General features: G+C 72.9%; 53 protein-coding genes (2 of these 53 only partly in view). 35 read left to right on the top strand and 18 right to left on the bottom strand.

All coding sequences use genetic code 11. The features are described 5' to 3' along the window. Positions 1-1537, top strand: partial view of an endonuclease/exonuclease/phosphatase family protein gene (locus AC3EN4_RS03435; protein ID WP_435204471.1) — the 3' portion only. It extends 380 nt beyond the left edge of the window; 1537 of the gene's 1917 nt are visible here — the last part of the coding sequence; the start codon falls outside the window, past its left edge; its stop codon occupies positions 1535-1537. A gap of 25 nt (positions 1538-1562) precedes the next feature. Here AC3EN4_RS03435 and AC3EN4_RS03430 read toward each other — a convergent pair whose 3' ends face one another. The 5 genes from AC3EN4_RS03430 to cofC are packed head-to-tail and all read right to left on the bottom strand — an operon-like array spanning position 1563 to position 7254. Next, positions 1563-2441: an NUDIX hydrolase gene (locus AC3EN4_RS03430; RefSeq protein WP_435204470.1), complete on the bottom strand. Its 879-nt coding sequence runs from the start codon at positions 2439-2441 to the stop codon at positions 1563-1565. Beyond that, entirely contained in the window at positions 2429-3946 is a 1518-nt protein-coding gene (locus AC3EN4_RS03425; RefSeq protein ID WP_435204469.1) for a CYTH and CHAD domain-containing protein, read from the bottom strand. The genes AC3EN4_RS03430 and AC3EN4_RS03425 overlap by 13 nt, the downstream gene beginning before the upstream one ends. Before the next feature lie 24 nt (positions 3947-3970). Continuing rightward, positions 3971-6310: an RNA degradosome polyphosphate kinase gene (locus tag AC3EN4_RS03420; RefSeq protein ID WP_435204468.1), complete on the bottom strand. Its 2340-nt coding sequence runs from the start codon at positions 6308-6310 to the stop codon at positions 3971-3973. 54 nt (positions 6311-6364) lie between these two features. Next, entirely contained in the window at positions 6365-6562 is a 198-nt protein-coding gene (locus AC3EN4_RS03415; RefSeq protein ID WP_007456426.1) for a cold-shock protein, read from the bottom strand. 44 nt (positions 6563-6606) lie between these two features. Next, positions 6607-7254, bottom strand: a complete 648-nt coding sequence (cofC, locus tag AC3EN4_RS03410) for a 2-phospho-L-lactate guanylyltransferase (RefSeq protein WP_435204467.1) — start codon at positions 7252-7254, stop codon at positions 6607-6609. A 128-nt stretch (positions 7255-7382) separates the two neighbouring features. On the opposite strand from cofC, the gene AC3EN4_RS03405 reads away from it, so the two are divergent. The 5 genes from AC3EN4_RS03405 (at position 7383) to AC3EN4_RS03385 (ending at position 12270) form a co-directional block, all read left to right on the top strand. Next, a complete protein-coding gene (locus AC3EN4_RS03405; protein WP_435204466.1) occupies positions 7383-8117 on the top strand; it encodes a lysophospholipid acyltransferase family protein in 735 nt (244 codons plus the stop codon). After that, positions 8114-9121 (top strand): NAD(P)H-dependent glycerol-3-phosphate dehydrogenase, encoded by a 1008-nt coding sequence (locus AC3EN4_RS03400; protein ID WP_435204464.1) that lies wholly within the window; start codon positions 8114-8116, stop codon positions 9119-9121. The genes AC3EN4_RS03405 and AC3EN4_RS03400 overlap by 4 nt, the downstream gene beginning before the upstream one ends. Positions 9122-9128: 7 nt before the next feature. Continuing rightward, the gene (locus AC3EN4_RS03395) at positions 9129-10247 is read left to right on the top strand and encodes a cystathionine gamma-lyase (protein WP_435204463.1); all 1119 of its coding nucleotides are present in this window, start codon (positions 9129-9131) and stop codon (positions 10245-10247) included. Beyond that, complete coding sequence (locus AC3EN4_RS03390; RefSeq protein WP_435204462.1) at positions 10248-11033, top strand: putative protein N(5)-glutamine methyltransferase; 786 nt, start codon at positions 10248-10250, stop codon at positions 11031-11033. It abuts the gene before it with no gap. Between the two features lie 187 nt (positions 11034-11220). Then, on the top strand, positions 11221-12270 hold the full coding sequence (locus tag AC3EN4_RS03385; RefSeq protein ID WP_435204461.1) for an ROK family protein: 1050 nt from the start codon (positions 11221-11223) through the stop codon (positions 12268-12270). Positions 12271-12349: 79 nt separating this feature from the next. On the opposite strand, the gene AC3EN4_RS03380 is transcribed toward AC3EN4_RS03385, so the two are convergent. Together AC3EN4_RS03380 and AC3EN4_RS03375 are read right to left on the bottom strand one after the other, a co-directional pair. Then, complete coding sequence (locus AC3EN4_RS03380) at positions 12350-12550, bottom strand: DUF397 domain-containing protein (RefSeq protein WP_422738737.1); 201 nt, start codon at positions 12548-12550, stop codon at positions 12350-12352. A gap of 7 nt (positions 12551-12557) precedes the next feature. Next, positions 12558-13403: a helix-turn-helix domain-containing protein gene (locus AC3EN4_RS03375; RefSeq protein ID WP_435204460.1), complete on the bottom strand. Its 846-nt coding sequence runs from the start codon at positions 13401-13403 to the stop codon at positions 12558-12560. Between the two features lie 274 nt (positions 13404-13677). Between AC3EN4_RS03375 and AC3EN4_RS03370 the strand changes: the two genes are divergently transcribed. Together AC3EN4_RS03370 and AC3EN4_RS03365 are read left to right on the top strand one after the other, a co-directional pair. Next, complete coding sequence (locus AC3EN4_RS03370) at positions 13678-13896, top strand: hypothetical protein (protein ID WP_422738739.1); 219 nt, start codon at positions 13678-13680, stop codon at positions 13894-13896. 172 nt (positions 13897-14068) lie between these two features. After that, positions 14069-15169 (top strand): D-alanine--D-alanine ligase family protein, encoded by a 1101-nt coding sequence (locus AC3EN4_RS03365; protein WP_422738740.1) that lies wholly within the window; start codon positions 14069-14071, stop codon positions 15167-15169. A gap of 46 nt (positions 15170-15215) precedes the next feature. Here the strand turns inward: AC3EN4_RS03365 and AC3EN4_RS03360 are convergent, their stop codons facing one another. After that, entirely contained in the window at positions 15216-15899 is a 684-nt protein-coding gene (locus AC3EN4_RS03360; RefSeq protein ID WP_435204459.1) for a DUF3515 family protein, read from the bottom strand. A 9-nt stretch (positions 15900-15908) separates the two neighbouring features. Next, a complete protein-coding gene (locus AC3EN4_RS03355) occupies positions 15909-16142 on the bottom strand; it encodes an Lrp/AsnC ligand binding domain-containing protein (protein WP_007456453.1) in 234 nt (77 codons plus the stop codon). 153 nt (positions 16143-16295) lie between these two features. Here AC3EN4_RS03355 and AC3EN4_RS03350 point away from each other — a divergent pair, with 153 nt between their 5' ends. Beyond that, positions 16296-17228 (top strand): thiamine-phosphate kinase, encoded by a 933-nt coding sequence (locus tag AC3EN4_RS03350; RefSeq protein WP_422740602.1) that lies wholly within the window; start codon positions 16296-16298, stop codon positions 17226-17228. 30 nt (positions 17229-17258) lie between these two features. Next, positions 17259-17720: a GNAT family N-acetyltransferase gene (locus AC3EN4_RS03345; protein WP_435204458.1), complete on the top strand. Its 462-nt coding sequence runs from the start codon at positions 17259-17261 to the stop codon at positions 17718-17720. 93 nt (positions 17721-17813) lie between these two features. Here the strand turns inward: AC3EN4_RS03345 and rpmB are convergent, their stop codons facing one another. After that, complete coding sequence (gene rpmB, locus AC3EN4_RS03340) at positions 17814-18005, bottom strand: 50S ribosomal protein L28 (protein WP_091671657.1); 192 nt, start codon at positions 18003-18005, stop codon at positions 17814-17816. 247 nt (positions 18006-18252) lie between these two features. Here rpmB and AC3EN4_RS03335 point away from each other — a divergent pair, with 247 nt between their 5' ends. The 4 genes from AC3EN4_RS03335 (at position 18253) to AC3EN4_RS03320 (ending at position 23097) form a co-directional block, all read left to right on the top strand. Next, positions 18253-19866: a DAK2 domain-containing protein gene (locus tag AC3EN4_RS03335; protein ID WP_435204456.1), complete on the top strand. Its 1614-nt coding sequence runs from the start codon at positions 18253-18255 to the stop codon at positions 19864-19866. Continuing rightward, a complete protein-coding gene (gene recG / locus AC3EN4_RS03330; RefSeq protein ID WP_435204455.1) occupies positions 19863-22061 on the top strand; it encodes an ATP-dependent DNA helicase RecG in 2199 nt (732 codons plus the stop codon). The genes AC3EN4_RS03335 and recG overlap by 4 nt, the downstream gene beginning before the upstream one ends. Before the next feature lie 62 nt (positions 22062-22123). Continuing rightward, positions 22124-22363, top strand: a complete 240-nt coding sequence (locus AC3EN4_RS03325; RefSeq protein ID WP_435204454.1) for a hypothetical protein — start codon at positions 22124-22126, stop codon at positions 22361-22363. Between the two features lie 35 nt (positions 22364-22398). Then, positions 22399-23097 (top strand): hypothetical protein, encoded by a 699-nt coding sequence (locus tag AC3EN4_RS03320; protein WP_435204453.1) that lies wholly within the window; start codon positions 22399-22401, stop codon positions 23095-23097. A 107-nt stretch (positions 23098-23204) separates the two neighbouring features. Here the strand turns inward: AC3EN4_RS03320 and AC3EN4_RS03315 are convergent, their stop codons facing one another. After that, complete coding sequence (locus AC3EN4_RS03315; protein ID WP_435204452.1) at positions 23205-24716, bottom strand: cell wall anchor protein; 1512 nt, start codon at positions 24714-24716, stop codon at positions 23205-23207. A gap of 305 nt (positions 24717-25021) precedes the next feature. On the opposite strand from AC3EN4_RS03315, the gene rsmD reads away from it, so the two are divergent. From rsmD to AC3EN4_RS03265, 10 genes are all read left to right on the top strand, one after another. Then, complete coding sequence (gene rsmD / locus AC3EN4_RS03310) at positions 25022-25585, top strand: 16S rRNA (guanine(966)-N(2))-methyltransferase RsmD (RefSeq protein WP_435204451.1); 564 nt, start codon at positions 25022-25024, stop codon at positions 25583-25585. Further along, positions 25582-26064, top strand: a complete 483-nt coding sequence (gene coaD, locus AC3EN4_RS03305; protein ID WP_422738748.1) for a pantetheine-phosphate adenylyltransferase — start codon at positions 25582-25584, stop codon at positions 26062-26064. Before rsmD ends, coaD begins: the two co-directional genes overlap by 4 nt. A 295-nt stretch (positions 26065-26359) precedes the next feature. After that, positions 26360-26857: an SPFH domain-containing protein gene (locus AC3EN4_RS03300; protein WP_234590503.1), complete on the top strand. Its 498-nt coding sequence runs from the start codon at positions 26360-26362 to the stop codon at positions 26855-26857. A gap of 111 nt (positions 26858-26968) precedes the next feature. Then, on the top strand, positions 26969-27532 hold the full coding sequence (locus tag AC3EN4_RS03295; RefSeq protein WP_435204450.1) for a YceD family protein: 564 nt from the start codon (positions 26969-26971) through the stop codon (positions 27530-27532). 5 nt (positions 27533-27537) lie between these two features. Then, positions 27538-27711 carry a 50S ribosomal protein L32 gene (gene rpmF / locus AC3EN4_RS03290; RefSeq protein ID WP_030335284.1) on the top strand — a complete coding sequence of 58 codons (174 nt, stop codon included), beginning with the start codon at positions 27538-27540 and terminating at the stop codon, positions 27709-27711. 114 nt (positions 27712-27825) lie between these two features. After that, positions 27826-28812 carry a phosphate acyltransferase PlsX gene (locus AC3EN4_RS03285; RefSeq protein WP_422738750.1) on the top strand — a complete coding sequence of 329 codons (987 nt, stop codon included), beginning with the start codon at positions 27826-27828 and terminating at the stop codon, positions 28810-28812. Then, positions 28809-29690 carry a ribonuclease III gene (rnc, locus tag AC3EN4_RS03280; protein WP_435204449.1) on the top strand — a complete coding sequence of 294 codons (882 nt, stop codon included), beginning with the start codon at positions 28809-28811 and terminating at the stop codon, positions 29688-29690. The genes AC3EN4_RS03285 and rnc overlap by 4 nt, the downstream gene beginning before the upstream one ends. Next, positions 29683-30540: a bifunctional DNA-formamidopyrimidine glycosylase/DNA-(apurinic or apyrimidinic site) lyase gene (gene mutM, locus AC3EN4_RS03275; protein ID WP_435204448.1), complete on the top strand. Its 858-nt coding sequence runs from the start codon at positions 29683-29685 to the stop codon at positions 30538-30540. Before rnc ends, mutM begins: the two co-directional genes overlap by 8 nt. Positions 30541-30762: 222 nt before the next feature. After that, complete coding sequence (locus AC3EN4_RS03270; RefSeq protein ID WP_435204447.1) at positions 30763-32982, top strand: MMPL family transporter; 2220 nt, start codon at positions 30763-30765, stop codon at positions 32980-32982. 187 nt (positions 32983-33169) lie between these two features. Further along, positions 33170-34663 (top strand): MFS transporter, encoded by a 1494-nt coding sequence (locus AC3EN4_RS03265; RefSeq protein ID WP_435204446.1) that lies wholly within the window; start codon positions 33170-33172, stop codon positions 34661-34663. A gap of 53 nt (positions 34664-34716) precedes the next feature. Here AC3EN4_RS03265 and AC3EN4_RS03260 read toward each other — a convergent pair whose 3' ends face one another. Together AC3EN4_RS03260 and AC3EN4_RS03255 are read right to left on the bottom strand one after the other, a co-directional pair. Continuing rightward, positions 34717-35559 (bottom strand): endo alpha-1,4 polygalactosaminidase, encoded by an 843-nt coding sequence (locus tag AC3EN4_RS03260; protein ID WP_435204445.1) that lies wholly within the window; start codon positions 35557-35559, stop codon positions 34717-34719. Positions 35560-35669: 110 nt separating this feature from the next. Beyond that, entirely contained in the window at positions 35670-36761 is a 1092-nt protein-coding gene (locus AC3EN4_RS03255) for a CAP domain-containing protein (RefSeq protein ID WP_435204444.1), read from the bottom strand. 373 nt (positions 36762-37134) lie between these two features. Here AC3EN4_RS03255 and AC3EN4_RS03250 point away from each other — a divergent pair, with 373 nt between their 5' ends. The 3 genes from AC3EN4_RS03250 to AC3EN4_RS03240 all read left to right on the top strand — a co-directional run bounded on the left by AC3EN4_RS03250 (position 37135) and on the right by AC3EN4_RS03240 (position 41935). Then, positions 37135-37329 carry a hypothetical protein gene (locus AC3EN4_RS03250; protein WP_007456482.1) on the top strand — a complete coding sequence of 65 codons (195 nt, stop codon included), beginning with the start codon at positions 37135-37137 and terminating at the stop codon, positions 37327-37329. A 371-nt stretch (positions 37330-37700) separates the two neighbouring features. Beyond that, positions 37701-41315 (top strand): chromosome segregation protein SMC, encoded by a 3615-nt coding sequence (gene smc, locus AC3EN4_RS03245; RefSeq protein ID WP_435204443.1) that lies wholly within the window; start codon positions 37701-37703, stop codon positions 41313-41315. Beyond that, the gene (locus AC3EN4_RS03240) at positions 41315-41935 is read left to right on the top strand and encodes an HAD family hydrolase (protein WP_435204442.1); all 621 of its coding nucleotides are present in this window, start codon (positions 41315-41317) and stop codon (positions 41933-41935) included. Before smc ends, AC3EN4_RS03240 begins: the two co-directional genes overlap by 1 nt. 7 nt (positions 41936-41942) lie before the next feature. On the opposite strand, the gene AC3EN4_RS03235 is transcribed toward AC3EN4_RS03240, so the two are convergent. From AC3EN4_RS03235 to AC3EN4_RS03215, 5 genes are all read right to left on the bottom strand, one after another. After that, positions 41943-42473: a DinB family protein gene (locus AC3EN4_RS03235; protein WP_435204441.1), complete on the bottom strand. Its 531-nt coding sequence runs from the start codon at positions 42471-42473 to the stop codon at positions 41943-41945. Positions 42474-42515: 42 nt separating this feature from the next. Then, positions 42516-43010 (bottom strand): universal stress protein, encoded by a 495-nt coding sequence (locus AC3EN4_RS03230; protein WP_422738759.1) that lies wholly within the window; start codon positions 43008-43010, stop codon positions 42516-42518. A 9-nt stretch (positions 43011-43019) separates the two neighbouring features. Beyond that, the gene (locus AC3EN4_RS03225) at positions 43020-44630 is read right to left on the bottom strand and encodes an MDR family MFS transporter (RefSeq protein ID WP_435204440.1); all 1611 of its coding nucleotides are present in this window, start codon (positions 44628-44630) and stop codon (positions 43020-43022) included. 83 nt (positions 44631-44713) lie between these two features. Continuing rightward, on the bottom strand, positions 44714-45154 hold the full coding sequence (locus AC3EN4_RS03220) for a MarR family winged helix-turn-helix transcriptional regulator (RefSeq protein ID WP_435204439.1): 441 nt from the start codon (positions 45152-45154) through the stop codon (positions 44714-44716). Positions 45155-45180: 26 nt separating this feature from the next. Beyond that, positions 45181-46893: an alkaline phosphatase D family protein gene (locus tag AC3EN4_RS03215; RefSeq protein ID WP_422738762.1), complete on the bottom strand. Its 1713-nt coding sequence runs from the start codon at positions 46891-46893 to the stop codon at positions 45181-45183. Between the two features lie 82 nt (positions 46894-46975). Between AC3EN4_RS03215 and ftsY the strand changes: the two genes are divergently transcribed. From ftsY to ffh, 8 genes are all read left to right on the top strand, one after another. Then, positions 46976-48157: a signal recognition particle-docking protein FtsY gene (gene ftsY, locus AC3EN4_RS03210; RefSeq protein ID WP_422738763.1), complete on the top strand. Its 1182-nt coding sequence runs from the start codon at positions 46976-46978 to the stop codon at positions 48155-48157. A gap of 6 nt (positions 48158-48163) precedes the next feature. Then, positions 48164-49027, top strand: a complete 864-nt coding sequence (locus AC3EN4_RS03205) for a phosphotransferase (RefSeq protein WP_355051563.1) — start codon at positions 48164-48166, stop codon at positions 49025-49027. A 275-nt stretch (positions 49028-49302) separates the two neighbouring features. Further along, positions 49303-50712, top strand: coding sequence for an ammonium transporter (locus AC3EN4_RS03200; protein ID WP_435204438.1), 1410 nt, complete (start codon positions 49303-49305; stop codon positions 50710-50712). Positions 50713-50737: 25 nt separating this feature from the next. Continuing rightward, a complete protein-coding gene (locus tag AC3EN4_RS03195; RefSeq protein ID WP_007456507.1) occupies positions 50738-51076 on the top strand; it encodes a P-II family nitrogen regulator in 339 nt (112 codons plus the stop codon). A 17-nt stretch (positions 51077-51093) separates the two neighbouring features. Then, complete coding sequence (locus AC3EN4_RS03190) at positions 51094-53424, top strand: [protein-PII] uridylyltransferase (protein WP_435204437.1); 2331 nt, start codon at positions 51094-51096, stop codon at positions 53422-53424. Positions 53425-54009: 585 nt separating this feature from the next. After that, positions 54010-55206, top strand: coding sequence for a sensor histidine kinase (locus AC3EN4_RS03185; protein WP_435204436.1), 1197 nt, complete (start codon positions 54010-54012; stop codon positions 55204-55206). After that, on the top strand, positions 55203-55859 hold the full coding sequence (locus AC3EN4_RS03180) for a response regulator transcription factor (RefSeq protein ID WP_396801733.1): 657 nt from the start codon (positions 55203-55205) through the stop codon (positions 55857-55859). The genes AC3EN4_RS03185 and AC3EN4_RS03180 overlap by 4 nt, the downstream gene beginning before the upstream one ends. A 109-nt stretch (positions 55860-55968) precedes the next feature. Next, positions 55969-56566, top strand: the start of a protein-coding gene (gene ffh, locus AC3EN4_RS03175; RefSeq protein WP_422738768.1) for a signal recognition particle protein. Its footprint extends 956 nt past the window's final position; the window shows 598 of its 1554 coding nt (coding positions 1-598); its start codon is at positions 55969-55971; its stop codon lies off the right edge, out of view.

Here is a 56566-nt window from a genome sequence, read left to right as displayed (position 1 = left end):
CGCGGTCAACGCCGTCGGTCACGCGCTGCTGGACACCTACGACCTCGTCTGGCGCGGCGGCTGGGCCGCTTGGCTGATCAGCGTCGTCGCGGTGGCGCTGTTCCTGCTCGACGCGGCCCTGCCGGCGGCGCCGCCCGGCCCCGCCGGTGCCCGCTCGTGGCTGCTGTTCGGGCCGACGCTGCTGCTGTCCGGCATGGTGGCTCTCGCGCCGGCCCTGGCGCAGGCCGGGATGTCGTACCTGGAAGCGGGTGGGTCGGTCGCCCGTTCACCGTTGTTCGGCCTGGCGCCGGTGCCGGTGGCGGTCGCCGGCTTTCTGCTGGCCGCCCTGGTGGGCCCGGCCCGGCGGTGGACCCGACCGCTCGGGCCGGTGGCCCTGCTGGCGGGCGCGCTGCTCTTCGCCCTCGACCGTGGCGACCTACTGGTCGCGGCCATGCTGCTCAGCGCCGTCGGCCTCGGTGCCTGCCTGGCTCTGACCGATGGCGTCGGCCGGACCGACGACGTCGGACCCGAACGGGTCGGGGCGGACGAGGTGGGCGACGGGCGGCGGGCGGCGGCCCGCCGGGGGTACGCGGTGGCCGCCGGCATGCTCGTCTTCGTGGTCGGCTCGATCGGTTACTACTCGGCCTACGACCTCGGCTACCCCAACGCCGCCGTGCCGGTGGTGGTGGCCGGGGTGGTCGCCGTGGTGGCCCTGACGGCCCGTCCCACCGGCCTGCGGCTTCTCGGACCGTTGGCGCCCCTGCCGACCACGGCAGTGGTGACCGCGCTGGCCCTGCTGGCGCCGATCCTCGCCGAGGAACTTCCGGCGGCCAGCAACCGGGACGGCCCACCGGAGCGGCTGCGGGTGGTGGCGTACAACATCCGGATGGGCTTCGGGCTGGACGGCCGGTTCGACCTGGCCGGGTTGACCGCCGCCATCGACCGGCAGCGGCCCGACGTGGTGCTGCTCAGCGAGGTGGACCGGGGTTGGCTGCTCAATGGCGGCCACGACACGCTGGACCTGCTGTCCGACCGGCTGGGCATGCCGTACGTCTTCGGGCCGGCCGCCGACCCGGTGTGGGGAGACGCGGTGCTGAGCCGCTGGCCGGTGACCGCGCCGCGGTCCCTGCCGTTGCCGGCCGTCGGTGCGCCGACCGGCGCACAGGCCCTCGCGGTGACCCTCGACCTCAGTCACGGCGTGCGTACCGCCGTGGTGAGCACCCACCTGCAGCCGCCGCCCGACCGGGGACCGGTGGTCCAGGCCCGGACGGTCGCCGACTTCGCCGTCCGTTACGCGGCGGGCAACCCGCTCGTGGTGGCCGGCGACCTGAACACCGAGCCGGGGGACGAGGCGTTCGGGCAGTTCACCGCAGCGGGTCTCAAGGACGCGTTGGCGGCTGCCCGACCGTTGGCGACCAGCCCCGCCGACGATCCCCGTACGCAGATCGACCACGTCTTCGTCTCACCCGGTCTGACGGCGGCCGACCCGGTCGCGCCGCGCGGCGAGGCCAGCGACCACCTGCCGGTGGCGGTGACCCTCACACTGCCGCCCGGTTAGCGGCGTTGTCCGGCGGATCGGGGCGTCACAGGCGGTCGGTGCCGAGCAGTCGTTCGCCGGCGAAGGCGAGCAGCCAGCCGCCGCCCTTGGCGGTGGTGAAGTCCTCGTCGGCGCGGCCGGTCAACCGTTCCAGCGCGCCGGGCAGCACCTTGCCCTGGCTGCACACCGCCACCTGTCCGCCGGCGTAGGCCAGTTCCAGCAGTTGGGCGGCGGTGGCCAGCACCCGTTCGTCGCGCTGCTGGCCCGGCTGCGGCTCGTCCAGGTCGCCGCAGACCTCGATGGGCAGGTCGAGCAGCGCGGCGGCCGGGTCCAGGGTCTGTACGCAGCGGCGCGCCGAGGCCGACAGCAGCCGGGCCGGTCGGACCGTGGCGATCAGCGGCGCCAGCGCGTACGCCTGGGCCCAGCCCTCGTCATCGAGCGGCCGGGCGGTGTCCGGACCGGTCCAGGTGGCCCGCCGGCCGGCGTGCCCGTGCCGGACCAGCGCGATTGTCGCGGTCACCGGCGGCAGCGCGGCGAACGCGGTCAGCACCTCGGCGTCGTGCGGGTAGCTGACCAGTCGGATCGCCTCGTCCACGGTCAGCCACCGCAGGTCGTCGACTTCGGTGCCCGGCTGGAAACCACCCTCGGCGACGGCGAGCATCGACCAGTAGTCGACCAGCTTGGCCTGCCCCTCGCTGCGGTAGCGCACCGACGGCAGCCGCACCTGCGGTACGCCCCGCACGTCGGCCTCCTCGGCCACCTCGCGGACCGCCGCGACGAGCGGGTGCTCGCCCTTCTCCAGCTTGCCCTTGGGCAGCGTCCAGTCGCCGTAGCGCGGGCGGTGCACGACGCAGACCCGGACACCGGCGTCGGTCGGTCGCCAGCAGACCCCACCGGCGGCCCGGATGCCGGTCACGGCAGCCATCGGGTCCGCCGTCGCCGGGTCGCCCGGTGCCACGCGTCGGGGAACCGGGCCCGCATTTGGTGGACGGTGTCGCGTTCCCGCTCGGCCAGCCGCCCGGCGGTGACCGCCAACCCGTGGTCGTCGGGCCGCTCGGCGGCGAGGGCGAGCCAGGTCTCGGCGGCCACCGCGGCGTCCTGGTGCTCACCGAGCACGTCCTGGACCCGGGCCAGCGCGCGGGCCAGCCGACGCGCGTCCCTGCCGACCGCCGGGAGGACGGCGGTGACCGCGTACCGGGCCTGTTTGCCCTGCTTGCGGACGGCGTGCCAGCGGTCGTCGGGCGCGAGCGGGTCGAGCCCGTCGACGCCGTCCGGGCCGGTGAGCTGCCGCCACGGGCGGGCCACCAGCTTGGGCAGCGTACGGGCCGCCGGGGTGGCCGCCCGCCGGGTGAGCCGGGGCGCCCGGGCGGCCAGCACCAGGGCGTCCACCAGGGCCAGGTAGCGCGGCGAGCGTAGTGCCTCGTCGATGGCCGCGAGCGCCTGCCGCTGCCGCTGCGCGAGCGCGTCGTCAAGCCGGTCGACCGCGTCCGGGTCGAGCGGGCTGAGCGGGTCGGCGGTGGCGGTGCGCCGCAACCGTTCGCGCAGCACCTCGGCGTCGCGCGCCCCACCGAGCACCCCGGCCAGCCAGCGCAACTCGTCGCGCAGCGGACGGGCCCAGCTCCGGCGCACCAGGGGCCGGAAGGTCCGCAGGTCGCTGCGCAGCCGTCGGCAGGCCACCCGCAGTTGGTGTACGGCGCTGTCGCCGCCGGTCGGGCCGCCCAGTCGTACCAGGGGATCGTTTGCCAGCAGCCGGCGGACCTCCTTGCGGACCGCCTCGGTGACCACGTCCCCGGCGCTCGGATCGTCGGCCAGCTCGCCCGGCGCGACCAGGTCGGGTTCGGCCTGCGCTCCCGGCCCCAGGGCGCGTACGTGCTTCGGGGTGAACGCCCCGGCCCGCGCCCCGGCGTCGCGCAGCGCCGACCCGATGCGGCCCAGCAGCTCGCGGTCGCCGGCCTTGCGCTCCACCTCCACCTCGCGGAAGGTGCTCGTGACGGCCCCGGTGTGGTCGAGGACGCTCACCCGGTCGTCCACCACCTCGGCGAGCACCGTGCCGTCCCCGGCGCACACCTCGTGGGCGTGCCGGACGGTGCGTACCACCGTCACCGGCGTCAGCGGCATGCCCCGGTGCAGGACGGTGACCAGCTCGACCAGCTCCGGCGGCGGCTGCCCGGCGGGCCCGGCGCGGGAGATCTCGTGCCGGACGCCGGGCGTGCCGGTGGGGAGCTTCACCGTCCACGGCGGCTCGTCCCCCTCGCGGTGGCGCAACGACGCCCCGGCGCGGGCCAGCCGCAGGTCGACCGTGTCGAGGTAGCGGGCGACCAGCGTCATTGGCGGCAGCACCCGGACCCGGCCGCCGACCGGTGCGGTGGCGGACAGGTCGGGCAGCACGAAGGTGTCGTCCACCTCGTACTTCTGCTCCTCCTCGACCATCAGCTCAGCCTAGGCGGTGATCGCTCAGCCGGCCGTGCCACCGACGCGGCGCAGCAACAGTTCCTGGAGATGCACGCGGGCCGCCTCGTCGCCGCCGGTACGCCGGGTCCAGGTGCCGTCGCCGGCCAGCTCGAACGCGTCGATGTCCGGGCTCATCGCGGCGGTCATGACATGGTCCAGCTCGGCCCGGGCGACCGGGTCGCTCACCTGCACCAGAGCCTCCACCCGCCGGTCCAGGTTGCGGTGCATGAGGTCGGCCGAACCCATCCAGAACTCGGCCTCGCCGTTGTTGCCGAACCGGAAGATGCGGGAGTGTTCCAGGAACCGGCCCAGGATCGAGCGGACCCGGATGTTCTCCGACAGCCCGGGCACGCCCGGCCGCAGTGTGCACATGCCCCGGATGAGCAGGTCGACGTGGACGCCGGCCTGGGAGGCCCGGTACAGCGCGTCGGTCACCTCCTCGTCGACCAGCGAGTTGACCTTGAACTGGACCAGGCCGGGCATGCCGAGGCGGACGTGCGCGACCTCCCGCTCGATGCGTTCGATCAGCCCGCTGCGGATGCCCTGCGGGGCGACCAGCAGCCGCCGGTACGCGGTCTGCCGGCTGTAGCCGGTCAGCACGTTGAACAGGTCGGTGAGGTCCGCCCCGATCTCCGGGTCGGCGGTGAGCATGCCGAAGTCCTCGTACAGTCGGGCGGTCTTCGGGTGGTAGTTGCCGGTGCCGATGTGGCAGTACCGGCGGATCTGGTTGCCCTCCTGCCGGACCACCAACGCGGTCTTGCAGTGCGTCTTGAGCCCGACGAGGCCGTAGACGACGTGACAGCCGGCGCGTTCCAGGGTGCGGGCCCAGCCGATGTTCGCCACCTCGTCGAAGCGCGCCTTCACCTCGACCAGCACCACCACCTGCTTGCCGGCGGCGGCCGCGTCGACCAGGGCGTCCACGATCGGCGAGTCGCCGCTGGTCCGGTAGAGGGTCTGCTTGATGGCGAGCACGTTCGGGTCGGCGGCGGCCTGCTCGATGAAGCGCTGCACGCTCGTCGCGAACGAGTGGTACGGGTGGTGCACCAGGATGTCCCCGTCCCGCAGCGTGGCGAAGACGCTGCGCGGCACCTCGCCCTCGGTGAGCCGGGGGTGCGTGGCCGGTACGAACGGCGGGTCCTTCAGGTCCGGGCGGTCGGCCTCGCCGTACACCTGCCAGAGCGCGGACAGGTCCAGCAGGCCGGGCACCCGCAGCACGTCCTGGTCGTCCATGTCCAGTTCGCGGACGAGCAGTTCCAGCATGTGATCGGAGATGGACGCGGCGACCTCCAGGCGTACCGGCGGGCCGAACCGGCGCCGGGCCAGCTCCCGTTCGAGGGCCTGGAGCAGGTCCTCGTCGCGGTCCTCGTCGACCTCCACCTCGGCGTTGCGGGTCACCCGGAACAGGTGGCACTCGACCACCTGCATGCCGCTGAACAGCTGACCCAGGTGCACCGAGATCAGGTCCTCGACCGGCAGCATCCGGACGCCCGGCTGGTCCCGGTCGACGCGGACGAACCGCGGGACGTTGTTGGGCACCTTCACCCGGGCGAACAGCTCGGAGCCGCCGTCCGGGTCGCGGACGGCCACCGCCAGGTTCAGCGAACGGCCCGAGATGTACGGGAACGGGTGCGCCGGGTCCACCGCGAGCGGGGTGAGCACCGGGAAGATGTGCTCCCGGAAGTAGGTGCGCAGCCGCTCCCGCTCGGGGTCGCCGAGGTCACCCCAGCGCAGGATGCGGACGTCCTGCTCGGCCAGCCGGGGCAGGACGTCGTCGACGAAGCAGGCGGCGTGCCGGGCGACCAGCTCGGCGGTCCGCTCGGCGATCAGTTCGAGCTGCGTCCGTAGGGGGAGGCGGTCGCCTCCGCGTACCGGCAGGCCGGCGGAGAGCCGCCGCTTCAGGCCGGCGATCCGCACCATGTAGAACTCGTCCAGGTTGCTCGCGAAGATCGCCAGGAACTTGGCCCGCTCCAGCAGGGGAGTGCGCTGGTCCTCGGCGAGGGCGAGCACCCGCGCGTTGAAGTCGAGCCAGGACAGCTCCCGGTTGAGGAAACGGTCCTCCGGCAGCGGGGCCGGCGCCGGTGCGTCGTCCTCGGCGGAGGGCGGGGCCGGCTGGATGCCGCCGGCCGCCGGGCCGTCCGTCTCGGTGGTCGACACGGCGGGGTCGAGGACCTCGTCCAGGCCGGAGGAGGCCCCTCCCGGGTCGTCGGCGAGCGTGTCGGCGCGGGCGGCGCCGGCCCGTTCGGCCCGGGACGGGCGGAAACGGCCGTCGGTGCCGCGGATGCGGGCGCCGTTGCGGGGGTCGGTGGCGGGTGGGGTGACCGGGTGCTCGCGAGGGGTGCTCACCCGCTCATAATCACCCGATTCGAGTTAACGCAAAATGAACTTGGGCCCGCCAGCTCAGTTCATCGTCGGCAATGTCACCCGGACGACCTCGCCGTCGGGATCGGTGTCGATCCGCACCCGCTGGCCGAGCCGGAGCAACCGCAGGCCGGAGGCGTCGAACGCCCGGGCGGGAAAGCGCAGCTCGGTGCCGTCGTCGAGCAGCAGCACGCCGCTGCGTGTCGCCGCGTCGTAGCTGGCCACCGTGCCCTGCATGCTGGCACCGTACACCGGCGGATCGGCTCGTGGCGGGCGGCGGCTCAGCTCGTGACCCACGCCGGGCTCGCCGTGCCGAGCAGCGCGGCCGTGCGCGGCCCCAGCCCCAGGCGGGCGGCGGCGGCCAGGTCCCCGGCGGTGTCCACGTCGCGTCGCAGGCTGGGCCAGTCGCCGGTCAGCGGCAGTGCCCCGCTCGCCTCGTGCGCCACCGCCGAGCCGACCCCGAACCGCGGGTCGAGGTCGACGTCCGGCGGCGCGGCGAGCAGCACGGTTCCGGTGCCGGGCGCGTCCGCGACGAACCGGCGTACCCTCTCGGGGCCGTGCCGCGCCGCGAGCAGCGCGGCGGCCAGGTCGTCCGGGCGCAGCGCCGGCAGGTCGGCGGTGAGCCCGGCCACCCACCGCGCCGAGGTCTGTGCCGCGCCGTGCCGGAACGCGGCGTTCAGGCCGGCGTCCGGCAGGTCGGCGACCGTCCGCGCCCCGGCGGCCCGGGCCGCCGTCGCCACCCGCTGGTCGTCGGTCACCACCAGGACCTCGGCGACCGCCGGACAGGCCAGCGCCGCGCGCAGGGTGTCGGCCGCCAGGGCCAGTGCCAGCTCCTCGTGGGGTACGCCGGGCAGCGCGCCCCGTAGCCGGCTCTTGGCCACGGTCAGACGCTTCACCGGCACCACCGCGGCCCACCTCGGCTGACTCACGTCCGCAATCCTGCCAGCCGGACGGCGGGACCCTCGCTGGCCGTACCGGGGGCGAGCAGGCATGATTTCCGCTGCGGGTGTCGCGGGCGGGGCCCGCGCGGTGGGTCGGGGCGCGACGAGGAGGCACAGTGGCACGGCGGAGGCTGGGGTTCTGGCAACGGTTCGCCGTGGGGCTGGTCAAGCCGGTGATGACCGTCTGGACCCGGCGCACCTGGCGGGGCCAGGAGCACCTCGCCCGGGACGGCGGCGTGATCATCGTGGCGAACCACATCTCGCACGCCGACCCGCTGGTGTCCGCGCACTTCATCTACGACTCCGGCCGGTGGCCGCAGTACCTGGGCAAGGCCAGCGTGTTCCGGGTGCCGGTGGTCGGCTGGATCCTGCACCGGTGCCGCCAGATCCCGGTCGAGCGGGGCAGCGTGGAGGCGGTCCGCTCGCTGGACAAGCTGGTCGCCGCTCTCGACGAGGGCGGCGCGGTCGTGATCTACCCGGAGGGCACCACCACCCGGCAGCCGGAGCTGTGGCCGATGAAGGCCAAGACCGGTGCGGCCCGGCTGGCGCTGGCCACCGGGGCGCCCGTGGTGCCGCTGGTGATGTGGGGACCGGAGCGGATCTTCGATCCGCGTACCAGCCGGCTCAACCCACGCCCCCGGATCCCGGTCACCGTGGTGGCCGGCGACCCGGTCGACCTCAGCCGCTGGGCGGACGCGCCGCCGACCCGGGAAACCCTCGAAGAGATGACGGACGCCATCATGCTGCGGCTGCGGGACATGCTCGCCGAGATCCGTGGCGGCACCCCGCCACCGCTGTGGGAACGACCGGCCCGGCCGTCCGTCGAGCGGCGTCAGGGCGAAGCGGCATGAGCGGCCACGTCGCGGTGCTGGGCGCCGGCTCCTGGGGCACCGCGTTCGCCAAGATCCTGGCCGACGCGGGCCGGGACGTCACGGTGTGGGCCCGCCGGGCACCGGTGGCCGAGAGCATCCGCGCCGAACGTCGCAATCCGGAGTACCTGCCGGACCTGCTGCTGCCGGCCGGGGTCACCGCCACCACCGACGCCGCCGAGGCGATCACCGACGCCGAGGTGGTGGTGCTGTCCGTGCCGTCGCAGACGCTGCGCGGCAACCTCGCCGAATGGGCCGGGCACCTGCACCCCGACTCGACGCTGGTGTCGCTGATGAAGGGCATCGAACTCGGCACCACCAAGCGGATGAGCGAGGTCATCGTGGAGACCGCCGGGGTGGCCGCCGACCGGGTGGTGGTGGTCTCCGGCCCGAACCTGGCCCCGGAGATCGCCGCCGAGCAGCCGGCCGCCACGGTGGTGGCCGGCACGAACGCCGCCCGGGCCACGCTGGTGCAGTCGTCGATCCGTACGCCGTACCTGCGCCCGTACACGAACGACGACGTGATCGGTTGCGAGCTGGGCGGCGCGGTCAAGAACGTGATCGCGCTGTCGTACGGCATCGCCACCGCGATGGGCTTCGGCGACAACACCCGGGCCATGCTGATGACCCGGGGGCTGGCCGAGACGGCTCGGCTGGGCGTGGCGCTCGGCGCGGACCCGATCACCTTCGCCGGCCTGGCCGGCATGGGCGACCTCGTCGCCTCCTGCTCGTCCCCGCTGGCCCGCAACCGCACCTTCGGCGAGCACCTGGGCCGGGGCGAGACCCTGGAACAGGCCCAGGCCGCCACCCGACAGACCGCCGAGGGCGTCAAGAGCTGCCTCGCGATCCGTGACCTGGCCCGGGCGCACGGCGTCGAGATGCCGATCACCGAGCACGTCGAGCGGATCTGTCACGAGGGGATGGACCCGCGTCTCGCTGTGCAGGCGCTGATGAGCCGCACCGCCAAGCCCGAGTCGTACGAGTGAGGACCTGATGAACGAGTGGGGAGACGGCACCCGCTGCGTACGCGCCGGCCTGCCGGAGCCGGCACCGGGTGACCCGTTCCTGCCCGGGCCGGTGTTCGCCGCGCCGTACCACCTCGACCCGAGGCAGGGGCCGGACGCGTCGCCGAACGGCTACGGCCGCCCCGACAACCCGACCCGACGGCTGCTGGAGGCCGCGGTGGGCGAGTTGGAGGGCGGGGACTGCCGGGTCTTCGCCAGCGGTCAGGCCGCCATCACCGGGGCGCTGCTCACCCTGCTGCGCCCGGGGGACACCGTGGTGCTGCCCGCCGACGGGTACTTCCCGGTGCGGGCGTTCGCCACCGACGTGCTGGAGACGATCGGCGTGCGGGTGCTCCTCGTGCCGACCGTCGGCCCGTACCCGTCGTTCGAGGGCGTCCGGTTGGTGCTGGTGGAGACCCCGGCCAACCCCGGCCTGGACGTGGTCGACGTGGCCGCCCTGGCGGAGCGGGCGCACGCCGCCGGCGCTCTGCTCGCGGTCGACAACACCACCGCCACCCCGCTCGGGCAGCGTCCGTTGGATCTCGGGGCCGACCTGGTGGTGGCGTCCGGCACGAAGGCGCTCACCGGCCACTCCGACCTGCTGCTCGGCTACCTGGCCAGCCGGTCCGCCGAGGTGCTGGAGGCGGTGACGCGGTGGCGTACCGGCACCGGTTCGGTGCCGGGCGCGTTCGACGCCTGGCTGGCCCACCGGTCGCTGGCGACCCTGGACCTGCGGCTGGCCCGGCAGAGCGCGAACGCCGCCGCCGTCGCCGACCTGCTGGCGGCCCGTCCGGACGTGACCGGGCTGCGCTGGCCGGGGTTGCCGGACGATCCCGCGTACCCGGTGGCCTCGACGCAGATGCGCCGGATCCCCGGGGTGCTGTCGTTCGACCTGGGTGACGCCGACCGGGTCGCCCGCTTCGTCGAGGCCGCCCGGCTGGTGGCGGCCGCCACCTCGTTCGGCGGTCTGCACACCACGGCGGACCGGCGGGCGCAGTGGGGCGACGACACCGCCCCCGGCTTCGTCCGGCTCTCCTGTGGGGCCGAGGACCCGGCCGACCTGGTGGCCGACATCGCCGCCGCGCTGGACGCCAGCGCGGGGGCCTGAGTGGAGTCACCCCCGGTCGACCGGTCCGCCCTGGTGGGCCGGCTGCGCGCCGCCGGCTGCGTGTACGCCGAGGACGAGGCGGAGCTGCTGCTCGCCGCCACCGCCGACCCGGCGGCACTGGCCGAGCTGACCGACCGTCGGGTGGCCGGCGAGCCGCTGGAGTACCTGCTCGGCTGGGCGGAGTTCTGCGGCCTGCGGATCGCCGTCGACCCGGGGGTCTTCGTGCCGCGCGGCCGGACGGCCCTGCTGGTCGACGTGGCGGTCGAGCTGACCGGTACCGACCCCGCCGTGGTCGACCTCTGCTGCGGCTCCGGGGCCGCCGCCGTCGCGCTGGCGCACCGGCTCGCGCCGCGCTGGTTGGCCGCCGCCGACATCGACCCGGCGGCGGTGGCGTGCGCCCGACGCAACCTGGCCGGGCTTACCGCCGAGGTGTACGAGGGTGACCTGTTCGCCCCGCTGCCGCGGCGGTGGCGGGGACGACTCGACCTGGTGGTCGCCAACGCCCCGTACGTGCCGACCGACGCGGTGGCCCTGATGCCGCCGGAGGCACGGCTGCACGAGGCCCCGGTGGCGCTCGACGGCGGGCCGGATGGGCTCGCCGTGCTGCGCCGGGTGGGCGTCGAGGCGGCAACCTGGCTGGCCCCGGGCGGCCACCTGGTGGTGGAGGCCGGAGAAACGCAGCTGGACGCCCTCTGCGCAACCTTCCGCGCGGCCGGCCTGACGCCAACCGTCCACCACGACGAGGACCGAGAGGCGACAGCGGTAACAGCCCGCCGCCCCCGCTGACCCGCCCCCGCTGACCTTCCCCGCGATCTTGCACTTTCGGTGGTCGAGGTGTGGCTATACGTGCCTTTTGTCGGCACAGAAAGTGCAAGATCGCGGGGATCCTGGGTCGGGAGGGGGCGGGGCGTGGCGGGGGAGCGGGGTTGGCACTAGCCTCGGCTCACACTCACGAGGGCGGGAGGCGGTTGCGGTGGGCAGCGCAGGAGTGCCGGTGGTCGTCGGTCTGGACAACGGCGGCACCAGCAACAACGCCACCGTCCTGACGGTGGACGGCCGCTTCCTGGTCGACGGCCTGCTGGAGATCCCCAGCGAGGTGCAGGCCGGCCCGGAGGCGGCGATCGAGGCGCTGGCGCGGGCGCTCGACGGGGCGTTGGCGCAGACCGGTGTGCCCCGCGAGCTGGTCCGCGCGGTCGGGCTCGACACACCCGGTCCCGCCAGCGCCACCGGCGTCATCTCGTCGCGCGGCTCGACGAACTTCTCGCAGCCGGCCTGGCGGGGCTTCGACGTGCGGGGCGCGCTGGAGCGGCGGCTCGGCCTGCCGGTGATCTACCACAACGACGGCAACGCCGCCGCGCTCTACGCCCACCACGTGTACTTCGGCGCCGAGGCGATGACCCGGTCGTCGGTCTCGGCGATCGTCGGCACGGGTCTCGGTGGCGGGGTGGTCGAGGGCGGCAAGGTGATCGCCGGCGCCGCCGGCATGGCCGGCGAACTGGGTCACGTACACATCCCGCTGGGCGGCCTGCTCGGCCCGGAGCAGTCGGAGCCGACCTGCGCCTGTGGCTTCACCGGCGACGTCGAGAGCGTCGCGTCGCTGACCGGCATCGAGCGCAACCTGCTGCCGTACTGGCTGACCCGGTATCCCGACCACCCTCTCGCGGCCGAGCCGGTCGCCCGAGCGGCGAAGCTGGTGCGCGGTTACGGCGAACGGGGAGACGCGCTGGCCCGGGACCTCTTCACCCAGCAGGCGGTGGCGCTGGGCCGCCTGTTCACCCTGGCGGCCAACTTCACCGACCCGCACGCGTACTTCGTCGGTGGCGGCGTGGTGGAGGCCGCGCCGGCGTTCCGGGACTGGTTCCTGGCGACGGTCCGCGAGCACACCGTGCTCCGTGCGGAGCAGGCCGCCGTCGCCACCTTCGCGTTGGTGCCGGACCGCGACATGGCCGGCGCCCGGGGCGTGGCGATCGCCGCCCTGGAGGCGGTACGTGCCGCGCCGGAGCCCCGCCCGCTGGTCGCCTGAGCCCACCCCGGCCCGACCGCGCCCCGCGTTCCGGGAGCTGTCAGCCCGGTCGGCGGGGCGCGGACGGCGTGCGTCGCGGTCAGCGGCGCGGTGGAGCCTGGGCGAAGGCGGCCCAGGCCGCCGGCGGGAACAGCAGGGCCGGGCCGGCCGGGTCCTTGGAGTCGCGGACCGCCACCAGCCGGGGGATCGTGGCCACCTCCACGCAGGCTCCCTCGTCGCCGCTGCGGCTGCTCTTGCGCCACGCCGCCGCGGCCAACGCCGCTGTGATCGTCGGTGTCATCGGTCTCCTACCGTCCCTTCAGGACTGACAGGAGCATCGCCCGGCTGTCCGCCGGACTGAGCGCCACGCTGCGCAGATGCTCCATGATCTTGGTGCAGGTACGCGTCTCGCCCGCCCGGTCGAGGATCATCTGACCGGCGACGGTCTCCACCGACGCGATGATCGGGTCCTCTGGGTCGGCGAACTCCAGGATGTGCAGCGAGCCACGGGTGCCCCGGTGGTAGCCCGCCGACAGGGGAATCACCTGGACGGTGATGTTCGGCAGCTCGGCCATCTTGACGAGGTGCCGCAGTTGGCCGTCCATCACCGACTCGTCGCCGACCGGGCGCAGCAGCGCGCCCTCGTCGATGATCGCGTCGAGGATGGGCGGGGTGTCGGCGGTGAGCCGTTGCTGGCGGTCGAGCCGGACCTTGACCCGCTGTTCCACCAGTTCGTCGCCGAGGGTGTGCGGGCCGCCGCGCATCACGCCGCGGATGTAGTCGGCGGTCTGCAACAGGCCGGGCACCACCGACGGCTCGAAGTTGGAGATGGCGGTGGCCTCCGCCTCCAGGGCGATGAAGTCGATGGTGCCCGGGGCGAGCAGGTACGAGTACGACACCCACCAGCCCGGCTTGCGCGCGTCCTTGGCGAGCTGGACCGCGGCGGCCACCTCCTCGGCCTCCACCCCGTACGAGGTGAGCAGGGCGCGCACGGTGGCCGGGCTGATCAGTGTCTGGGCGTTCTCGTAGCGCGAGAGGGTGCTGCGGGTGCTGTTGATCTCGTCTGCGGCGGACTCCAGTGTCAGCCCGGCGGCTTCGCGGAACTGGCGCAGGGCGATGCCGAGTCGGCGGGCACGGGCGGTCTTGGGAGCCATGCATCGATGGTCGCACACATTTACGGGAACGGGTACATGAGAGAAGGCCGATGAGAGTTGCATTCATGGCTGTAGACGTGTCAATCTGTTATCGCGTCCTCACCGCCGGTTGTCGTGGCGACGGTGGTGGTGAGCGACCGGAGGGGATAGGGCGCGCGGCGATCGGGTTTCTCCCCCGTACCCGATCGCCGCGTGCCGCCCATGTCCGCCAGCCGGAAGGAGACGACGTGCGTACCGGTCCGAAGTCTCCGCCTCCGCCCCGCGGGGGCCGGCGATGACCCGCTTCCTGGTCGTGCTCACCGACGTGCGTCCCGTCGAGGGCGTCGAGCGCAACGAGCGCGAAGCCCCCGAGCGCCGCCGTCAGGTGGTGGGGGCGAGCAGCCGGGAGGCCGCCGACCGGATCGCCGGGGCCTTCATGGCGCTGGGCATGGTCCGGGCCGGCCGGCAGCGGGTCAAGGTGATCGCCGTCGGGCGGCGGCACGCCCGGGACTGATTCGACCGCTACATTCCGTCACGCACCGTATATCCTCTGCTGACCGTTTGCCGTGTCGCCTCGGGGCTCGCCGGGTATCGCCGCGCCTGATCGCCACGCACAGTAAGGTCAACCGGGTGAGCGCCACCGGCGAGCACGACCAGCCGCAGTCGCGTACGAAGAGGTGACCGGAGTGACCACCCCAGGCAAGACCCGCGTGGCGATCGTCTTCGGCGGCCGCAGCCCGGAGCACGGCATCTCCTGCGTCAGCGCCGGCAGCGTGTTCGGCGCCCTCGACCCGGACGAGTACGAGGTGGTGCCGGTCGGCATCACCCGCGCCGGCCAGTGGGTGCTGACCAGCGGCGACCCCGCCCAGCTCGCCATCAACGCCCGCCAGCTTCCGGAGATCACCGCCGAGTCCGGCGCGGACATCGTGCTGCGCGCCGACCCCACCGGCAACGGGCTGATGGTGCTCGACCCGACGGAGGGCCCCCGGGCGCTGGCCGACGTGGACGTGGTCTTCCCCGTGCTGCACGGCACGTACGGCGAGGACGGCACCATCCAGGGCATGCTGGAGATGGCCGGCATCCCCTACGTGGGGGCGAACGTCTTCGCCTCCGCGGCGGCGATGGACAAGGAGTTCACCAAGAAGCTCTGCGCGATCGAGGGCATCCCGGTCGGCCCGTACGCGGTGCTGCGCAACGGGATGACGCTCGGCGAGCAGGACAAGAAGCGGCTCGGCCTGCCGGTCTTCGTGAAGCCGTCCCGCGCCGGTTCCTCGTTCGGCATCACCCGGGTCACCGACTGGGCGCAGCTGGACGAGGCGGTCGCCACCGCCCGGCAGTTCGACCCCAAGGTCATCATCGAGGCCGCGATCGTCGGCCGCGAGGTCGAGTGCGGTGTGCTGGAGGGCGAGGCCGGTGGCACCCCGGAGGCGTCCGTGCTGGCCGAGGTGCGGGTCGTCGCCGACCACGACTTCTACGACTTCGAGGCCAAGTACCTCGACGACTCCTGCGAGTACGACATCCCGGCCGGCCTGCCCGACAAGGTGACCCGCCAGGTGCAGGAGTACGCCGTGCGCGCGTTCACCGCGCTGGACTGTGCCGGCCTGGCCCGGGCCGACTTCTTCGTCACCCCCGAGCTGGACGTCTACCTCAACGAGATCAACACCATGCCCGGGTTCACCCCGACGTCGATGTTCCCCCGGATGTGGGCGGCCTCCGGCCTGGAGTACCCCAAGCTGGTCAACCGCCTGATCCGTACCGCCCAGCGGCGCGGCGTCGGCCTGCACTGAGCCGCCACCGTCGTGTGGCCCGATGCCCGGGCCACGCGGCGGAGCGTCAGCCCTGGCAGCCGGCCGGGATGGCGCCGCCCGAGGGCACCGACGCCACGATGGCACTGGAGATCGGGGCGGCCCACTGCAACGGCTGCGGGTAGGAACGCGGGACGCGCAGCGTCACCGGCGTCTCCCGGTCGACGGTGGTGAGCACCGTCACGTCGGTCTCCTCGACCGGGTGCCAGCAGACCCGGTTGACCACCCAGACCTCGTCGGTGGCCGGGATGGCCGGCTCGGTGCCGCCGCACGCCACGGTGAGCGCGGGGTCGCCGTACGCGGCGTTCTGCTCCGGGCCCGCCGTGACCGGACGCTGGGTCAGATCACGGATGGTCGGCGGGAGCTGGGAGAGCAACGCCCGGCAGACGGTGGCCGGACGCTCGGCCAGCGCCGGCGCGGCCATCTCGACCGGCGCGCTGGACTGCGCCCGGGCGGTGCTCGCCGACGGGCTCGGTGCGGCGGCCGGCGTGTCCGGGGCGAGCTTGGTGAAGGCCAGCACGGCCACCAGCAGCGTCACCGGCAGGGCGATCACCGTGGCCAGCAGGGCCGCTCCCCGGACGGTCCGGTCCCGGCCGGCCGGCGCGTCGACGGCCGGACCGGCGTCCGCGCGGGTACCGTCGGCCGGCTCGGGCGAGGTGTCCGCCGGCTTCCCCTTGCCGTCGTCGTCCAGCGCCGCCGAGGGGGTCGTCATCTCGTCCACTTACAGCCGCACCACCGAACACGTGAGGGTGCGGGTGATGCCGGGCACCATCTGCACCTTGCTGACGATGAGTTTGCCGAGCTCGTCGACGGTGTTCGCCTCGGTGAGGACGACCACGTCGTACGGGCCGGTGACGGCGTCGACGCGTACCACGCCGGCGATGTCCGCGATGAGACCCGCCACGTCGCGTGCGCGGCCGACCTCGGTCTGGATGAGGATGTACGCCTGTACCACGACTCGACCTCCGTCCGTCGCCGCCCGAAGGCGGCCCGAAGGGTGAAACTACCTTACGGACCAGGTCTGATCCCTATCGGTGGTCAAGGAGCAGCGGTGAGCGAGCGCGGCGGTGCCGGGCAGAACGGGTCGAACGCCGGCAGTGCCGCCAGCGTGGCCGGGATCGGCGAGTTCGGGCTGATCGGGCGGGTCACCGCCCGCCTGTCGATGGGTCCGACGACGGTGCTCGGGCCGGGTGACGACGCGGCGGTGGTGGCCGCGCCGGACGGCCGGGTGGTGGCCTGCACGGACGTGCTTGTCGACGGGCGGCATTTCCGGCGGGACTGGGGGTCGGCGCGCGAGGTCGGTCACCGGGCCGCCGCCGCCAACCTGGCCGACGTCGCGGCGATGGGCGCCGTGCCGACCGCCCTGCTGGTCGCCCTCTGCATGCCCGCCGATCTGGAGACGAGCTGGGCCGAGGAGCTGGCCGACGGGTTGGCCGCCGAGGCCGCCACGGTCGGCGCGAGCGTGGTGGGCGGGGACATGTCGTCGAGCCCCACCCTGACCATCGCGGTCACCGCGCTGGGCGACCTCGGCGGCCGGGCGCCCGTGGTGCGCTCCGGCGCCCGGCCGGGCGACGTGCTGGCCCTGGCCGGTCGCATCGGGTACGCGGCGGCCGGGCTGACCGTGCTCAGCCGGGGCTTCCGTACTCCCCGGCTGCTGGTCGAGGCGTACCGCCGGCCGCAGGTTCCCTACCCGGCCGGGCCGCAGGCCGCCCAGCTCGGCGCGACCTCGATGATCGACGTCTCGGACGGGCTCCTCGCCGACCTGGGGCATGTGGCACGGGCCAGCGGGGTGGCGATCGACGTGCGCCGCGACGCCTTCGAGGTGCCCCGGCAGATGGCCGACGCCGCGCAGGCGCTCGGTGTCGACCCGTACACCTGGATCCTGGCGGGTGGCGAGGACCACGCGCTGGCCGCGACCTTCCCCCCGACGGTGGCCTTGCCGCCGCAGTGGCGTCCCATCGGCATGGTGACGGACGGTGTCGGGGTGACCGTCGACGGCGGCGCCTACGAAGGGCCTCGGGGCTGGGACCACTTCCGATGAGGCCACTGCGGCGGCCGTACCCTGGACACCGTGAGTGAGATTGAGATCCGGCGGGTGCGGTTCGACGCGCCGGTGGCGCAGCAGTTGATCAAGGCCACCCTGGCCGACCTGGCCGCCCGGTACGGCGGCACCGGCGACGAAACCCCGGTGGCGGCGACCGAGTTCGAGCCGCCGGACGGCGCGTTCCTCGTCGCCTACCTGGCCGGCGAGCCGGTCGGCTGCGGCGGCTGGCGCAGCCACGGCCCGGACACCGCCGAGCTGAAGCGGATGTACACGGCCCCGGCGGCCCGGGGGCGTGGTGTGGCGCGCACGGTCCTCGCCGCCGTCGAGCGCTCGGCGCGCGAGCAGGGCCGCAAGCGGATGGTCCTGGAGTGCGGGGACAAGCAGCCCGAGGCGATCGCCATGTACACGTCCGCCGGTTACGAGCGGATTCCGAACTTCGGCTTCTACAAGGACGCCGAGGGCTGCGTCTCCTTCGGTCGCACGCTCTGAGCGACGACCGTCAGGCTGGTCGCGGACACGACAGAGCCGGCGGGCCGCAGGGCCCGCCGGCTGAGCCGAACGAGAAGAGTCGGTGCTGCCGCGTCAGGCGCGGGTGACCTTGCCGGCCTTGATGCACGAGGTGCAGACCTGCAGCTTCTTGGTGTTGCCACCACCGGCCGGGGTGCGCACCGACTGGATGTTCGGGTTCCAGCGGCGGTTGGTCTTCTTCTTGGACCAGGGCACGTTGTGGCCGAAGCCCGGTCCCTTGCCACAGACGTCGCACACGCTAGCCACGGGATACTCCTGGGATTGAAACGTTCATGAGGTCGCCGGCAGGTGCTGCCCGGGCAACCGCGTCAGCCTACCCGATGCCCCGCCGGGGTGACCAACCGCCCTGACCGGGGGCTGGCTCCGGCGGCCACTGTACCTGGCAGGCGGAACCCGCCCGGCCGGGCGGGCAGGGTGGGCCCTTCGGACGCCGGTCAACCGGACACGCCGGACGAGTCCGACGCGTGTCGGTGCGCGCCAGTAGGCTTCTGCCGTGCTGGACACCCTCGACGCCGCCACGGTCCGCCGCTGGTGCGCGAGCGGCCTGGTCGCGCTCAAGCGCCACCAGGGTGAGATCGACCAGCTCAACGTCTACCCGGTGCCCGACGGTGACACCGGCACCAACCTGGTGCTCACCCTCACCTCGGCGCAGCAGGCGCTCTCGATGGACCTGGACACCCTCCCCGACAGCGGCTCGACCGCCCACGGGCACGCGCTGCGGCTGATGGCGCAGGGTGCGCTGCTGGGCGCGCGGGGCAACTCGGGGGTCATCCTCTCGCAGATCCTGCGCGGGTTCGCCGACGCGGTCGGCACGGTGCCGGCGGTGCGCGGCCGGGCCCTGGCCGTCGCGCTGCGGGCGGCGACCGCCGCCGCGTACACCGCGGTCGGCCGTCCCGTCGAGGGCACCCTGCTCACCGTCGTCGCCGCGGCGGCCACCGGGGCCGAGCAGGCGGGCAGCGACGACCTCGCCGTGGTGGCCCGGGCCGCCGCCCGGGCGGCCGCCGAGGCCCTGGCGCGTACGCCCGAGCAACTGCCGGCCCTGGCCCGCGCGGGCGTCGTCGACGCCGGCGGGCGCGGGCTCTGTGTCCTGCTCGACGCCCTGGTCCAAGTGCTCACCGGGGAGAGCGCCAGCCCACCCGCGCCGCCGCCGCGCACCGCCCGCCCGGCGGCCACGGTCGCCCGCGAGACCGGCTCCGAGGAGTACGCCTACGAGGTGCAGTACCTGCTCGACGCGCACGCCGACGCGGTGGACGTGCTGCGCCGCACCCTGGCCGCGCTGGGTGACTCGCTGGTCGTCGTCGGCGACGGGCGCGAGCCGGACGGCACCTGGAACGTGCACGTGCACGTCAACGACGTGGGCGCGGCCGTCGAGGCGGGAATCGCCGCCGGCCGCCCGTACCGGATCTCGGTGACCCGCTTCGCCGACCAGCCGGAGCCGTCCGGCGGTCCGACCGAGGACGGCCGGGCCGCCGTGGTGGTGGCCACCGGCGCCGGGATCGCCGACCTGTTCGCCGCCGAGGGCGCGACGGTGGTGCCCGGCAACCCGTCCACCGGTGAGCTGCTGGCCGCCGTCCGCAGCACCGGGGCGGCCCGGGTGGTGGTGCTGCCGAACGATCCGAACACCGAGGCGGTGGCCAGCGCGGCGGCGCGCGAGGCGCACCGGCACGGCGTCAAGGTGAGCGTGGTGCCGACCCGTTCACCGGTGCAGGCCCTCGCGGCCCTCGCGGTCCGCGACGGCACCCGCCGGTTCGAGGACGACGTGATCGCGATGGCCGAGGCGGCCGGTGCGTGCCGCTACGCCGAGGTCTGCCATGCCAGCCGGGAAGCCCTCACCGTCGCCGGCCCGTGCCGCCCGGGGGACGTGCTGGCGCTGGTCGAGGGGGAGGTGCACCTGATCGGCACCGACCTCACCGACACCTGTGCCGCCGTCGTCGACCGGATGCTCGGCGGCGGCGGGGAGCTGGTCACCCTGCTCGCCGGGGTGGACGCCCCCGCCGGGCTCACCGATGCCGTCCGCGCGCACGTCGCGCGACGCTGGCCGTTCGTCGAGGTACAGGCGTACCCGGGCGGTCAGCCGTTCTATCCGCTCCTGGTGGGGGTCGAATGAGTGAGCCGGCCACGGTGGACACTCCGCTGAAGAAGCTCGTCGGCGACAAGACGGCCAAGGCGCTGGCCGGTCAGCTCGACCTGCACACGGCGGGGGACCTGATCTACCACTTCCCGCGCCGCTACGACGAGCGCGGCGAGCACACCGACATCCGGTCGTTGGACGTCGGCGAGCAGGTCACCGTACTGGCCCAGGTGCAGCGGACCACGGTCCGGCCGATGCGCCAGCGCCGGGGCAACCTGCTCGAGGTGACCGTCGGCGACGGCTCGGGCGGTGTGCTGACGCTGACGTTCTTCGGCAACCAGGCGTGGCGCGAACGGGAGCTGCGGCCCGGCCGGTGGGGGTTGTTCGCCGGCAAGGTGACCGAGTTCCGGGGCAAACGGCAGCTCAACGGCCCGGAGTACGTGCTGCTCGGCGAGGGGGGCGAGGGCGAGGCCGCGGTCAACGAGGAGATCGAGGAGTTCGCCGGCGCGCTGATCCCCGTCTACCCGGCCGCCGCTGCCGTACCGACCTGGGTCATCGCCCGCTGCGTACGGGTCGTGCTGGACACGTTCACCCCGCCGGACGACCCGCTGCCGGCCGCCGTCCGGGCCAGCCGCAACCTCGTCGACCTGGGCGCGGCGCTGCGGGAAATCCACCGCCCGTCCACCAAGGAGGCCCTGCACCGGGCGCGCCGGCGGCTCAAGTGGGACGAGGCGTTCGCCGTCCAGTTGACGCTGGTGCAGCGCAAGCACCGGGCCGCCGACTGGCCGGCTCGACCCCGCCCGCCGCGCGCCGGTGGGCTGCTGGACGCGTTCGACGCCCGGCTGCCGTACGAGCTGACCGCCGGCCAGCGCGAGGTGGGCACGGAGATCGCCGAGGACCTGGCCGCCGCGCACCCGATGCACCGCCTGTTGCAGGGCGAGGTGGGCTCGGGCAAGACGGTGGTGGCGCTGCGGGCCATGCTCCAGGTGGTCGACGCGGGCGGGCAGGCCGCGCTGCTGGCCCCCACCGAGGTTCTGGCCGCGCAGCACCACCGGGGCATGCTCGACCTGCTCGGGCCGCTCGGTCGGGCCGGTGAGCTGGATTCGGCCGAGCACGCCACCCGGGTCGAGCTGATCACCGGCTCGCTGGGCGCGGCAGCCCGCCGCCGGGCGCTCGCCGAGGTGGCCAGCGGCGCCGCCGGCATCGTGCTGGGCACCCACGCGCTGCTCTACGAGGGCGTCGACTTCGCCGACCTGGGTCTCGTGGTGGTCGACGAACAGCACCGCTTCGGCGTGGAGCAGCGCGACGCGCTGCGCGCCAAGGCCGACCAGCCGCCGCACACGCTGGTGATGACGGCGACGCCGATCCCGCGCACGGTGGCGATGACCGTCTACGGCGACCTGGAGGTGTCCACCCTCTCCCAGCTGCCCCGGGGCCGGTCCCCGATCGCCTCGCACGTGGTCCCGGCCGCCGAGAAGCCGGCCTTCCTGGACCGGGCGTGGCGCCGGCTGCGCGAGGAGGTGGCCGCCGGCCACCAGGCGTACGTGGTGTGCCCCCGGATCGGAGACGGCCCGACCTCGGACGAGGAGCCGCCGCCCGAGGACGACAACGGCCGGCGGCCTCCGCTGGCGGTGACCGAGGTGGCCCCGCTGCTGGCCGAGGGGCCACTGCACGGGCTGCGGATCGGGGTGCTGCACGGCCGTCTACCGGCCGACGAGAAGGACGCGGTGATGCGTACCTTCGCCGCCGGTGACCTGGACGTGCTGGTGGCGACCACGGTGATCGAGGTCGGCGTGGACGTGCCCAACGCCACGGTGATGATCGTGCTGGACGCCGACCGCTTCGGCGTCTCGCAACTGCACCAGCTCCGGGGCCGGGTCGGCCGGGGTGCCGCCGCCGGGCTCTGCCTGCTGGTCAGCGAGGCCGCCGAGGGCTCGTCGGCGCGGGAACGCCTGGACGCGGTGGCCTCCACCAGCGACGGCTTCAAGCTCGCCGAACTGGATCTGGAGCAGCGCCGCGAGGGCGACGTGCTCGGTGCCACCCAATCCGGGCACCGCTCGCACCTGCGGTTGCTGTCGCTGCGCCGCGACGCCGACCTGATCCGCGACGCCCGCGCCGAGGCCATCACCCTGATCGAGAACGATCCGGAGCTGACCCGGAACCCGGCGCTTGCCGCGTCGGTGGCGGCGCTGGTGGACGAGGACCGCGCGGAATACCTGGAGAAGGGCTGACCCGCGCGTCTCGGAACGTAGGTTAATGCGAACGATCGTGTGTAGATCGCCGGGGGTGGAGTATGCCGAAGATTCCGCTAGATAGATTCGGCCGGATCCTGACGGGCGAGAGTGAAGGTTACTTCCTGCACGTCCACTTCGACGAGGACGTCACCGGCGGGTATTACGTGTATCTCGTGGATGACCTTGAGAATCCATCTGACGGCGCTGATTATTGGGCGAGAGATGAGGATGAACTCACCAGGTTGTTCCGGACTTCCGAATGGAAGATCGAGTGGCTCGAGGCTGGATGCGCCACCTGAGCACGAACTGCGGGACATGAGATGGAGAGTGACTCGTGGCTCCTCGACGACTGAGATACTTCGGCTTCTACGAAGACCTCGGATATGTCATCGGCGAGGGCGTGAAGCTCAGAAACGTCCGACGCTCCACGAGCGGTGACAAGTCGCTTGTCGTGGCGTACCTTCGCGCTGGGCTGCCACTAGTGGTCGTGCCCGGCGACATTCGTGATCCGCTGACTCCGGCCGGCCCGATGGTCCCGGGCGGGGAGAGCGTCTTGACCGACGGCGTCTGGGTCTGGCCGCGGATCGCGGCGGAACTGGTGGACGTACATGACGTTGCGCTGCCTGACGACTTCCATGCTCGTATCAGAGCTCTGAACTTCGTAATTCCTCGGCTGAGTGAGGACGAGGTACGCGACACCTTCGAGGTTGCCGAACAGGCGCTAGCGATCCAACCGGTTCCCGCAGCGGATCGAGAGAGCCTGCGGATACTCGAAGTGCGGGACGTTCGTGATGATTCTGTGGCCTGTACCGCACGAGCCGAGGGGGGTGTCGTGCGTGCGGGGCAAAGGCTGCGTGACCCTGCGAACGCCGCGGCCTTGACGGTCGAAATGATAACCGGCCCGGCTGGTCGACTGACTCAGCTTCTCGCCGGTCAAACCGCCAGAGTTGGTCTGGTTGGCCTCGGCTGTGACCAGTTGGTGGCTGGAGTGATGTTGTTCAGATCAGAGGGCGACCCGCAGGGCACTGCCTAGGATCGCCGGCTGCCAGCGCACCGAACCGCTCAGGCGCTGCCCCCAAAGCGACCGAGGGCACGTCGACCGGGTGGTCGACGCGCCCTCGGGCTTCAGCGCAGGTCAGGTCAGGCGGTGAAGGTCACCCGACGCCGACGGGCGATGACGAAGAGCACCGCGCCCGCGATCAGCAGGGCGATCGCGCCGGCGGCGATGCCGCCCGCCGCCGCACCGGTGACCGGGAGGCCCGGCTCGTCCTCGCCGCCGCCACCGCTACCGCCGCAGTTGCCCTCCGGCGTGTAGACGGCTTCCAGCTCCAGGTCCAGGTCGGGCAGGGTGACGAGCGCCGACTCGGCCTTGCCGGCCTTGAAGGTCACCGTCTCCGACGCGCCGGCCGCGACCGTACGGGTCTCGGTCTTGTCGCCGTAGGTGAAGGTGGTCTTCACCGGCAGCCCACCCTCGGGGTTGGTGACGGTGAGGGCGAACTCCTTGCAGTCGGCCTTGGTGGTGACGGCCGGCAGCGGGCAGTCCTCGGGGCGCGTCCAGGAGTACGTGCCGTTCTCGATGACCTTGCCGTCGACCAGGACCTCGATCTTGCCGGCGTCGGCGGCGGGCACCACGATGCTGGTGTCGGCCTTGCCCGGGGCGACGGAGACCTTCTTGGTGAAGCCGTTCTCGCCCTTGACCTCGAACTCGACGGCGTACTTGCTGATCTTGCCGTCGTTGGTCAGCGACACGGCGACCGAACCGTCGCAGTTGGACGCGAAGGTCGAGGCCGGGGTGGTGCAGCTCTTGCTGCCGCCGTTGTACCAGCCCTGCGGGCCCTTGGACCGGTTGCCCGGGGCGCCCGGCGAGCCGAGCTTCTTGTTGTCGTAACGCTTGCCGCCGTCGACGATCTCGTCGATGACCTGGTCCTTGTCGCCCCAGATGAGGTCGACCTGGGTGTGGCAGTCCGGGATCTCGACGTTCAGCGTGATCTCGGTCTGGGTGGCGCTGACGAAGTCGCTGTCCGGCGTGCCGTAGACGTACTGCGGGGTGGCGAACTGCGGCCGGGGCGCGAAGTACGACACCAGCGTGAAGTACTGCTTGCCCTCGCCGCAGAGCGGCAGGTCACCGTCGAGCTTGACGGTGGCGGTGCCCTTCGGGCCGTCGAAGGTGTGGCTGTACTTGGCCTTGTCGAGCTCGACGCACTTCGGGGCCGGAGCGCAGGACTGGTCGGCGGGGATGGTGATGCTGCCGTCGTTGGTGGCTTCCTGGCCGTTCTTCTTCCACTTGCCGAACACCACGAGCTTGGCGCTGGCGGTGTTGCCCGGCACCCGCTGGACGGCCTGCACGGAGCCGCCCTTCTTGATGACGTAGCCCTGCAGCGGCACCGCCTTGGCGCCCTCGACGGGCACCGTCACCGGCGTCGCCGGCTCCGCGGTCACCCGCTGGAGCGTCACGGCCTTGTCGCGCTCGCTGTTCTCCACGTTCCACGTGATCACGCGCTCGCCGGTCTGCCGGTCGCAGTCGACGGTGGCCTTGATCGTGGTGTGGTGCGCGCTGGCTGGGGCGGCCACCGCGACAACCCCGGTGAGGCCGACGATGGCGGCTCCCAGGATGGCCAGCGGTCGCCGGAGCGACAGCTTGGGACGGATCACGGGTACTCCTGGAGTGCTGAAGCGTCAGGGGTGTGGCACGGGAGAGACAGTGGACGGTCACCGCACGTCCGATCGGAGAGGCGCCCTCCCGAGCCGTGGGCCGGCGGGTTGTCGCCGGCACCCGGCAGACCCTAGCGATATCGCCCGTCGTGATACAGCGCTCAGGATTTGCTAAGACTGATGTTATGAACTTGAGATCATTGATATACGAGAAGTGATCACGTCGTCCGCGTGGCGGTACCGACGGTGTCGGTCGTCGAGCCCGACTGATCGCGTAGCGTCGTGGTCATGAGCAGGAGGAGACGGTGACCCGGATCGTGGCCGGGACGCTCGGCGGCCGGCGGATAGCCGCGCCGCCCGGCGCCGGTACCCGACCCACGTCCGACCGGGTCCGGGAGGCGCTGTTCAGCGCCGTCGAATCCGAGGTCGACCTCGACGGCGCGCGCTTCGCCGACCTGTACGCCGGTTCCGGCGCGGTCGGGCTGGAGGCGCTGTCCCGGGGCGCCGGGCACGTCCTGCTGGTGGAGTCCGACCCACGGGCGGCCCGGGTGATCCGGGAGAACGTGGCGACCCTGCGGGCCGGTTCGGCCGTACGCCTGGTGGCCGGCAAGGTGGCGACGGTGCTGGCCGCCGGTCCGGACGGCGGCGGCTACGACGTGGTCTTCGCCGACCCGCCCTACGCCGTGCCGGACGCGGAGATCACCGCGCTGCTGACGACGCTCGTCGACGGCGGGTGGCTGGCGCCCGACGCGCTCGTGGTGGTGGAGCGGTCGCGCCGGACCAGGGACTTCGAGTGGGTGCAGGGGATCACCCCGCAGCGCAGTCGCCGGTACGGCGAGACCACCCTTTGGTACGGTCGCCGATCATGAGACGTGCGGTCTGTCCCGGCTCGTTCGACCCGGTCACCAACGGTCACCTCGACATCATCGGCCGCGCCAGTCGGCTGTTCGACGAGGTGATCGTCGGCGTGCTGGTGAACCAGTCCAAGAGCGGCCTGTTCACCGTCGACGAGCGGATCGACATGCTCCGCGAGGTGACCGCCTCGTACGACAACGTGCGGGTCGAGTCGTTCCGGGGGCTGCTCGTCGACTTCTGCCGGGCGCAGCAGGCGAGTGTCCTGATCAAGGGGCTGCGGGCGGTCAGCGACTTCGACTACGAGTTGCAGATGGCGCAGATGAACATCGGGCTGGCCGGCGTCGAGACGCTCTTCATGCCGACCAATCCGCTCTACTCGTTCCTCTCCTCCAGCCTCGTCAAGGACGTGGCCAAGTGGGGCGGCGACATCTCCGCGCACGTCCCCGACCCGGTCCGCGAGGCCCTCCAGAACCGCCTAACCCCCCGCCCCTAGCTCCCCGCCCCACCCCCACCCGCCCGCGATCTTGCACTTTCGGTTGTCGGATTGCCGTGTTCGGGGTGGTTTGGGACGACAGAAACCGCAAGATCGGCGCGGGCGTTGGCGCGGGCGTCGGCGCGGGGCAACGGGGGCGGGGACTGCGGTGGGCTCTGTGTGACGGGGGCGCGACGCGCCGGGTTGGGGTGGTGGGGGATCGGGTGGGGCGGGCACGCCATGATGGGCACAGCGGGAAACCGGCCGTAGCCCGCATCATGGAGGTCGGCCGACGAACGACAGGAGTGAGGTACCGGTGGACCCGCTCGATCGCATCGACGAACTGATCGCCATGGTGGAGCAGGCGCGCTCCGTCCCGATGTCGCGGAACAACTGCATGGTCGACCGGGGCGAGATGATCGCCGCGCTGGACGAGATGCGCGCGGACCTCCCCGCCGACCTGCGCCGCGCCGCCGCGCTCCTGGAGGAGCGTGACAAGATCATGGACGCCGGCAAGCGCGAGGCGGACCGGATCATCAGCGAGGGTGAGGCAGAACACGCCCGCCTCGTCTCGGTGAACGAGATCACCGTGTCCGCCGAGCACGAGGGGGCCCGGATCATCGCCGAGGCCCGCGCCGAGGCGCAGCGGCTGCGCGAGGAGGTCGACGACTACGTCGACACGGCGCTGGCCAACTTCGAGCAGTTCCTCACCCGGGCCCTGGCCTCGATAGAGCGTGGCCGCGACAAGATGCACGCGCTGCGGGAGATCGGCACCTTCGGTGGGGATGAGGCCGAACGCCCGCTACCCTTCTGAGCGGCACCTCACCAGCCGACATTCGCGCCGCAGGCGTCGCCCCCGGTTCGACGGCCGGGCGGTCGCCCAGGTAACCTTTTTTGTCGGCCTCTCACCGGCCGGAGTCTTACTATGCCCAAGCACTCGCCATCGACACTCGACCCCAGGTCGCCGCTGGTCCTCGACACGAGAGACCTGCCGCGCCGCCCTGGTGCGTTGCGTGAGATCAAGCGGGTCGTGCCGGCACCGGTGGACCTCGGTGTGGAGTTGATCGGCGTGCCGGAGGGCGCGGACCTCGACCTCGATCTGAGGTTGCAGTCGGTGTCCGAGGGCGTGCTCGTCTCGGGGACCATCACCGGTCCCGTCCGGGGTGAGTGCGGGCGTTGCCTGCGCGAGATCAACGAATCGATGGCCGTGACGATCCAGGAGCTGTACGCGTACGAGAACAGCACCACGGACGCCACGACCGACGAGGACGAGGTGGGCCGGATGCAGGGCGATCTGATCGACCTGGAGCCGGCGCTGCGGGACGCGTTGGTGCTCACGCTGCCGACCAACCCGCTCTGCCGGGAGGACTGCCCAGGACTGTGCCCCGAGTGTGGGGCGCACTGGGACGATCTGCCGGCCGACCACAGTCACCAGCAGATCGACCCGCGTTGGGCGGGCCTGTCGCAACTGACCCGTACAGAGGAGTAAGAACCGTGGCCGTCCCCAAGCGCAAGATGTCGCGCAGCAACACCCGGTCCCGCCGGGCGAACTGGAAGGCGACCGTGGTCGCGACCGTCGCGTGCCCGCAGTGCAAGTCCCCGAAGCTGCCGCACGCCGCCTGCTCCGTCTGCGGCACCTACAACGGCCGCCAGGTTCTCGAGGTCTGACCTGGACGCCGAGTGACGCCCCCGACCCCGGGTCGGGCGGCGCGCGCGCCCTGGCATTCGCCCGGTGCCCCGGCTCCCTCCCACACCGGCCGGCCCAACCCGGCCGGTGTTCCGGTGGAGCCGGGCGCCGCGCGGATCGCCGTTGACCTCCTCGGCGGGGACGACGCTCCCGCCGTCGTGGTTGACGGCGCTCTGCGGGCCATGCGCGCCGACCCCGACCTGCACCTGCTTCTCGTCGGCCCGACCGAGGTCGCCGACGCGCTGATCGCTGCCCTCACCCCGGACGAACGGGCCCGGATCACGGTCCGGCCGGTCCGCGCCGCCGTCGGCATGGCCGACCATCCCAGCGCCGCCCGCTCGGAGAGCACCGTCCGGGCCGCCGTCACCGCCGTCCGCGACGGCACCGCCGACGCCCTCGTCTCGGCCGGCGCCACCGGCGCCACGGTCACCGCCGCCGTGCTCGGCCTCGGACGCTGGTCGGAGATCCGCCAACCCGCCCTGGTCGCCACCCTGCCCGCGGTCGCCGGACCGGTGGTCCTGCTCGACGTGGGCGGCTCCCTGGAACCCCGCCCCGCCACCCTCGCCCGGCATGCCGTGCTCGGCGCCGCGTACGCCGCGGTGGCCCACTCGATCACCGCGCCGCGGGTCGGCCTGCTCTCGGTGGGCACCGAGGCCGGCAAGGGCGATCGGGTACGCCGAGCCACCGACCCCCTGCTCGCCGTCGAGCCGCTGCCCGTCGGGGCCCGCTACGTGGGCCTGGTCGAGGGGTACGACGTGGCCGTCGGTACGCGCGCCGATGTGGTCGTCACCGACGGCTTCACCGGTAACGTGCTGCTCAAGGCGATCGAGGGTGCGTACGCCATGGCCGGCGGCCCACCCGCCGAGGGTGGCGCGCCCCGCGCGGCGGCCCTGCTGGGCGTCGCCGGGACCGTCGTGGTCTGTCACGGCTCCGCCCGCGCCGCCGACGTCGCCTCCGGCATCGCTCTCGCCGCTCACCTGTGGCGGCGCCGCGCCACCGATCTGGTCTCCGCGTTGCTCGACGGCGACGCGACGACGGACCGCACCGACCGCTCCACCGACACCGAGGTACGCACATCATGAGCAACGACAAGCGGCGGCGGGCGTCCGTCAGTCACCTGGAAGCCGCGTTCGGCGTCAGCCTGGAGCCGGACCTGCTGCAACGCGCGCTGACCCACCGCTCGTACGCGTACGAGAACGGCGGCCTGCCGACGAACGAGCGGCTGGAGTTCCTCGGCGACTCGGTACTCGGAGTCGTGATCACCACCGCGCTGTTCCACAACCACCCGGACCTGCCCGAGGGGCAGTTGGCGAAGCTCCGGGCGAGCGTGGTCAACATGCGGGCGCTCGCCGACGTGGCACGTGGCCTCGGCCCGGACGGCCTCGGCGCGTACCTGCTGCTGGGCAAGGGCGAGGAGACCACCGGTGGCCGGGACAAGGCGAGCATCCTCGCCGACACCCTGGAGGCGCTGCTCGGTGCGATCTACCTCCAGTACGGGCTGGACACCGCCGGGATCGTGATCCACCGGCTCTTCGACCCGCTGATGGCCGAGTCGGCCGGTCGGGGCGCCGCCCTGGACTGGAAGACCAGCCTCCAGGAGTTGACCGCCGCGCTCGGCCTCGGCGTGCCCGAGTACCGGATCGAGGGCACCGGGCCGGACCACCTCAAGACGTTCACGGCCTGGGTCGTGGTGGCCGGCAACCGGTACGGCGGCGCGGAGGGGCGCAGCAAGAAGGAGGCCGAGCAGCGCGCCGCCGAGGCGGCCTGGCGGATGCTCTCGGACCAGCACGAGCAGGCCGACCAGGGCGGCACGACCGACCAGGGCAACATCGCCGACCAGGATGACGCGGCCGGTCCGCTGGAGCGCGCCGAGCGGGCGGCCCAGGCCGAGGTGGCCGATCACCTGGCGCAGGTCATGCCGGCCGACGTGGCGCAGGAGCAGGGGTCCGGCCGTGCCTGAGCTGCCCGAGGTGGAGACCGTCCGGCAGGGGTTGGCCCAGTGGGTCACCGGCCGGCGGATCGCCTCGGTCGAGGTCCGGCACCCGCGTGCCGTCCGGCGGCACGTACCCGGTGGCGCACACTTCGCCGACGTGCTCGCCGGGCGGACGATCCTGGACGTCCGGCGGCGCGGCAAGTACCTGTGGCTCCCGCTGGACAGCGGCGACGCGGTGATCGGGCACCTCGGCATGTCGGGTCAGCTGCTGCTCCAACCGCCCGGCACCCCCGATGAGACCCACCTGCGGGTCCGGTTCCGGTTCGCCGACGACGGGCCCGAGCTGCGCTTCGTCGACCAGCGCACGTTCGGTGGGCTCGCGGTGAGCGAGGGTGGCGCGGACCTGCCGGCCGAGATCGCGCACATCGCGCGCGATCCGATGGACCCGGAGTTCTCCGACGAGGCGTTCGTCGCCGCGCTGCGACGGCGGCGGACCGAGGTGAAACGGGCCCTGCTCGACCAGACGCTGATCTCCGGGGTGGGCAACATCTACGCCGACGAGGCGCTGTGGCGCGCGCGGTTGCACGGCGCCCGCCCCACCGACGCGCTCACCGGCCCGGCCGCCCAGCGCCTGCTCGGCCATGTCCGCGACGTGCTCGCCGAGGCCATCAAGGAGGGCGGCACCAGCTTCGACGCCCTCTACGTCAACGTCAACGGCGAGAGCGGCTACTTCGACCGTGCGCTGAACGCGTACGGCCGCGAGGGCGAGCCGTGCCGCCGGTGCGGTACGCCGATCCGGCGCGAGTCGTTCATGAACCGCTCCTCGTACAGCTGCCCGCGGTGCCAGCCCCGGCCTCGGGGTTCCCTTCGGGGATGACCCGGAGTCGAGTCCGGGTCGGTGCCGGCGGGTCGCGGTCGGACGCTCCGGGCACTTCCCCGGCGTACGCCCGAATCGCGGGTTGATGCCCGCCCGACGGACCCGCCACCCCCGGTGGAACGACTCCGGGACGGGCCGGGGCCGTTCCCCGATGTGACCGCGCCGTCACGTCCCTAACGTCAGCACGGTCGACAGGGGTTCGACGTGACAGGGGGGACGCTGATGGGCGGCAGACCGGTGACGGTGCGGATGGCGCGGTGGAGCGCCGAGCATCCGTGGCGGGCGATCGCGTTGTGGGTCGTGTTCGTGGCGGTGTGTTTCGTGGGGGGAAACGCCGCCGGCCTCAACGAGGCCACCAGCGGCGACCAGGCGATCGGCGAGGCCGGACGGGCGGGCCTCATCGTCGACGGCGGGGATTTCGACGATCCGGCCGTGGAGAACGTTCTCATCACCTCCCGGGGTGGCGTCCTCGACCCGGCCGCGGCGAAGGCGGCCGCCGACGACGCCGCCGCCCGGCTGCGCTCGGTCACCGGGGTCGCCGAGATCGGCCCGCCGGTCACCGCGCGGGACGGGTCGGCGCTGCTGCTGCCGATCACGATGTCCGGTGACCCGGAGACGGCGTCCGACCGGGTGCAGCCGTTGCGCGACGCCACCGCCGGGGTGCAGAGCGCGCACCCCCAGGTACGCGTCGAGCAGGTCGGCGGACCGTCGATCGGTCAGGCGCTCGACGACACCCTCGGCAAGGACTTCGAGCGGGCCGAGTTGCTGAGCCTGCCGGTGACCCTGGCCATCCTGATCATCGCGTTCGGCGCGTTGATCGCGGCCAGCGTGCCGGTGCTGCTGGCGCTTTCCTCTGTCGCCGCGGCGATGGGTCTGTCCACGCTCGCCTCGCACCTGGTGCCGGCCACCGACACCACCTCGCCGGTGATCCTGCTGATCGGCATGGCGGTGGGGGTCGACTACTCGCTGTTCTACATCCGGCGGGAACGGGAGGAACGCGCCAAGGGCCGCTCCGGCCTGGACGCGGTGGAGATCGCCGCGGAGACCTCCGGGCATGCGGTGGTGGTCTCCGGGGTCGCGGTGATCATCGCGATGGCCGGGCTGTTCCTCGCCGGTGACGTCGTCTTCTCGTCCCTGGCCGTGGGCTCGATCCTGGTGGTCGCCGTCGCGGTGACCGGTTCGCTGACCGTGCTGCCCGCCCTGCTGGCCCGGCTGGGCCGCTGGGTCGACCGTCCCCGGGTGCCGCTGCTGTGGCGCCTCACCGCGCCGCGCACGGGACGGCACGGCGAGGCGCGTACGCCCCGGCTCTGGCCGGCGGTGCTGCGTCCCGCGCTGCGGGCGCCGGTGGCGACGCTTGTCATCTCGGTCGGCCTGCTGCTCGCGTTGGCCGCGCCGGCGCTCGGCATGAAGCTGAAGTTCCCCGGCATGGAGGACCTGCCGCGCACCACACCGGCCATGCAGGCGTACGACCGGCTGACGGCCGCTTTCCCGAGCACCGGCACCAACCACGTGGTGGCCGTCCGGGCGCCTGCCGACCAGGCCGACCGGGTCGGCGCGGCCCTCACCGACCTGGCCGCCCGCGCCTCGGCCGATCCGCTGTTCGCCCCCACCGAGGCGGACGGCCCGAAGATCAAGGTGTCGGCCGACCGGCGGGTGTCGGTGCTGGACGTCGCCACCCCGTACGCCAGCCGCGACGGCCGGTCGGTGGAGTCGCTGGAGAAGCTGCGCACCGACCTGGTCCCGGCCGAGCTGCGGGGGATCCCCGGCATCGAGTACGCGGTGGGCGGGAGCGTGGCCGACAGCGAGGACTACGCGGCGCACGTCCGCGACAAGTTGCCGCTGGTGATGGGCTTCGTGCTGGTGCTCACGTTCCTCGTCATGACGTTCACCTTCCGCTCGGTGGTGGTGGCGGCCAGCTCGATCGTGCTGAACCTGCTCTCGGCCGGTGCCGCGTACGGGCTGCTGGTGCTGGTCTTCCAGGGCGACTGGGCCGAAGGGCTGCTCGGCTTCACGTCGATGGGTGCGATCGTCTCCTGGCTGCCGCTGTTCCTGTTCGTGGTGCTCTTCGGCCTCTCGATGGACTACCACGTGTTCGTGGTGAGCCGGATCCGTGAGGGGGTCCGGGCCGGCATGTCCAACCGCGACGCCGTGTCGTACGGCATCACCTCGTCGGCCGGGGTCGTGACCAGCGCGGCGATCGTGATGGTCGGGGTGTTCTCGATCTTCGCCACGCTGAGCACGATCGACATGAAGCAGCTCGGCATCGGTCTGGCGGCGGCGATCCTGCTGGACGCCACGATCATCCGGGGCGTGGTGCTGCCGGCCCTGATGACCATGCTCGGTGACGCGAACTGGTGGGCGCCGCGGTTCCTGCGCCGCCGCCCGGCGCCCGCGCCCACCGATCCGCCGACGCCCGCTCCGGAGTTGGTGCCCGTGTCCTGAGCAGTCGACCGTCTCCCGTGCCGGGCCGCGACTCGCGGCCCGGCACGGGCCGTCCCGGTGCGGGTGGACGCGAGGATTAGCCGAGCGGGGGGCGGGGCATCTGGGCCGGCATGGACGAACAGCGCACCCCGGCTGCCCTCTCGCGGGCCGACGCGCCGGGGCATTCCGAACCACGCCGGAGTACGCCATGACCGACGTGCAGACCGCCACCGTACGCACCAACGTCCCAGCCCGGCTCGACCGCCTCCCGTGGTCCCGCTGGCACTGGATGATCGTCATCGGCCTGGGCACGGTGTGGATCCTCGACGGCCTCGAGGTGACCATCGTCGGCAACCTGTCCGGCAAGCTGGCCGAGCCCGGCAGCGGTCTGGACATCACCCAGAGCCAGGTCACCGGGCTGGCGGCCGCGCTCTACGTGGCCGGCGCGTGCACCGGCGCGCTCTTCTTCGGCTGGCTCACCGACCGGTTCGGGCGCAAGAAGCTGTTCCTGCTGACCCTGGGCCTGTACCTGGTCGCCACCGCGCTGACCGCGCTCTCCTTCGACACCTGGTGGTTCTTCCTGTTCCGGTTCCTGACCGGCATGGGCATCGGCGGCGAGTACGCGGCGATCAACTCGGCGATCGACGAGCTGATCCCGGCCCGGCACCGCGGCCGGATCGACATCATCATCAACGGCACCTTCTGGTTGGGCGCCGCGATGGGCGCGTTGCTGACGGTGCCGCTGCTCAACGGCCTGCCGACCAACCTGGGCTGGCGGGTGGCCTTCGGTCTGGGCGCGGTCCTGGGCGTGGTGATCCTGCTGGTCCGCCGGCACGTACCGGAGAGTCCACGCTGGCTGTTCATCCACGGCCGGGCGGACGAGGCGAACGAGTTGGTCGACTCCGTCGAGGCGGAGGTACGCCGGGAGACCGGTCGGGAGCTCACCGAGGTCGACGAGCACATCACCATCCGGCAGCGTCGCAGCACCAACTTCCTGGCCATCGCGAAGACCCTCTTCGCCCGCTACCCGAAGCGCGCCATCCTGGGCTTCTCGCTCTTCATCGGTCAGGCGTTCCTCTACAACGCGATCACGTTCGGGTTCGCCCAGATCCTGGAGACCTTCTTCGACGTGCAGCCGGGCAACAGCGGCTACTACTTCGCGGTGATCGCGGTGGGCAACCTGGCCGGGCCGCTGCTGCTGGGTCGGCTCTTCGACACGGTCGGGCGGGTGCCGATGATCGCCGGCACGTACGTGCTCTCCGGTCTGCTGCTGCTGGGCACCGCGTGGTTGTTCCACAACGGCTCGCTCAGCGCCACGACGATGACGGCCTGCTGGTGGATCGTGCTCTTCTTCGCCTCGGCGGGCGCGAGCGCCGCATACCTGACGGTGAGCGAGATCTTCCCGATGGAGACCCGCGCCATGGCCATCGCGTTCTTCTACGCGATCGGCACCGCCGCCGGTGGCATCACCGGTCCGCTGCTCTTCTCGAAGCTGGTCGGCACCGGCGAGGTCGGCGACACCGTGCTGGCCTTCGTGATCGGCGCCACCGTGATGATCATCGGTGGGCTGGTGGAGATGGCGCTCGGCGTGCGGGCTGAGGGCCAGTCGCTGGAGAACCTGGCCACCCCGCTCAGCGCGGAGCAGGCCGAGGTGCCGTCTCCGCGCACCCCGGCCGAGCGCGACCCCGCCAGCACCAGCTGAACAATGTTCCCCCGGTGCCCCCGTCCACACGCGTGGACGGGGGCACCGGCCGGTCACGGCAGCGGGCAGGGCTCCCGCCAGGCGTCCAACTCCCGTTCCTTGCGGATCGACGCGAAGCCGTAGCCGACCGTGGTGACGCAGAACTCGTCGGTCGTGCCCACGTACTCGACGTGGAAGACCGGTTTGCCGGCGTCCGCGAACGGCAGCAGCTTGGCGCACTGGCCCAGCCGGACGCACTCCTCGTTGACCACGAAGTCGAAGTCCGGTGCCAGGGCGGCGAGCTGCGGCACGTCGTTGACCAGCCCGGGGGAGAGGTCCAGCGAGCGGGCCAGGTGTGCCAGCCGACGGTTGAACAGCAGTTGGTCGTCGAAGCCCAGCGGAAAACCGGTGCGGTGCGTGTACCCGTCGGCGTCGGCCAGCGCCACCGCGCCGAAGCCCTTGCCCCGGCACAGCCGGAACCGGTCGGCCAGCACCGGCTCCAGCGCGTCCCAGGCCCGTACGTCCAGCCACCGGCTGCCGGGCTGGTGACCGGGGGCGCCGAGCACGACGGCGGGCAGGCGGCTGGCGTCCGGGTCGGTCGAGCGCACCGAGCCGACCGCCACCTGACAGATCAACCGTCGATCCCGGGCGCGCAGCTCGGCCGTCTGCGCCGCCGTGGTCGCCACCGGGTCGAGCAGGAAGACGTCCGCCTCCACTGTCTCGTCGAGCCGGCCGTCGAGTTGCCACTGCCACTGCCAGCGGCGGGACTCGGCGGCCGGCCACGGGGTGGGCGCGCCGGGCGGGGTCAGCTCGCGCCGGCAGCCGTACGCCGGCACCACCAGGACGAGCGCGACGCCGGCCGACACGATCCGGCGCAGCGCGCGTGCGGCGTGACGTCGCCGCGGCCGGATCCGCATCGGCAGCTCCCGGGTCCCGGGCGGCCGGTCGCCGCCCCCACCGGCACGCCGCCGTTCACCCCGGCGTACCCACCCGGGTCAACGAGCGCGGGGGCGCGGACGACGCGCGGTCAGCGCGGCGCCGCGAAGACCTGTGTCCAGTACGGCCCGTTGCTGCTGGCGATGCCGACCCCGATCTCGGTGAACGCGCAGTTCAGGATGTTGGCGCGGTGCCCGGAGCTGTTCATCCAGGCGTCCATCACGGCGGTCGGCGTCTTCTGGTTCCACGCCACGTTCTCGCCGTAGGTGCGCCACGCGTAGCCGACGCGGTCCAGCCGTACGCCCGTGTCGCTGCCGTCGCTGCCGGTGTGCGACATCTTGCTGTGGTCGGCCTGGTCCTGGCTGTGCCGCTGGGCGGCCGTCATCAGCTTGTCGTCGATGGTCAGCGCCTTGCAGCCGGCCTTGGCCCGCTCGGCGTTGACCAGATCCACCACCTGGCGGGCCTGGTCGCTGACGCTGCCGCCGGTGGTGGTCGGCGCGGTGCTGCGATTGACGCTGCGCCGGGACGTGGCGGTGGTCCGCGACGCGGCCGGAGTGGGCCTGACAACCTTGCTCGGCGACGGGCTCGGCCGGGCCGGGCTGGGCGAGCTGGTCGGGGAGGGAGCGACCAGGGTGTCGGCGGTCTCCTGGTCGGTGGGGACCGCGGGTGCGGCGGCGACCGTGTCGTCGACGGCGGTCGGCTCGTCGGCCGGGCCGTTGCCGCCGGGCATCGCGAGCGCGCCGACGCCGACGCTCACCACGAGGGTGGCCGCCGCGGCCGCTCCGCCGATCATGAGCGGGCGACGCCAGTTCCGGGGCGAGCGGTGCCGCCCGGTGCCGGTCCGCCCGGCGTCGATGGCCTCGGTGTTCCCGCCTCCGGCGGCGTACGCGTCGCTCCCGGCGTGCCACCCGTCTACGACCTCGGTGGGCCGGATGTTGCCGGTCGGTTCGTCGCCCCACTCCTGGCTCGGCCGGCCGGTGGTCGACGCCTCGGCGGGCGCGGGCCGCCACCGGGCGGTGGGCTCCGCGGCGTGCCACTCGTCGCCGGGCTGATCGGGGTCGTCGCCGAACAGGTACGCCGAGCGGGGCTCCGGGCGGTCTCTCAGCCAGTCCGGCTCGTCGGTCGGCCGCTCGGCGCGCCGGTCGGCGCCGTTCGGGTCCATCGGGTCGGTCCAGCCGTACACGCCTCTGCCTCCACGGGGTCGGTTGTTGGCCCGGGTGACGCTACGACTCGCCCGCGACCTGCGGCAACGTGGCTAAGGAAGAGTTAAGAGGAAGTCCGACACCAAGGCGGTGACTTCCGGGAATACGGGCGTACAGTAAAGGGGTCCGGACAGAGCGTGTCCGTGCCTTGCGGCAGCCCCCCGACAAGTGGACAGGTCGACGTGGAGATGATCTACGGCCTGCGAGAACTTGACGAAGGAGGGGTTTGCGGCTCAATATATAGGTGTCGCCAGTCGCGCCCGGTCATGCCCAGATACAACTGGAATGACAGCCGCGTACTTAATGGGCGCGCGCTTGGCCGGCCTTTCCGGCAGCGCATATCAAGGAGTCAGCATGGCGAAGGCCCTCTACGGCCACGTAGGTGCAGCGCCCGACCGGCGTCTGCTCGACGAGGTCACCCGACTGCGTGCCAGGGTTCAGGCACTGGAGTTCGAGATCACGCGTCTGCGCGCCGACAATGATCGGCTCGCGGCGGCTGCGGCGGAAGCGGACGACCTGCTCCGTCTCGCCGAGCCGGCGCTGACCTGATCTTCGGGGTCGGAAAACTGAATCGCAGCACCACCGCAAAAATGCGCGCCGACACCCCTGTGCCGGCGCGCAACGCTGTCCGGCCCCTTTCGCGGCCGACTATTTATGATCTTGTAGCTGGCCTCGCGACAAGCGCTCCCGCAGTTTCGACAGAACGTCCGCAAGCGCGTTCCGATCGTGAGCGGTTTTTGTCTTTTCTTCGCCGCCGCGCCGAGAGCGGGGCCGCTCCCGCGTGACCGCGAGCGCGGGCCGGCGGTCGGCCCGGGGCGGGTCGCGTGCCGGGCGGGTGCCGTCACCGGGTTAGTCTGCGGGTTCACCCAGGTGCCCGCAGCCGGCGACGGTACGGCGGCCACCGGACGAGGATCGAGAAGGTGTATCTCAAGAGCCTGACGGTGAAGGGCTTCAAGTCCTTCGCCTCCGCCACGACGTTGAAGCTGGAGCCGGGGATCACCTGTGTGGTGGGCCCGAACGGCTCCGGCAAGTCGAACGTCGTCGACGCCATCGCCTGGGTACTCGGCGAACAGGGCGCCAAGGCGCTGCGTGGCGGCAAGATGGAGGACGTCATCTTCGCCGGCACCGCCGGCCGCGCGCCGCTGGGCCGCGCCGAGGTCACCCTCACCATCGACAACACCGACGGTGCGCTGCCGATCGAGTACACCGAGGTCTCCATCACCCGCCGGATGTTCCGCTCCGGCGAGAGCGAGTACGAGATCAACGGCAACTCCTGCCGACTGCTCGACATCCAGGAGCTGCTCTCCGACTCCGGCATCGGCCGGGAGATGCACATCATCGTCGGGCAGGGCCGCCTGGACGGCATGCTGCACGCCAAGCCGGAGGACCGCCGCTCGTTCATCGAGGAGGCGGCCGGCGTCCTCAAGCACCGCAAGCGCAAGGAAAAGGCGCTGCGCAAGCTCGACGCGATGCAGACCAACCTGAACCGGCTCACCGACCTCACCGCCGAGTTGCGTCGCCAGCTCAAGCCGCTGGGCCGGCAGGCCGAGGTGGCCCGCCGGGCGGCCGCCATCCAGGCCAACCTGCGCGACGCCCGGCTGCGCCTGCTCGCCGACGACCTGGCCACCCTGCGCACCACCCTCGACCGGGAGATCGCCGACGAGACCGCGCTGCGGGAGCGGCGCGAGCAGATCGAGGGGGAGCACGCCGAGGTGCAGGGCCGGCTCGGCGAGTTGGAGGCCGCCCTCGCCGAGGACGCGCCGCTGCTCGCCGCCGCGCAGGACACCTGGTACAAGCTCTCCGCCTTGCAGGAGCGCTTCCGCTCGATCGAACAGCTCGCCACGGAACGGCTGCGACACCTCAGCGCCAGCGGCGACGACGAGCGGCCCGGCCGTGACCCCGACCAGTTGGAGGCCGAGGCCGAGCGCGTCCGCGAGCAGGAGGAGGAGCTGCGCGCGGCGCTCACCGATGACCAGATCCGGCTGGCCGAGGCGGTCGAGCACCGGCAGGAGCTGGAACGCCAGCTCGCCGGCGCCGAACGCGAGCTGGTCGCCGCCGCCAAGGCCATCGCCGACCGGCGCGAGGGCCTGGCCCGCCTCACCGGTCAGGTCAACTCGGCCCGTGCCCGGACCACCAGCGCCGGTGAGGAGATCGAACGCCTCGCCGTCGCGCACGCCGACGCGCTGGGTCGCGCCGAGCAGGCGCAGGCCGACCTCGACGCGGTCGCCGCCCAGTCCACCGAGGCGGACCGGGACAACGCCGACCTGGACGCCCGGCACGCCGACGCGCTCGCCGTGCAGGAGCGGGCGCAGGCGGCCGTCCGGGCGCTTGCCGACGCCGAGCGGGCCGCGGAGAAGGACGCCGCCACCTGGAAGGCCCGCGAGGAGGCCCTGGCGCTGGGGCTGCGGCGCAAGGACGGTGCCGGTGCGCTGCTCGCCCGCGCCGGAGACGTCCCCGGCCTGCTCGGCAGCCTCGCCGGGCTGCTCACCGTCGCGCCCGGCCACGAGGCCGCGCTGGCCGCCGCGCTCGGCGGTCTCGCCGACGCGGTCGCCGTCAGCGGGGTGGACGAGGCCGTCGAGGCGATGCGGCTGCTGAAGATCTCCGACGCCGGTCGGGCCGGTCTGCTGGTCGGCAGCCCCGCCGGGCCGGGCATGACCGGATCGGCCGACGCGCTGCGTCCGAAGCTGCCGGACGGCGCCCGCTGGGCCCCCGACCTGGTGGAGTGCGGCCCGGAGCTGCGCCCCGCCGTGCACCGGGCGCTGCGTGACGTGGCGCTCGTCGACGATCTCGCCGCGGCGGCCGAGCTGGTCGCCGGCAACCCCGAGCTGCGGGCCGTCACCCCGGACGGCGACGTGGTGGGGGCGTACGCGGCGGCCGGCGGGTCGGCCAAGGCCCCCAGCTACATCGAGGTGCAGGCGGCCGTCGAGGAGGCCCGCACCAACCGGCTCACCGCCGAGCGGACCGGCGCGGAGCTGCGTGACCAGCTCGTCGAGGCACGCGCCGAGGTGACCGCCGCGAAGGAGGCCGTGCAGCACGCCGCCGCCGAGAAGCGCGAGGCGGAGAGCCACCGCAACGCCGCCGCCCGCCGGCTCGCCGAGCTGGGCGCGGCCGCCCGTTCCGCCAAGGCGGAGACCGACCGGCTCGGCGAGTCCCGGGCCCGTGCCGAGGCCGCCCGGCAACGGGACCTCGCCACGCTCGACGAGCTGGAGGAGCGGCTGCGGCTGGCCGAGGAGACCCCGGTCGACGCCGAGCCCTCCACCGAGGAGCGGGACCAGCTCACCGCCATGGTGCCGCAGGCCCGACAGAACGAGATGGAGGTCCGGCTCGCGGTGCGTACCGCCGAGGAGCGGGTCTCCTCGATCGCCGGCCGGGCCGACTCCCTCGCCCGGCAGGCCACCGCGGAGCGGGCCGCCCGGGAGCGCGCCGCCGCCCGGCGGGCCGCACGCGCCCGGGGCGCGGGCATCGCCCGGGCCGTCGCGGGCGGGGCCCGCGCGGCACTCACCCGGCTCACCACGTCGATCGCGACGGCCGAGCAGCACCGCGACGCCGTGGCGCGCGAACGGGCCGCCCGCGAGGCGGAGCTTCAGGAGGTACGCGGAGCAGCCAAGCGGCTCGGCGCCGAGCTGGAACGGCTGACCAGCCAGGTGCACCGGGACGAGGTGGCCCGCGCGGAACAGCGGCTGCGTATCGAGCAGTTGGAGGCGAAGGCCGCCGAGGACTTCGGGCTGGACGTGGAGACGCTCGTCGCGGAGTACGGCCCGACCCAGCTCGTCCCGCCGACCCAGGTCGACGTCGCCGCCGCCGAACGCGACGGGCTGCCGGTGCCCGAGCCGGTCCGCTACGAGCGGCCGGTGCAGGAGAAGCGGGCCGCCAAGGCGGAACGCGAACTCGCGCTGCTCGGCAAGGTCAACCCGCTCGCGCTGGAGGAGTTCGCGGCGCTGGAGGAGCGGTTCAAGTTCCTTTCCGAGCAGTTGGAGGACCTCAAGGCCACCCGTCGGGACCTGCTCACCGTCGTCAAGGACGTGGACGAGCGGATCCTGGAGGTCTTCGCCAGCGCCTTCGAGGACACCGCGCGCGAGTTCCAGCAGGTGTTCACGGTGCTCTTCCCCGGCGGTGAGGGCCGGCTCATCCTCACCGACCCCGAGGACCTGCTCACCACCGGCGTCGAGGTGGAGGCCCGCCCCCCGGGCAAGAAGATCAAGCGACTGTCGCTGCTCTCCGGCGGCGAGCGGTCGCTGACCGCCGTGGCCATGCTGGTGGCGATCTTCCGCGCCCGGCCCAGCCCGTTCTACATCATGGACGAGGTGGAGGCGGCCCTGGACGACGTGAACCTGGGCCGGCTCATCACCCTGCTGGCACAGTTGCGGGAGAAGAGTCAGCTGATCGTCATCACGCACCAGAAGCGGACGATGGAGATCGCCGACGCCCTCTACGGGGTGACCATGCGCAGCGGGGTCACCCAGGTGATCAGTCAACGGCTCAACCGGGCCGACGAGGACGACCAGCGGCCCGGCCGCGGCGAGGAGAACGGGTAGTGGCTCGGGAACGCGCGAAGGCGCTCCTGCTGGACTTCGACGGCGTACTGCGCCGGTGGGACCCGGCGGTGGCCGCCGACGTCGAGCGTGAGTACGGCCTCTCCGAGGGGGTGCTCACCGAGATCGCCATGCAGTGGGGGCGGCTCCAGCCGGTGCTCACCGGTCAGGTCAGCCACGCCGACTGGGTGAGCAGCGTGGCCGACGCGCTGGAAGGCCCGGCCGGTGGCCCGGAGCGGGCCCGCGCGGCCGTCGAGCAGTGGCAGCGCTACCGGGGCGAGGTGGACACCGAGGTGCTCGACTTCGTCCGGGAGGTACGCGCCGCCGGCATCCCCGTCGGCCTGGGCACCAACGCCACCGACCTGCTCGACGCCGACCTCACGGCGCTCGGCCTGGTCGGCGAGTTCGACGTGGTGGTCAACTCGTCCACGCTAGGGGTGCACAAGCCGGCACCGGAGTACTTCCAGGCCGCCTGCCAGGCGCTGGCCACCCCACCCGCCCGGGTGCTCTTCGTCGACGACGAGGACTGGGCGGTACGGGGCGCCCGGTCCGCCGGGCTGTCGGCGCACCGCTGGGGCGGCCACGCCGACCTGCGCTACCTGCGCGCGGCCCTGGACTACTGAGGGGCGCTCACTCGCCGGTGACGCCGTCGATGCGTTCCCGGATCAGGTCGGCGTGGCCGTTGTGCCGGGCGTACTCCTCGATCATGTGCACGTACACCCAGCGCAGGCTGAAGGTGCGGGTCCCGTCGCTGCGGGTCAGCTCGAACGTTTCGTCCAGGGACCGCCCCTCGACCGCCGCCCGTGCCGCTTCGACCTCGGCTCGGAAGGTGGCGAAGGCGGCCTCGGCGTCGGCGTCGGCCGCCGCATGGAAGTCGGCGTCGTTGTCATTGTCGTAGTCGAAGAGGTCGGGCAGGTCCTGGCGGGCGGCGCGCTGGCGGAACCAGGAACGTTCGACGTCCGTCATGTGCAGGACCAACCCGAGCAGGCTCAGGCCGGACGGCTCGACGCTCGCCGTGCGCAGCTGCTCGGCGGTCAGGCCGGCGCACTTGTGCAGCAGGGTGTCGCGGTGGTAGTCGAGCCAGCCGTCCAGCATGGTGCGCTCATCGGCGACCAGGGGCTCGTGGCTGCGGTCGATCTTCGGTGCTGTCCATGTCGTCATCGGGTCATCCTGCGGCCCGGGTACGACAGTCGCGAGCGGATTTCAGGGCACCACGACGACGGGCCAGTGCCCCTTGCGGACCAGCCGGGTGGCGACCGAGCCGACCAGGCGGTGGCCGGCCTGCTCGGACGCCCCCACCACCACCATGTCCGCCCGGAACTCGTCGGCCGCCCCGCACAGCTCGGTGAACGCGTCGCCGCGCCGGCACAGCAGCGTCACCGGGATGCCCAACTGCTCGGCCCCGCGCCGGCACTCCCGGCGCAGCTCGTCGGCCAGCTCGTCGTGGGTGCGCTGGACCGCGCCGGCGTCCATCCCGGGCACCAGCGAGGTGAGGCCGCTCGCCGAGCTGACGAAGACCACCACCAGGGCGGCGCCCTGCCGGCGGGCCAGCCCGGCGGCGTAGGAGCCGGCCCGCCCGGAGGTCCGTGTGCCGTCGACGCCCACCATGATCACCCGTGGGCCGTCGGTGCCGCGCTCGAAGGGCAGCGAGCTGACCCGGGGGCCGTACTCCTCGCGGTCCGGTGCTCCCACGCTCATGGCTCTACCTCACCTCTGCCCGTCGGCGGGGGTCGCACCGACGCTCACCACAGGATTCGATTCCCGCTCGCCCGTGCCGGAAACCGGGCCGGCGTTGTGCTGCCGCAGCGGCACTTCCCGGATGAAGAGCACCGCGATCAACGCGATCAGCGCGAACGGGGCGGCGGCCAGGAAGATGTCACCGGCGCCGTGGCCGTACGCGGCCTCCACCACGGTCCGCAGCGGGCCGGGCAGGGTGTGCACGTCGGGCAGGGTGCCGCCGCTGCCGGAGTGGGACGCGGGGACGCCGAGCTGGGCCAGTCCGTCGGCGGTGTAGTCCTTGACCTTGTGGGCGAGGACCGCGCCGAGGGCGGAGACGCCGATCGCGCCGCCCAGGCTGCGGAAGAACGCCACCACCGAACTGGCCGCGCCGAGCTCGTGCGGGCCGACGGTGTTCTGCACGGCGAGGACGAGGTTCTGCATGGTCAGGCCCAGGCCGACGCCGATCAGCAGCATGTAGCCGCTGAGCAGGGTGTAGCTGGTGTCCGCGCGGAGCGTGCCCATCAGCGCGAAGCCGACGGTGAGCAGCGCCGAGCCGGCCACCAGGAACCGCTTCCAACGGCCGGTCCTGGTGATGATCCGCCCGCCCACGGTCGAGGCGACCAGCAGGCCGAGGATCATCGGCAGGGTCATCAGGCCGGCCATCGTCGGCGACTCACCCCGGCTGATCTGGAAGTACTGGCCCAGGAAGATCGACGCGCCGAACAGGCCCACGCCCACCGCGACGCTGGCGACGACGGCGAGGGTGATCGTGCGGTTGCGGAACAGCCGCGGCGGGATCATCGGCTCGGCGGCCCGGGTCTCCACCCGGACGGCGAGCGCGCCGAGGAGCAGGGCGCCGAGGACCATGGCGACGGTCTGCCAGGACGCCCAGCCGAACTGGTCACCGGCGAGGGAGACCCAGATCAGCAGCACCGAGACCGCCGCCGTGATCAGGGTGGCGCCCCACCAGTCGATCTGCGCCCGGCGCTTGACCACCGGCAGGTGCAGGGTCTTCTGGAGGACGACCAGCGCGGCGATGGCGAACGGCACGCCGACGTAGAAGCACCAGCGCCAGCCGAGCCAGGAGGTGTCTACGATCACGCCGCCGATCAGCGGTCCGCCGATCGTGCCGACGGCCATCACGGCGCCGAGGTAGCCGCTGTAGCGACCCCGCTCGCGCGGCGCGATCATCGTGGCCATGATCACCTGGGCCAGGGCGGTGAGACCGCCGGCACCGACGCCCTGGAGCACCCGGCACGCGATCAGCTCGCCGGTGCCCTGGGCCAGGCCGGCCAGCACCGAGCCCAGAACGTAGATCCCCAGGGCGAGCTGGACCAGTGTCTTCTTGCTGGTCAAATCAGCTAGTTTGCCCCAAATCGGGGTGGTCGCGGTGGTCGCGAGCAGCGCCGAGGTGACCACCCAGGTGTACGCGGACTGGCCGCCGTGCAGCTCGGTGATGATCCGCGGCAGCGCGTTCGAGACGACCGTGGAGGAGAGGATCGCGACGAACATGCCGAGCAGCAGGCCGGAGAGGGCCTCCAGGATCTGCCGGTGGGTCATGTCGACGGCTGGCGCTCGGGACGCTGTCGCCTGGCTCATCGTGTGGTGCCTCCAGCCCGTACGTATTGATTGCCTCAAGCAACAACCTGACGGGCGATGGCCACATTCCCCACCTCGCGGGGTCATCTCCAGGAATCGTTGAACCGGCCGAGGAGTCGGGCGAACTCCTCCACGTCCCGGGCCGGCCAGTCGTCGAGCGTGCGCAGGAATTCGCCCAACCGGGCGGACCGGGCCACGTCGAACCGATGCTGACCCTCCTCGGTGAGGCTGATCTGCGCCGCCCGCCGGTCACTCGGGTCGGGCTCCCGGCGTACCAGGCCGAGCGCCTCCAACCCGTTGATCTGCCGGCTGAGCGTCCCCTTGCCCACGCCGAGCCGCGCCGCCAGCTCGGTCAGCCGGATCGACCCGCTGCGCCGCAACCAGAGCAGCAGACCGTATGTGTTCGGTTCGAGGGTCGGGTGCACCTCCCGGGCGATCTCCCAGGAGACCGCGCGCCCCCGGCGCAGCAGCGCGGTCAGCTCGTGCTCGACGGCCCGGATCGGCTCCGGCTGATGCTCGCTCACGGCCTAGAGAGTACGGCGAGGGCCGGTCACCCGTCGCCGGAGAGGCGGCGGCTCATCACGGGACGTAGGTGCCCGTCGCTGGTGGTGCCCTCGATGACCACGTCGGCCCGCCGGCCCTGATGGGTCAGGGTGGCGACGGCGTTGCCGAAGTAGGGGCCGGCCAGCTTGCGCCAGCGCACCCCCGGCCGCCGGACACCCGCCGAGCGGGCCAGTGCCCGCGTCGCACCCGCCGGCCCCGACGACCAGCCCATCTTCATCAGCGGGCGGATACCGGCCGGCACCTGGTTGTGGATCGGCGAGCAGGTGAGCTGGTGCACGGGCGTGACCACCGCGGGGTCGGCGAACCGCGCCCGGGCCACGTACGAGTGGTGCACGTCCCCGGAGAGCACGCTGATCGACGCCGGTGGGGCGTACGCCGGGCCGGCCCCGATGCGGGCGCCGGACGCCCTCGGGGTGCCGGTGCCGATCCGGGCGAACGTCTCACCGAGCGCTTCGAAGGACCGCCGGAACGCCGCCCAGTGCTCCAGGTCGAGGGCCCGGCGCAGCTTCTCGGCCGTCCGGGCCACCCACGGCCGGCGCGAGTCGGCCAGCTTCTCGTTCCACGCCTCGATGTGGTGGATGCCCTGGGGCAGCAGCCAGGGCAGCGAGGCGCCCACCACCAGGTGGTCGTAGACGCCGTGCGCCTGGTCGAGGAACCACGACCACTCGCCCGGCGGCAGCATCGCCCGGTGGCCCGGCTCGAGCACCCGGCTGCACCGGTTGTCGAGCATGACCAGCCGGGTACGCCCCAGGTCGAGCGCGTAGCTCCACTGGTACTGCACGGCCCGCCAGCGCTCGGTGTCGTGCGCCAGGTCGGCCTCCTGGTCGACCCGGTGCCCGAACTCGCGCAGCACGCCGGTGGCGTCCTCGGCGGCAACGACCTTCGCGAAGACCGGGTCGGCGGCGATCTCGTCCGGCGCGAGGTTGCCCAGGTGCTGGTAGACCCAGTACGAGGCCAGCCCGCTGCCGATCCGTTCGGCCCACCACGGCTGCTCGCGCATCTCGGCCCGCCACGACGCCGAGGTGTTCCAGTCGTCGATGATCTCGTGATCGTCGAAGATCATCACGCTGGGCACGGTGGAGAGCAGCCAGCGGATCTCCGGGTCGCGCCACGACTCCAGGTAGAGCTTGGTGTACTCGTCGAAGCTCACCACCTGGTCGGCCGGAGCGCCCTTGGGCCGCCGCCGGCGACGGCGCAGCAACCGACGCACGGTCGGCGAGGTGACGTCGGCGTACACCTGGTCACCGAGGAGCACCAGCAGGTCCGGCAGCGGGTTCGACTCCGGGTCGGCCATCAACCGCCGGGCGTACGCGTCCAGGGCGTCCGGCGGGAGCTTGCGGGTGGTGGCGTGCTGGGTGGTCTCCCGGCACGAACCGAAGATCAGGTTGACCGGTTGGTCCAGGTCGTCGGCCGCCCTGGTCCGGATGACGCTGGGCGGGAAGCCGCTGCTCTCCACGGGCCAGACCAGCTCGTCGTCGACCAGCACCTCGTACGTGGTGGTGCTGTCCGGGGTGAGGCCCTCCACCACGACGAGGGCGTAGTGGTGGTCGTACGCCGAGAAGGTGGGTGCGGTGCCGGTGGCGCCGCCGGCCGTGCGGACGGTGACCACGGCGGGCGCGGCGGTCTCCACCCAGATCGTCGCCCGGGTGTCGACCACTCGCCGCAGCAGTGGGCCGATCAGGAGGTGTGCGGCGGGCATGACGCGAGCCTACCGCCGGTTTCCGGGGCCGGCCGGGTGCGGTGGCTGGGACGCCGTCGCCGGCATCTGACAGGATTCCGGCATGGCCGAATATCTCGTCCTCGCTCTGGTCCTGCTCGGTGTGCTGATCGCCGGCACAGTCGGGCTGGTCGTGCCCCGTCTGCGGCGGCGGCCCGAGCCTCCGCTTCCGCGCACCGAGGTCGACACCCGGGCCGAAGAGGATCTCGCCGGTCCGCCGGTCGAGGCACCGGAGTCCGATCTGTCCACCGGTGTCCTGGTCGAGCCGCCGCCGGTGCTCGCGCCGCAGGTGGAGGTGCCCGAGCCGACCGCCGGCCGGCTGGTCCGGCTCCGGTCCCGGCTGTCGCGTTCGCAGAACGTCTTCGGCAAGGGCCTGCTCGGCCTGCTCGCCCGCGACCACCTCGACGAGGACGTCTGGGAGGAGATCGAGGACAGCCTGATCACCGCCGACGTCGGCGTCGACGCGACCCGCGACATCGTCGACCGGCTGCGGGAACGCACCCGGGTGCTGGGCACCCGCTCGGCCGGTGAGCTGCGCGCGCTGCTCGCGGCCGAGCTGGTCAACGCCCTCGACCCCGACATGGACCGCGCGCTGCGGACCGCGCCCAAGGACGGCGTGCCGGCGGTGGTGCTGGTGGTCGGCGTCAACGGCGCCGGCAAGACCACCACCTGCGGCAAGGTCGCCCGGGTGCTGGTCGCCGACGGCCGTAGCGTGCTGCTCGGAGCGGCCGACACCTTCCGGGCCGCCGCCGCCGACCAGTTGCAGACCTGGGGCGAGCGGGTCGGCGCGGAGACCGTGCGCGGCCCCGAGGCGGCCGACCCGGCCAGCGTCGCGTTCGACGCCGTCAAGCGGGGCATCGAGACCGGCGTGGACACGGTGCTCATCGACACCGCCGGTCGCCTGCAGAACAAGGTCGGCCTGATGGACGAGCTGGGCAAGGTCAAACGGGTCGTGGAGAAGCAGGGCCCGATCGACGAGACGCTGCTCATCCTCGACGCCACGACCGGCCAGAACGGTCTGGAGCAGGCCCGGGTCTTCACCGAGGCGGTCAACGTGACCGGCGTGGTGCTGACCAAGCTCGACGGCACCGCCAAGGGTGGCATCGTGATCGCCGTGCAGCGCAAGCTCGGCATCCCGGTGAAGCTCGTCGGCCTCGGTGAGGGCAAGGACGATCTCGCGCCGTTCGACCCGGCGCAGTTCGTCGACGCGCTGCTGGGCACCGAGCCCACTGGACGGGACGCGTAGTCTCGGGTGACCAGTGACGATCGCGCGTACGCGGGCTGGCGTGACCCCGGCCATTCCTCGCAGCGCCTCGGGAGACCGTACGTGACTTCGCAGGAGATCCCGCTGCACGGCGGCAACGTGAGCACCGTGGTCCGGGTGGGCGACACGGTCCGTCGCAACGCCGGGCCGTGGACCCCGTCCGTGCACGCCCTGCTCCGGCACCTGGAGTACGTCGGCTTCACCGGCGCCCCCCGGGCGCTCGGGATGGACGAGCGCAACCGTGAGGTGCTGTCGTACCTGGAGGGGGAGTGCGGGGAGTACCCGCTCGCCCCGCACTGGGTGACCGACGAGGCGCTGGTCACCGTCGCCACCATGCTGCGGATGTTCCACGACGCGCAGTACGGCTTCGCCCCGCCGGCCGGAGCGGTCTGGCGCTCGTTCGGGCCCCCGCCACCGGACACCGAGGTGATCTGCCACCACGACGCCGCCCCGCACAACGTGATCTGGCGTCCGGACGGCACCCTCGGGCTGATCGACTTCGACCTCGCCTCGCCGGGCGCGCGGATCTACGACGTGGCGTACGCGGCGTGGACGTGGGTGCCGATCTTCGCCGACCGGGACTCGATCACGCTGGGCTGGAAGCACCCGGACCGGCCGCGCCGGCTGCGGCTCTTCGCCGACGCGTACGGGCTGATCCCACGGGACCGGCACCGGCTGATCCGTACCATCCGCAAGCGGATCGTGGACCACGTCGAGGGCATCCGCCGGATGGCCGCCGCCGGCGAGCCGGCGTTCGTCCGGATCGTGCACAAGGGGCACCTGCGGCGGCCGATGCGCGACCTGCGGCTGCTCGACTACGAGCGGCATGCTCTGGAGAACGCCCTCCGCTGAGCGCGGATTCGACGATGCTCGGCCGGGCTCGTCAAGCGGACCGGTCGATGGGCCTGACCGGTCGGCCATCGACGTACGCCGTCCGAACGATCCACCATTGTCCATGCCGCGCGCTGTGCGGACTCCGTGACATGTACGAAACAACCCGTCACGAATTGGAAACCCGCACGGGACCCTGGGTGAAACAGCCGGCAACAAAGCTTCCGCGCAACCGGCCTACGGGCGACGCTGCCCCGGAAAGCCGCGAAGGAGGACTTCACCTTTAGGAGGCCAGCGTGCCTGAAGCACCGACGATCGACGGCGCCAATACCACGTGGCTGCTGGTTTCGACCGCGCTCGTGCTGCTCATGACCCCTGGACTGGCGCTGTTCTACGGCGGCCTCAACCGGGCCAAGGGCGTACTCAACATGATGATGATGAGCTTCACGGCAATCGGGCTCATCTCTGTTCTGTGGTGGTTCTACGGCTTCAGCGTCGCCTTCGGGACCGACGTGAACGGTTTCTGGGGAGACCCGGGCGCGTACCTCGGCACCAAGACCTTCCTCGCCGAGTCCGACCTGTGGGGCGCCACGGCGGAGAACCCCAGCGGCATCGGCATTCCGCTCTACGTGTTCATGGCGTTCCAGATGGTCTTCGCCGTGATCACCGTCGCGCTGATCAGCGGTGCCATCGCCGACCGGGCCAAGATCGCCGGCTGGCTGCTGTTCGCGTTCGGCTGGGCCACCCTGGTCTACTTCCCGGTCGCCCACTGGGTGTGGGGCGGCGGCATCATCGGCGGTGACATCCACGCGCTGGACTTCGCCGGCGGTACCGCGGTGCACATCAACGCCGGTGCGGCGGCCCTGGCCGTGGCCCTGGTGCTCGGCAAGCGTCTCGGCTGGCCCCGCGAGGGCATGAAGCCGCACAACATCCCGCTCGTCGCGCTCGGCGCCGGTCTGCTGTGGTTCGGGTGGTTCGGCTTCAACGCCGGTTCGGAACTGACCGTCGACGGTGTCGCCGGCCTCGCCTTCATCAACACCCAGCTCGCCACCGCGGCCGCCGTGCTCGGCTGGATCGCGGTCGAGTGGATCAAGGACCGCAAGCCGACCATGGTCGGTGCCTCGTCCGGTGCCATCGCCGGTCTGGTCGCCATCACCCCGGCCTGTGGCTTCATCGCCCCGTGGGCGTCCGTCCTGCTCGGCATCGTCGCCGGTGCGGTGTGCGCGCTCGCCGTCAGCCTCAAGTACAAGCTGGGCTACGACGACTCGCTCGACGTGGTCGGCGTGCACTTCGTCGGTGGCTGGATCGGCTCGCTCTGGCTCGGCCTCTTCGCCACCAACTCGGTCAACGCCGCGATCAGCGACGTGGTCGGGGCCTCCGACGGCCTGTTCTACGGCGGCGGCGTGACCCAGCTCGGTCGGCAGGCGCTCGCCGGTCTGATCGTCACCGTCTGGTCGTTCGGCATCGCCTGGGTGCTCGCCTTCGCGATCGAGAAGACGATGGGCTTCCGCATCAAGAACGAGGCCGAGGTCGAGGGCATCGACATTGCCGAGCACGCCGAGAGCAGCTACGACCTGTCCCCGGCCGGTGGCGGCACGGGCGGCGCGTTCGCGATGGCCGGCATCGGCACCTCCGGTGGCGCGTCGAGCACCGCCGCTCCCGAGACCGACTCCACCGAGCCGGTCAGCGCCAAGGTCGCCGGTTAACGTTCCTTAGATGGAGGGGTTGGACATGAAGCTGGTGACCGCGGTCATCAAGCCGTACCAGCTGGACGCGGTGAAGGAAGCTCTGCACGCCCTGGGCGTGGCCGGGCTGACCGTCAGCGAGGTCCAGGGGTACGGACGGCAGAAGGGGCACACCGAGGTTTACCGGGGTGCCGAGTACACGGTCGAGTTCCTGCCCAAGATCCGGGTCGAGGTGCTCACCGACGAGATCGACGTGGAGAAGATCGTGGACGCCATCGTCGGCGCCGCCCGTACGGGCAAGATCGGCGACGGCAAGGTGTGGGTCACCGGTGTCGAGGAGGTCGTCCGGGTACGTACCGGCGAGCGCGGCCTCGACGCCCTCTGATCCGGACCACGACCGACATGACCTCGTTGATCAAGAAGGACGCGTCAGGAAACGCCGACAACGGTGACGCGAACCTCTTGATCAACGAGGTCGTCGGCGTACCCGGGGGGATCGGGGAGGCCGCCCGGATGGGGCGGGCGGCCGCGTACGACAAGTTCCTGCGCGGGTTGCTGCCCGCGCGTGACGGTGTCGCGCTGATCGCCGTCGGGGGGTTGGGACGGCGGCAGTGCGCCCCCTACGGCGACCTCGACCTGGTGCTGCTGCACGCCGGAGTGCCCGGCACGGACGAGTTGGCGGCCAAGGTCTGGTACCCGATCTGGGACGCCGGACTGCGCCTGGACCACTCGGTGCGGACCGTCTCCGAGGCCCTGTCGGTGGCCCAGGACGACGTCAAGGTCGCCCTCGGCCTGCTCGACGCCCGCCTGGTGGCCGGCGACCAGGCGCTCGCCGACGCCCTGATCCGCACGGCCGCCGACCACTGGCGGCGGACCGCCGTGCGTCAGCTTCCGGGTCTGCGGGAGGTCACCGTCGCCCGCTGGCAGGCCCACGGCGAGCTGGCCTTCCTCCTCGAAGGCGACCTCAAGGAGGCCGCCGGCGGACTGCGCGACGTGGGATTGCTGCGCGCGATCTCCGCCGCCGGCATCACCGACGCGCTGCGCCCCGCCGTCCGCGCCGCACACCTGCGGCTGCTGGACACCCGCGACGCCCTGCACCAGCAGGTCGGCCGCCGGGTCGACCGACTGGTCGCCCAGGAACGGGACGGCGTCGCCGCGCTGCTCGGCCTACGACAACTCCAGCCCGGCGCGTCTGACGCCGCGCGGCGGCCTGGAGCCGTCGTGGAGGACGGCGACGCCCTGCTACGGCGGGTGGCCGGTGACGCGCGCACGGTCAGCCACGCCCTCGACGACGCCTTCCGTGCCGCCGACCGGCTGCGCTCGGGCCGCTCGCGCGGCGGGAACGGCGCTCCGGTGCGTCGACCGGTGGCCCGGGACGTGGTCGAGCACGACGGGGAACTGGTGCTGGCCCGGACGGCGATCGGCGCGCGTCCCGACCCGAGCCTGTCCCTGCGGGTGGCCGCCGCGGCGGCCACCACCCGGCTGCCCATCGCCCGGGCCACCTGCGAGTGGCTGGCGGCGTACTGCCCTCCGCTGCCCGCGCCCTGGCCGGCCGAGGCTCGGGCCGCGCTCACCACGCTGCTGGGCGCCGGTCCCGGCCTGGTGCCGGCCTGGGAGACCTGCGACAGGTACGGGCTGGTGGACGGCTGGCTGCCCGAGTGGACCCGGCTGCGCAGCCTGCCGCAGCACAACCCGGTGCACCGCTACACCCTCGACCGACACCTCGTGCAGGCCGCCCACGAGGCCAGCAAACACGCCCGTGAGGTGGACCGCCCCGACCTGCTGCTGCTCGGCGCCCTGCTGCACGACATCGGCAAGGGCCTGCCCGGCGACCACAGCACCGTCGGGGTGCCGCTCGCCGAGACGGTGGCGGCCCGGGTCGGGTTGCCCGCCCCGGAGGTGGCGCTGATCGGCACGCTGGTCCGGCTGCACCTGCTCCTGCCCGACGTGGCGACCCGCCGGGACCTCACCGACCCGGTGACCATCGCGTCGGTCGCCGAGGCGGTGGGCGACACCTGCACGCTCGACCTGTTGCACGCCCTGGTCCGCGCCGACGCCGCCGCCACCGGCCCGGCCGCCTGGTCGGACTGGAAAGGCCGACTCGTCGCCGAACTGGTCGCCCGCGTCCGGACCGCCCTGGACACCGGTGTGCTGCCCGAGCCCCCGGCCCCGGACCCGGCGCTGCTGGCCGGGCCACTGCCGGTCGTGCACCTGACCGGTGACCGGGTGGCGGTGGCCGCCGCCGATCGGCGAGGACTGCTCGCCACGGTGGCCGGCTGCCTCGCCCTGCACCGACTGGAGGTGCTCTCCGCCGACGCCTCCGTGGTCGACGGCCGAGCGCTCGTCGAGTGCCGGGTGCAGCCCCGCTACGGCCTGCCGGCCGACCCGGTCCCGCTCCGCGCCGACCTGCGCCGCGCGGTCGCCGGCGATGTGTCCGTCACCCAACGGCTGCGCGGCCGTGCGCTCGCCGCCCGGGGCAGCGGGGCCGCTCCCCGGGTCGTCTGGCACCGCGAGGCCGCCACCGACGCCGTCCTGCTCGAACTCCGCGCGGCCGACGCCGCCGGACTGCTCTACCGGGTGGCCGGCGCGCTGGACGAGGCGGGCGCCCTGGTCCGGGCCGCGCGGATCTCCACCCTCGGCGCGGACGTGGTAGACGCCTTCTACCTGGTAGGTGGCTGGCCGGACGACGCGACCCGGGCCCGCCTGGAGGCCGCTGTCCTCGCCGCCGTCTGATCAGCGGCTGGCCGGACGGCTGGACGACGCGTCCCGGACCTGGCTGGAGGCTGCGGTCCTCGCCGCCGTCTCATCAGCGGCCATCGCCGTACGGCGGCGGGCGTTGGCAGCGGTCGCCCTCGCTGGCGGTCGTGGGCTCGCGGCTGGCGGTCGTGGGCTCGCGCCGGCCGTCGTGGGCCTGCGCTGGTCGTCCTGGGCCCGCACCGGCCGTCATGGGTCCTTTCGGAGTCTAGGAGCGCTCGCAGGCCGCATGGGCTGCTTGGCACGTGATGACTCACTGGCATCAAGATGCCGCAGAGTCATCACGCTCACTGCGGTGTCCGCCCCAGACTTCGGCCGCCAGACGCTGAGCCCTCAGATGCCGTCGGCCCCTTAGACACCTGTGGCGTCGTCGCGCTACCACTGCCGTCCGCGTCTCTGGTCGTCGGCCGTCGGCATCTGTGCGTCGTCGGCCTGCGGAAGGCATGTCAGGCCGAGGCCGGGGATGACGTGGCTGGGTGAGGTGGTGGGTACGTCCCGGGACGTAGCGGCGGTGCCGCTCGTGGGCGCACGTCAGGAGGCGTCTGCGCGGGCAGAATGACGGCCATGCGAGCGAACGGGTGGTGGGGGCGGAACGCGGTGGCGGACGCCGTGCTCGCCCTCGTGCTGCTCGGGTTCGGACAGCTCGCCACCGGGCTGGCCGGGCAGAATCAGCCGGGGTCCCGGCCGGTCGACGGCCTCTGTCGCGTCCTGCTCGTGGTCGCCACACTGGCCCTGGCGGGCCGCCGGTACGCCCCGGTCGCCACGCTCGTCGTCGTCACGGTCGCCACCTCGACGTACCTGGTGCTCGGCTACCCGTACGGGCCGATCCTGCTCGCCTTCCTGGTCGCGGTCTACACGGTGGCGGTGCGACTGCCGGTGCGTCCGGCGGCGTTCGCCGCCGGTGGCGCGTTCGTGGTGTTGCTGGCGCACGTTTTCGTCTCGCGCGGCCCCGCGCCGGGCTGGACCGGAGTGCTCCCCGCGTCGGCCTGGGTGGTCGTACCGTTCGCGGTGGGTGTGGTGGTGCGGGTCAGCCGGGAGGCGGCCGCCCGTACCCGCGCCGAGGAGGCCCGTGAGCGTGCCGAACAGGCCCGGCGGCAGGCCGACGAGGAACGGCTGCGCATCGCCCAGGAGGTGCACGACGTGGTGGGGCACGGGTTGGCCGCGATCAGCATGCAGGCGGAGATCGCCCTGCACCTGCTGCCGAAACGGCCGGAGCAGGCGGAGGTCGCGCTGACCGCGATCAGCCGTTCCAGCCGCGAAGCGCTGGACGAGCTGCGGGTCACGTTGGGCGCGGTGCGGCGGGGCGCGGAGCGTGAACCGGTGCCCGGTCTGGCGCGGCTCCCCGCACTCTGCGAACGCCTGGCGGGTGCCGGTCTCGTCGTCGACCTGCGCCTGGTCGGTGACCCGCGGGAGGTGCCGGCGGCGGTGGACCTGGCCGCGTACCGGGTGGTGCAGGAGGCGTTGACGAACGTGCTGCGGCACGCGGGGGTGGCTCGGGCCGAGGTGACCGTGGGCTACCGGGCCGACGAGTTGACCGTCGAGGTCACCGACCGGGGCGTCGGCGCCGACGGCCGATTCGACGCGGCCGACGACCTCGACGTGACCGCTGGCCGGAGCGGCGGGTACGGCCAGGCCGGCGGGCACGGACTGGCCGGGATGCGGGAGCGGGTGACGGCGCTGGGCGGGCAGTTGACCGTCGGACCGGGCCCGGCCGGCGGGTTCCGGGTCCGGGCCCGGCTGCCGGTGGAGCCGTCCCGGTGATCCGGGTGCTGATCGCCGACGACCAGGACCTGGTCCGCCTCGGGCTGCGCGCGCTGGTGGAGAGCGAGGACGACCTGGCGCTCGCCGGAGAGGCCGCCGACGGGCTGCGGGCGGTGGAGTTGGCCCGCCGGGAGCGGCCGGACGTCGTGCTGATGGACATCCGGATGCCGGGCATCGACGGGATCGAGGCGACCCGCCGGATCGTCGCCGATCCCGATTTGACCGGTACGCGGGTGGTGGTGCTCACCACCTTCGAGCTGGACGAGTACGTCTTCGACGCGCTGCGCCACGGCGCGAGCGGCTTCCTCACCAAGGACACCCGGCCGCCGGAGCTGCTGCGCGCGATCCGGCTGGTCGCCGAGGGGGAGGCGCTGTTGTCGCCCTCGGTGACCCGCCGGGTGGTGCGGGAGTTCGCCACCCGACCGTCGCGGGCACCCCGTCCGCACCCCCGGCTGGACACGCTCACCGACCGGGAACGCCAGGTGGTCGGCCTGGTCGGTGAGGGACTGAACAACGAGGAGATCGCCGCCCGGTTGGTGGTCAGCCCGGCGACCGCCCGGACCCACGTCAGCCGGGCGATGGGCAAGCTGGCAGCCCGGGACCGGGCCCAGCTCGTCGTCTTCGCGTACCAATCGGGCTTGGTTTCGGGGTGAGGCCGGGCCGCCAGCGGCCGTGCGGTCGGGCGGCTACCCTAGCGGTGGCCGGACTCCGCAGTGCCGGTCGCGTTGTGCCCGCCGGAACACTGACAAACGGGATGTTCGCGTGTTTGACACCTTGAGTGACCGCCTGTCCGGGATCTTCACCAAGCTCCGCGGCAAGGGACGGCTCACCGACGCCGACATCGACGCCACCGCGCGCGAGATCCGCCTTGCGCTGCTGGAGGCGGACGTCGCGCTGCCGGTGGTCAAGGGCTTCATCGCGGCCGTCAAGGAGCGTGCCCGCGGCGCCGAGGTCTCCCAGGCGCTCAACCCGGCCCAGCAGATCATCAAGATCGTCAACGAAGAGTTGATCAAGGTGCTCGGCGGCGAGGGGCGGCGGCTCCAGTTCGCCAAGCAGCCGCCGACCGTGATCATGCTGGCCGGCCTCCAGGGTTCCGGTAAGACCACCCTGGCCGGCAAGCTGGCCCGCTGGCTCAAGGGCCAGGGCCACCAGCCGCTGCTGGTCGCCGCCGACCTCCAGCGTCCCAACGCCGTCGGGCAGCTCCAGGTGCTCGGTGGTCGCGCCGGGGTCGAGGTGTACGCCCCGGAGCCCGGCAACGGCACCGGTGACCCGGTGCAGGTGGCCCGCGCGTCGATCGAGCACGCCAAGCGCGCCGCCCGCGACATCGTCATCGTCGACACCGCCGGCCGCCTCGGTATCG

The organism is Micromonospora sp. bgisy143 (assembly GCF_057708145.1).
This window is presented reverse-complemented; position numbering and strand designations above follow the sequence as displayed.

Bases quoted from the DNA above. Each gene is read 5' to 3' on its own strand.
- ftsY (WP_422738763.1), top strand. From the start codon at position 46,976: ATGGCCGAATATCTCGTCCTCGCTCTGGTCCTGCTCGGTGTGCTGATC.
- AC3EN4_RS03295 (WP_435204450.1), top strand. From the start codon at position 26,969: ATGCCCAAGCACTCGCCATCGACACTCGACCCCAGGTCGCCGCTGGTC.
- AC3EN4_RS03235 (WP_435204441.1), bottom strand. From the start codon at position 42,473: ATGACGACATGGACAGCACCGAAGATCGACCGCAGCCACGAGCCCCTG.
- AC3EN4_RS03265 (WP_435204446.1), top strand. From the start codon at position 33,170: ATGACCGACGTGCAGACCGCCACCGTACGCACCAACGTCCCAGCCCGG.
- recG (WP_435204455.1), top strand. From the start codon at position 19,863: ATGAGTGAGCCGGCCACGGTGGACACTCCGCTGAAGAAGCTCGTCGGC.
- AC3EN4_RS03260 (WP_435204445.1), bottom strand. From the start codon at position 35,559: ATGCGGATCCGGCCGCGGCGACGTCACGCCGCACGCGCGCTGCGCCGG.
- coaD (WP_422738748.1), top strand. From the start codon at position 25,582: ATGAGACGTGCGGTCTGTCCCGGCTCGTTCGACCCGGTCACCAACGGT.
- AC3EN4_RS03360 (WP_435204459.1), bottom strand. From the start codon at position 15,899: ATGACGACCCCCTCGGCGGCGCTGGACGACGACGGCAAGGGGAAGCCG.
- rnc (WP_435204449.1), top strand. From the start codon at position 28,809: ATGAGCAACGACAAGCGGCGGCGGGCGTCCGTCAGTCACCTGGAAGCC.
- AC3EN4_RS03215 (WP_422738762.1), bottom strand. From the start codon at position 46,893: ATGCCCGCCGCACACCTCCTGATCGGCCCACTGCTGCGGCGAGTGGTC.
- AC3EN4_RS03185 (WP_435204436.1), top strand. From the start codon at position 54,010: ATGCGAGCGAACGGGTGGTGGGGGCGGAACGCGGTGGCGGACGCCGTG.
- AC3EN4_RS03225 (WP_435204440.1), bottom strand. From the start codon at position 44,630: ATGAGCCAGGCGACAGCGTCCCGAGCGCCAGCCGTCGACATGACCCAC.
- AC3EN4_RS03195 (WP_007456507.1), top strand. From the start codon at position 50,738: ATGAAGCTGGTGACCGCGGTCATCAAGCCGTACCAGCTGGACGCGGTG.
- AC3EN4_RS03425 (WP_435204469.1), bottom strand. From the start codon at position 3,946: ATGGTCGAGGAGGAGCAGAAGTACGAGGTGGACGACACCTTCGTGCTG.
- AC3EN4_RS03430 (WP_435204470.1), bottom strand. From the start codon at position 2,441: ATGGCTGCCGTGACCGGCATCCGGGCCGCCGGTGGGGTCTGCTGGCGA.
- AC3EN4_RS03395 (WP_435204463.1), top strand. From the start codon at position 9,129: ATGAACGAGTGGGGAGACGGCACCCGCTGCGTACGCGCCGGCCTGCCG.
- AC3EN4_RS03415 (WP_007456426.1), bottom strand. From the start codon at position 6,562: ATGCAGGGCACGGTGGCCAGCTACGACGCGGCGACACGCAGCGGCGTG.
- AC3EN4_RS03270 (WP_435204447.1), top strand. From the start codon at position 30,763: ATGGGCGGCAGACCGGTGACGGTGCGGATGGCGCGGTGGAGCGCCGAG.
- AC3EN4_RS03370 (WP_422738739.1), top strand. From the start codon at position 13,678: ATGACCCGCTTCCTGGTCGTGCTCACCGACGTGCGTCCCGTCGAGGGC.
- AC3EN4_RS03250 (WP_007456482.1), top strand. From the start codon at position 37,135: ATGGCGAAGGCCCTCTACGGCCACGTAGGTGCAGCGCCCGACCGGCGT.
- AC3EN4_RS03325 (WP_435204454.1), top strand. From the start codon at position 22,124: ATGCCGAAGATTCCGCTAGATAGATTCGGCCGGATCCTGACGGGCGAG.
- AC3EN4_RS03190 (WP_435204437.1), top strand. From the start codon at position 51,094: ATGACCTCGTTGATCAAGAAGGACGCGTCAGGAAACGCCGACAACGGT.
- AC3EN4_RS03375 (WP_435204460.1), bottom strand. From the start codon at position 13,403: ATGGCTCCCAAGACCGCCCGTGCCCGCCGACTCGGCATCGCCCTGCGC.
- AC3EN4_RS03400 (WP_435204464.1), top strand. From the start codon at position 8,114: ATGAGCGGCCACGTCGCGGTGCTGGGCGCCGGCTCCTGGGGCACCGCG.
- AC3EN4_RS03380 (WP_422738737.1), bottom strand. From the start codon at position 12,550: ATGACACCGACGATCACAGCGGCGTTGGCCGCGGCGGCGTGGCGCAAG.
- AC3EN4_RS03230 (WP_422738759.1), bottom strand. From the start codon at position 43,010: ATGAGCGTGGGAGCACCGGACCGCGAGGAGTACGGCCCCCGGGTCAGC.